47 protein-coding genes, 1 tRNA gene and 1 pseudogene are annotated in these 49,366 nt (G+C 68.9%); 16 read left to right on the forward strand and 33 right to left on the reverse strand.

Annotated elements, in window-relative coordinates:
• From A5701_RS21725 to A5701_RS21785, 12 genes are all read right to left on the reverse strand, one after another.
• Positions 1-703 (reverse strand): type III pantothenate kinase (locus A5701_RS21725; RefSeq protein ID WP_067758694.1); only part of this gene is annotated, 703 nt, incomplete at its 3' end.
• Positions 704-705: 2 nt separating this feature from the next.
• Positions 706-1,125 (reverse strand): aspartate 1-decarboxylase, encoded by a 420-nt coding sequence (panD, locus tag A5701_RS21730; RefSeq protein ID WP_067758696.1) that lies wholly within the window; start codon positions 1,123-1,125, stop codon positions 706-708.
• Positions 1,125-2,063: a pantoate--beta-alanine ligase gene (gene panC, locus A5701_RS21735; RefSeq protein ID WP_067758699.1), complete on the reverse strand. Its 939-nt coding sequence runs from the start codon at positions 2,061-2,063 to the stop codon at positions 1,125-1,127. Before panC ends, panD begins: the two co-directional genes overlap by 1 nt.
• On the reverse strand, positions 2,060-2,971 hold the full coding sequence (locus A5701_RS21740) for a Rossmann-like and DUF2520 domain-containing protein (protein ID WP_067758702.1): 912 nt from the start codon (positions 2,969-2,971) through the stop codon (positions 2,060-2,062). Before A5701_RS21740 ends, panC begins: the two co-directional genes overlap by 4 nt.
• Before the next feature lie 127 nt (positions 2,972-3,098).
• Positions 3,099-4,478, reverse strand: a complete 1,380-nt coding sequence (locus tag A5701_RS21745; protein WP_067758705.1) for a DUF6779 domain-containing protein — start codon at positions 4,476-4,478, stop codon at positions 3,099-3,101.
• Positions 4,479-4,564: 86 nt separating this feature from the next.
• Entirely contained in the window at positions 4,565-5,041 is a 477-nt protein-coding gene (locus A5701_RS21750; protein WP_067758708.1) for a DUF3180 domain-containing protein, read from the reverse strand.
• Positions 5,041-5,589, reverse strand: a complete 549-nt coding sequence (folK, locus tag A5701_RS21755; protein WP_067758711.1) for a 2-amino-4-hydroxy-6-hydroxymethyldihydropteridine diphosphokinase — start codon at positions 5,587-5,589, stop codon at positions 5,041-5,043. The genes A5701_RS21750 and folK overlap by 1 nt, the downstream gene beginning before the upstream one ends.
• Positions 5,586-5,987: a dihydroneopterin aldolase gene (gene folB / locus A5701_RS21760; RefSeq protein ID WP_067758713.1), complete on the reverse strand. Its 402-nt coding sequence runs from the start codon at positions 5,985-5,987 to the stop codon at positions 5,586-5,588. Before folB ends, folK begins: the two co-directional genes overlap by 4 nt.
• The gene (gene folP, locus A5701_RS21765; RefSeq protein ID WP_067758818.1) at positions 5,980-6,813 is read right to left on the reverse strand and encodes a dihydropteroate synthase; all 834 of its coding nucleotides are present in this window, start codon (positions 6,811-6,813) and stop codon (positions 5,980-5,982) included. The genes folB and folP overlap by 8 nt, the downstream gene beginning before the upstream one ends.
• A 19-nt stretch (positions 6,814-6,832) precedes the next feature.
• Positions 6,833-7,447 (reverse strand): GTP cyclohydrolase I FolE, encoded by a 615-nt coding sequence (gene folE, locus A5701_RS21770; RefSeq protein ID WP_067758715.1) that lies wholly within the window; start codon positions 7,445-7,447, stop codon positions 6,833-6,835.
• A gap of 15 nt (positions 7,448-7,462) precedes the next feature.
• Complete coding sequence (gene ftsH / locus A5701_RS21775; RefSeq protein WP_067758718.1) at positions 7,463-9,862, reverse strand: ATP-dependent zinc metalloprotease FtsH; 2,400 nt, start codon at positions 9,860-9,862, stop codon at positions 7,463-7,465.
• 359 nt (positions 9,863-10,221) lie between these two features.
• Positions 10,222-10,638: a VOC family protein gene (locus A5701_RS21785; protein WP_067758729.1), complete on the reverse strand. Its 417-nt coding sequence runs from the start codon at positions 10,636-10,638 to the stop codon at positions 10,222-10,224.
• A gap of 132 nt (positions 10,639-10,770) precedes the next feature.
• On the opposite strand from A5701_RS21785, the gene A5701_RS21790 reads away from it, so the two are divergent.
• Genes A5701_RS21790 through A5701_RS21800 form a run of 3 tightly spaced genes read left to right on the forward strand, consistent with a single transcriptional unit; the run spans position 10,771 to position 13,939 of the window.
• A complete protein-coding gene (locus tag A5701_RS21790) occupies positions 10,771-11,742 on the forward strand; it encodes an alpha/beta fold hydrolase (protein ID WP_067758732.1) in 972 nt (323 codons plus the stop codon).
• Positions 11,739-12,926, forward strand: a complete 1,188-nt coding sequence (locus A5701_RS21795; protein WP_067758737.1) for an LLM class flavin-dependent oxidoreductase — start codon at positions 11,739-11,741, stop codon at positions 12,924-12,926. The genes A5701_RS21790 and A5701_RS21795 overlap by 4 nt, the downstream gene beginning before the upstream one ends.
• Positions 12,926-13,939 (forward strand): zinc-binding dehydrogenase, encoded by a 1,014-nt coding sequence (locus A5701_RS21800; protein WP_067758740.1) that lies wholly within the window; start codon positions 12,926-12,928, stop codon positions 13,937-13,939. Before A5701_RS21795 ends, A5701_RS21800 begins: the two co-directional genes overlap by 1 nt.
• A gap of 26 nt (positions 13,940-13,965) precedes the next feature.
• On the opposite strand, the gene A5701_RS21805 is transcribed toward A5701_RS21800, so the two are convergent.
• From A5701_RS21805 to A5701_RS28350, 4 genes and pseudogenes are all read right to left on the reverse strand, one after another.
• The gene (locus tag A5701_RS21805; RefSeq protein ID WP_067758743.1) at positions 13,966-14,250 is read right to left on the reverse strand and encodes a WXG100 family type VII secretion target; all 285 of its coding nucleotides are present in this window, start codon (positions 14,248-14,250) and stop codon (positions 13,966-13,968) included.
• A 28-nt stretch (positions 14,251-14,278) separates the two neighbouring features.
• Positions 14,279-14,575, reverse strand: coding sequence for a WXG100 family type VII secretion target (locus A5701_RS21810; RefSeq protein WP_067758745.1), 297 nt, complete (start codon positions 14,573-14,575; stop codon positions 14,279-14,281).
• A gap of 77 nt (positions 14,576-14,652) precedes the next feature.
• Complete coding sequence (locus tag A5701_RS21815; RefSeq protein ID WP_067758747.1) at positions 14,653-15,768, reverse strand: PPE family protein; 1,116 nt, start codon at positions 15,766-15,768, stop codon at positions 14,653-14,655.
• A 696-nt stretch (positions 15,769-16,464) separates the two neighbouring features.
• Positions 16,465-16,758, reverse strand: a pseudogene (locus A5701_RS28350) (PE family protein); the annotation flags it as partial.
• A gap of 173 nt (positions 16,759-16,931) precedes the next feature.
• Between A5701_RS28350 and A5701_RS21825 the strand changes: the two are divergent.
• Positions 16,932-17,282, forward strand: a complete 351-nt coding sequence (locus A5701_RS21825) for a hypothetical protein (RefSeq protein WP_067758754.1) — start codon at positions 16,932-16,934, stop codon at positions 17,280-17,282.
• A gap of 184 nt (positions 17,283-17,466) precedes the next feature.
• The gene (locus tag A5701_RS21830) at positions 17,467-18,990 is read left to right on the forward strand and encodes an adenylate/guanylate cyclase domain-containing protein (protein WP_067758755.1); all 1,524 of its coding nucleotides are present in this window, start codon (positions 17,467-17,469) and stop codon (positions 18,988-18,990) included.
• Between the two features lie 147 nt (positions 18,991-19,137).
• Here the strand turns inward: A5701_RS21830 and A5701_RS21835 are convergent, their stop codons facing one another.
• Positions 19,138-20,373 (reverse strand): PPE family protein, encoded by a 1,236-nt coding sequence (locus A5701_RS21835; RefSeq protein WP_067758758.1) that lies wholly within the window; start codon positions 20,371-20,373, stop codon positions 19,138-19,140.
• Positions 20,374-20,384: 11 nt separating this feature from the next.
• The gene (locus A5701_RS21840) at positions 20,385-20,684 is read right to left on the reverse strand and encodes a PE family protein (RefSeq protein ID WP_067758760.1); all 300 of its coding nucleotides are present in this window, start codon (positions 20,682-20,684) and stop codon (positions 20,385-20,387) included.
• Positions 20,685-21,146: 462 nt separating this feature from the next.
• Between A5701_RS21840 and A5701_RS21845 the strand changes: the two genes are divergently transcribed.
• Entirely contained in the window at positions 21,147-21,893 is a 747-nt protein-coding gene (locus A5701_RS21845; protein ID WP_067758763.1) for an SIMPL domain-containing protein, read from the forward strand.
• 122 nt (positions 21,894-22,015) lie between these two features.
• On the opposite strand, the gene hpt is transcribed toward A5701_RS21845, so the two are convergent.
• The 4 genes from hpt to dacB are packed head-to-tail and all read right to left on the reverse strand — an operon-like array spanning position 22,016 to position 26,044.
• A complete protein-coding gene (gene hpt / locus A5701_RS21850; RefSeq protein ID WP_067758765.1) occupies positions 22,016-22,627 on the reverse strand; it encodes a hypoxanthine phosphoribosyltransferase in 612 nt (203 codons plus the stop codon).
• 50 nt (positions 22,628-22,677) lie between these two features.
• Positions 22,678-23,640 carry a tRNA lysidine(34) synthetase TilS gene (gene tilS / locus A5701_RS21855; RefSeq protein ID WP_067758770.1) on the reverse strand — a complete coding sequence of 321 codons (963 nt, stop codon included), beginning with the start codon at positions 23,638-23,640 and terminating at the stop codon, positions 22,678-22,680.
• Positions 23,619-24,662, reverse strand: a complete 1,044-nt coding sequence (locus tag A5701_RS21860) for a zinc-dependent metalloprotease (RefSeq protein ID WP_067758822.1) — start codon at positions 24,660-24,662, stop codon at positions 23,619-23,621. The genes tilS and A5701_RS21860 overlap by 22 nt, the downstream gene beginning before the upstream one ends.
• On the reverse strand, positions 24,659-26,044 hold the full coding sequence (dacB, locus tag A5701_RS21865; protein ID WP_156670204.1) for a D-alanyl-D-alanine carboxypeptidase/D-alanyl-D-alanine-endopeptidase: 1,386 nt from the start codon (positions 26,042-26,044) through the stop codon (positions 24,659-24,661). Before dacB ends, A5701_RS21860 begins: the two co-directional genes overlap by 4 nt.
• A gap of 114 nt (positions 26,045-26,158) precedes the next feature.
• Here dacB and A5701_RS21870 point away from each other — a divergent pair, with 114 nt between their 5' ends.
• Both A5701_RS21870 and A5701_RS21875 read left to right on the forward strand, forming a co-directional pair.
• The gene (locus A5701_RS21870; RefSeq protein WP_067758773.1) at positions 26,159-26,647 is read left to right on the forward strand and encodes an inorganic diphosphatase; all 489 of its coding nucleotides are present in this window, start codon (positions 26,159-26,161) and stop codon (positions 26,645-26,647) included.
• A 67-nt stretch (positions 26,648-26,714) separates the two neighbouring features.
• The gene (locus A5701_RS21875; protein ID WP_067758779.1) at positions 26,715-27,407 is read left to right on the forward strand and encodes a hypothetical protein; all 693 of its coding nucleotides are present in this window, start codon (positions 26,715-26,717) and stop codon (positions 27,405-27,407) included.
• On the opposite strand, the gene A5701_RS21880 is transcribed toward A5701_RS21875, so the two are convergent.
• The gene (locus tag A5701_RS21880; protein ID WP_067758783.1) at positions 27,404-28,489 is read right to left on the reverse strand and encodes a DUF475 domain-containing protein; all 1,086 of its coding nucleotides are present in this window, start codon (positions 28,487-28,489) and stop codon (positions 27,404-27,406) included. The two genes, A5701_RS21875 and A5701_RS21880, sit on opposite strands and share 4 nt — an antisense overlap.
• An 89-nt stretch (positions 28,490-28,578) precedes the next feature.
• On the opposite strand from A5701_RS21880, the gene A5701_RS21885 reads away from it, so the two are divergent.
• From A5701_RS21885 to A5701_RS21895, 3 genes are read left to right on the forward strand one after another with little or no spacing between them, the layout of a single operon-like run.
• Positions 28,579-29,856 (forward strand): hypothetical protein, encoded by a 1,278-nt coding sequence (locus A5701_RS21885; RefSeq protein ID WP_067758785.1) that lies wholly within the window; start codon positions 28,579-28,581, stop codon positions 29,854-29,856.
• A gap of 23 nt (positions 29,857-29,879) precedes the next feature.
• Complete coding sequence (locus A5701_RS21890) at positions 29,880-30,581, forward strand: glycosyltransferase family 2 protein (RefSeq protein ID WP_067758786.1); 702 nt, start codon at positions 29,880-29,882, stop codon at positions 30,579-30,581.
• Positions 30,578-30,937, forward strand: coding sequence for a DUF2304 domain-containing protein (locus A5701_RS21895; RefSeq protein WP_067758790.1), 360 nt, complete (start codon positions 30,578-30,580; stop codon positions 30,935-30,937). The genes A5701_RS21890 and A5701_RS21895 overlap by 4 nt, the downstream gene beginning before the upstream one ends.
• A gap of 66 nt (positions 30,938-31,003) precedes the next feature.
• Here the strand turns inward: A5701_RS21895 and A5701_RS21900 are convergent, their stop codons facing one another.
• Positions 31,004-31,948, reverse strand: a complete 945-nt coding sequence (locus A5701_RS21900) for an NAD-dependent epimerase/dehydratase family protein (RefSeq protein ID WP_156670205.1) — start codon at positions 31,946-31,948, stop codon at positions 31,004-31,006.
• Here A5701_RS21900 and A5701_RS21905 point away from each other — a divergent pair.
• Positions 31,914-33,722 (forward strand): hypothetical protein, encoded by a 1,809-nt coding sequence (locus tag A5701_RS21905; protein WP_197505032.1) that lies wholly within the window; start codon positions 31,914-31,916, stop codon positions 33,720-33,722. The two genes, A5701_RS21900 and A5701_RS21905, sit on opposite strands and share 35 nt — an antisense overlap.
• Here the strand turns inward: A5701_RS21905 and A5701_RS21910 are convergent.
• The gene (locus A5701_RS21910) at positions 33,719-34,519 is read right to left on the reverse strand and encodes a hypothetical protein (protein WP_067758796.1); all 801 of its coding nucleotides are present in this window, start codon (positions 34,517-34,519) and stop codon (positions 33,719-33,721) included. The genes A5701_RS21905 and A5701_RS21910 overlap by 4 nt on opposite strands.
• A 1-nt stretch (position 34,520) precedes the next feature.
• Positions 34,521-35,768 carry an aromatic ring-hydroxylating dioxygenase subunit alpha gene (locus tag A5701_RS21915; protein ID WP_156670206.1) on the reverse strand — a complete coding sequence of 416 codons (1,248 nt, stop codon included), beginning with the start codon at positions 35,766-35,768 and terminating at the stop codon, positions 34,521-34,523.
• 41 nt (positions 35,769-35,809) lie between these two features.
• On the opposite strand from A5701_RS21915, the gene A5701_RS21920 reads away from it, so the two are divergent.
• A complete protein-coding gene (locus A5701_RS21920; protein ID WP_197505034.1) occupies positions 35,810-36,412 on the forward strand; it encodes a TetR/AcrR family transcriptional regulator in 603 nt (200 codons plus the stop codon).
• Here A5701_RS21920 and A5701_RS21925 read toward each other — a convergent pair.
• Positions 36,400-36,475: transfer RNA gene (locus A5701_RS21925), tRNA-Thr, on the reverse strand. The genes A5701_RS21920 and A5701_RS21925 overlap by 13 nt on opposite strands.
• A 51-nt stretch (positions 36,476-36,526) precedes the next feature.
• A complete protein-coding gene (locus A5701_RS21930; RefSeq protein WP_067758806.1) occupies positions 36,527-37,735 on the reverse strand; it encodes a DNA polymerase III subunit delta' in 1,209 nt (402 codons plus the stop codon).
• Between the two features lie 70 nt (positions 37,736-37,805).
• Here A5701_RS21930 and A5701_RS21935 point away from each other — a divergent pair, with 70 nt between their 5' ends.
• A complete protein-coding gene (locus A5701_RS21935) occupies positions 37,806-39,515 on the forward strand; it encodes an adenylate/guanylate cyclase domain-containing protein (protein WP_369807439.1) in 1,710 nt (569 codons plus the stop codon).
• Between the two features lie 3 nt (positions 39,516-39,518).
• On the opposite strand, the gene topA is transcribed toward A5701_RS21935, so the two are convergent.
• The 3 genes from topA to cspA form a co-directional block, all read right to left on the reverse strand.
• Positions 39,519-42,311 (reverse strand): type I DNA topoisomerase, encoded by a 2,793-nt coding sequence (gene topA, locus A5701_RS21940; RefSeq protein ID WP_067758811.1) that lies wholly within the window; start codon positions 42,309-42,311, stop codon positions 39,519-39,521.
• A 193-nt stretch (positions 42,312-42,504) separates the two neighbouring features.
• Complete coding sequence (locus A5701_RS21945; protein WP_067270664.1) at positions 42,505-43,095, reverse strand: hypothetical protein; 591 nt, start codon at positions 43,093-43,095, stop codon at positions 42,505-42,507.
• A gap of 141 nt (positions 43,096-43,236) precedes the next feature.
• Positions 43,237-43,440: a cold shock protein CspA gene (cspA, locus tag A5701_RS21950; protein ID WP_007166602.1), complete on the reverse strand. Its 204-nt coding sequence runs from the start codon at positions 43,438-43,440 to the stop codon at positions 43,237-43,239.
• Between the two features lie 260 nt (positions 43,441-43,700).
• On the opposite strand from cspA, the gene A5701_RS21955 reads away from it, so the two are divergent.
• Both A5701_RS21955 and A5701_RS21960 read left to right on the forward strand, forming a co-directional pair.
• A complete protein-coding gene (locus tag A5701_RS21955) occupies positions 43,701-46,031 on the forward strand; it encodes a DEAD/DEAH box helicase (RefSeq protein WP_067758834.1) in 2,331 nt (776 codons plus the stop codon).
• Positions 46,032-46,351: 320 nt separating this feature from the next.
• Positions 46,352-47,389: a PAS domain-containing protein gene (locus A5701_RS21960; protein ID WP_067758813.1), complete on the forward strand. Its 1,038-nt coding sequence runs from the start codon at positions 46,352-46,354 to the stop codon at positions 47,387-47,389.
• On the opposite strand, the gene A5701_RS21965 is transcribed toward A5701_RS21960, so the two are convergent.
• Both A5701_RS21965 and A5701_RS21970 read right to left on the reverse strand, forming a co-directional pair.
• Entirely contained in the window at positions 47,386-48,927 is a 1,542-nt protein-coding gene (locus A5701_RS21965; protein WP_067758837.1) for a radical SAM protein, read from the reverse strand. The genes A5701_RS21960 and A5701_RS21965 overlap by 4 nt on opposite strands.
• Positions 48,928-48,932: 5 nt before the next feature.
• Positions 48,933-49,205 carry a hypothetical protein gene (locus A5701_RS21970; protein WP_067758816.1) on the reverse strand — a complete coding sequence of 91 codons (273 nt, stop codon included), beginning with the start codon at positions 49,203-49,205 and terminating at the stop codon, positions 48,933-48,935.
• Positions 49,206-49,366: the final 161 nt, after the last annotated feature.

Genomic DNA, 49,366 nt, shown 5'->3' on the forward strand with positions numbered 1-49,366 from the left:
GCAGCAGCAGCGGAGCCGTGTGCCCCGTCGCCACCACCGCGACGTCGTCACCGGCGAAGCCCTCGACGTCCTCGCGAATCCGTCCGACCAGGCCGTCGACCAGCCCGGCGAAGCCGAATACCGCTCCGGCCTGCATGCATTCGACGGTGTTCTTGCCCACCACCGAACGGGGACGGGACAGCTCCACCCGGCGCAGCGCGGCGGAGCGGGCCGCGGCCGCATCCGAGGAGACCTGCACGCCGGGCGCGATCGCGCCGCCGAGGAATTCGCCCTTGGCCGACACGACGTCCACACAGATCGAGGAGCCGAAGTCGATGACGATCGCGGCGCTTTGAAACCGGTGAAAGGCCGCCAGGCAGTTGACGATTCGGTCGGCACCCACTTCTTTCGGGTTGTCGACCAAGAGCGGGATGCCGGTGCGCACGCCGGGCTCGATCAGCACGTGCGGCACCGACGGCCAGTACTGGTCCAGCATGATCCGAACCTCGTGCAGCACCGACGGCACGGTGGACAGGGCGGCGGCGCCGGTGAGTCGCTCGGAGTCGTCGCCGATCAGGCCGTCGATGGTCAGGGCCAGCTCGTCCGCGGTGACCTCGGACTCGGTGCGGATCCGCCACTGCTGCACGACCTTTGCGTGCTCTTTGGATCCGGAGATCAGCCCCACGACGGTGTGGGTGTTACGGACGTCGATCGCCAGCAGCACGGCTACCGCACAGTGATTCGGGGGTCGAGAAGCTCGGCCGCATCCGCGGGAACGAAGGCCGGATCGTGTCCCAGGTCGATGGGCCTGTTGTCCGCGTCGACGAACACGATTCGCGGCTGGTAGGAGCGCGCCTCCGCGTCTTCCATCGTCCCGTACGCGATCAGGATCACCAGATCACCCGGGTGCACGAGATGGGCGGCGGCGCCGTTGATCCCGATCACTCCACTGCCGCGCTCGCCGGTGATCGCATAGGTGACCAGGCGGGCGCCGTTGTCGATGTCCACGATGGTCACCTGCTCGCCCTCCAGCAGATCAGCGGCGTCCATCAGATCGGCGTCGATGGTCACCGAGCCGACGTAGTGCAAATCGGCCTGCGTCACGGTGGCGCGGTGAATCTTCGACTTGAGCATGGTCCGTAACATCAATTCCTCCAAGATGATTCACGGGGGTCCCGATATCCGTCCGGCCCAACGGGTGCCGGCGAAGTTTCGATCTCGATCGCGATGTTGTCCAGCAGCCGGGTGCTGCCCAGCCGGACGGCCACGAGCAGCCGCCCGGATCGGTTGGCCCGCAACGGGCCCAGCTCCGGATCACGCAACTCGAGGTAGTCGACCGTGAGCTCGGGCACCGCCTCGAGCACCGCGCGTGCCGCGTCCAGCGCGGCCTGCGGTCCGGCGTCCGCGGCATGGGCCCCCGCGGTCAATGCCGCCGACACCGCCACGGCCGCCTCGCGTTGCACCGGATCGAGGTAGCGGTTACGTGACGACATGGCCAGCCCGTCGGCCTCGCGGATGGTCGGCACGCCCACCACGGCGACGTCGATGTTCAGGTCGGTGACCATCTGCCGGATGAGCACCAGCTGCTGATAGTCCTTCTCGCCGAAGAACACTCGATCGGGGCGCACGATCTGCAGCAGCTTGCACACGACTGTCAGTACGCCGGCGAAGTGGGTCGGTCGCTGGCCACCTTCGAGGTCGGCGGCCAGCGGACCGGGCTGCACGGTGGTGCGCAGGCCGTCGGGGTACATCTCAGCGGCCGTTGGCGCGAACACGATTTCGACGCCTTCGCCCCGCAGGAGCGCCACGTCGTCGTCGAGGGTCCGGGGGTAGGCGTCCAGGTCTTCCCCGGCGCCGAACTGGAGCGGGTTGACGAAGATCGACACCGCGACCACCGAGCCGGGCACCCGCTTGGCGGCGCGCACCAAAGCGAGGTGGCCGTCGTGCAGGGCGCCCATGGTGGGCACCAGCATCACCCGGCGGCCGGTGTGCCGCAGCGCGCGGGAGACGTCGGTGACGTCGCGCGGGCGCGAGTAAACGTTGAGTTCGCCGGCCTTGAAGGCGGGCGGTTTGCCCGCTCTCATCCCGCCAGCACCTCGAGGACGTCGGCGGGAGCGTGGGCGCGCCGGGCGGTCCGCAGGGCGTTCACCCGGTACGCCTGCGCGAGTTCCGGGTCGGCCTGGTTCAACGCGGCCAGGTGCCCGGCGACCGCGGCCGCGTCACCGCGTGCGACCGGGCCGGTGAGGGCGGCCTGCCCGCGTTGCAGGGTGTTCTCCAGCGCCGCCCGCGCCAGCGGCCCGACGATGCGTTCGGCGATGCCGCCCGGCTGGTCGTCGACGGACTGTTGCCCGAGCAGTTCGCTGCCACGCAGCGCGGCCCGCAGCGCCTCGAGCGCGTCGGCGAGGACCGTCACCAGGTGGTTGCTCGCGTGCGCCAGCGCGGCGTGGTAGAGCACCCGCGCTTCCTCAGGCACGGAGAACGGCTCGCCGCCCATCTCGAGGACGAGCGACTGCCCGATCGCGTACCCCACCTCGTCGGCGGCGGTGATGCCGAAGCAGGTGTCCGCCAGCCGGTTGATGTCCTCATCGGAGCCGGTGAACGTCATCGCCGGGTGAATCGCCAGCGGGATGCAACCGTCCTGGGCCAGCGGCGCGAGAATGCCGACCCCGTTGGCGCCGGAGGTGTGGGCGACGATCGTGCCCGGCCGCACCGACGACGTCGCGGCCAAGCCGGACACCAGGCCGGCCAGCTCGCTGTCGGGAACGGCCAGCAACAGCAGCTCGGCGCCGGCCGCCACGTCCGGCGGCGACGCCACCGGGGTGTCGGGCAGTCGACGCTGCGCCCGCTGGCGCGACGCGTGGGAGATGGCGCTGCAGGCGACCACGACATGGTCGGCGCGCTCCAGCGCGACACCGAGCGCGGTGCCCACCCGGCCGGCCGAGATGACTCCCACCTTGAGCCTGGCCGGGCGCAAACCGTCGAACTGCACCATCGCAGACGACCTCACAGATTTCTTTCGTTCGTTCCGGTCCCACCTCGTGGGTACCGTTCGGTCACTAAAACTCTAGTCGATCAGCGGGCCCCGACCAATGAAAGCCCCGTGTGAGGAAGCTCCCAGCTCAGCCGTCGCGGCGCCGCCGCCGGCCGCCCTCGGACGGCTGGACCTGCAGCCGCGCCAGCAACTCCGCAACCGACTGACCGCCGGTCGGGGGGCCTTCGCCCGGCCCGTCCGGGGCCTGCGCCAGCGGGTCCGCGCCGCCATGGCGGGGGGCGTGCTCCGGCGGTGGCGGCGGGGCGAGCCGCGGCGGTGGTGGTGGCTCCCCGTCGGTGTGGGGTGACGGTGAATGCGGCGGCGCTGGAGGCGGGGGCGTGGCCGCCGCGGGAATGGGGCCGGACGCGAACGCGGGCTCGCTCGGGGGCGCGAAGCCGGGGGCGCCGTAGTCGCGGTACTCGGCCGAGTGGCGCGACCGCGCCCGGCGACCCGGCTCACCGAACGGCGGCGGCGGCTCGTCGCGGGGGGCCGCCCATGCCTGGTCCGGCTCGGAGTGGCGGGCGCGTCGCCGCCGGCCCGACGTCTCCTCGCCCGGCGGGGCGGACTCATCGGCACCGGCCCAGTTGCTTCCCGGCGCGCCGGGCGGCAACCACAGCCCCGACGCACCCACCGGCTGCCAGCCTTGCACCTGCGGCTCCGGCTGCGGCGCCGGCGGCTGCTGACGCGGTTCGAAGCGCGGCTCGGGCTCGGGCGGTGCGGCGCTGTACGACGGCTGCGGTGGGGCCGGCGGTGGCGGCTCCTGCGGCGGTTCGTACTGGTAGGGGACCCGGTCGCGGCGGGGCTGCGGCGGGCTCTGGGGCTGCCGGGGCGGCAACAGCGGTTCCTCGGGCACGTCGATGATCGCCGTCTCGTCGGCGCGGCCCGCCGGGTTGTCCTGGGGGACCGAGCTGACCCGATCGCTGGCGACCCAGTCGTAGGGCGCGTCACGCGGGGTCTCGCCGTTGCGGTCCCACTCGCTGTACGCGCGTTCGGGGGCCGCCTCCGCTTCGGGCGTCTCGAGGGCCGGCCGCTGGGCGAGGTCGGTGTCGAACAGGATCTCCAGGCTGGTGCGCAGCGCGCTCAATTCCGCGCGCAGCTCGGCCAGGTCGTCGGCGGCTTGTGCGCGCAGCTCGGATGCCAGCTCGCGACGCAGCTGGGACTCGACGGTCAGCTCGTACTCGCGCCGGGCGGAGATCTCCCGATCCAGCTGCAAGTCGTACACCAGCTTCAGGTCGCGGACGCGGGATTGATCCGCATCGCTCTGACGGCGGTACAGCACCGAGACGAACGCGCCGGCGACTGCGGCCCACAGGGCCAGGATTACAGCGAGCTTGAGGAGTTCCACCCGATTGGTGAAAACCAAAGCGGAACTGGCCCCCATCGCAAGGACCAGCAACGCGGTCAAGAGCACCCACCCCGGCCTGCGGCCGCCGCGCCGAACCCGGGCGCCGCGGGACAGAACGGTCATGGCCTGACTGTACCTGCGCGAGGTCAATCCGCGTGTCGCCCTACTCCGGCGATTCTCACGCTGTTGTTACCCGGGTCACAGGGGGGCTAGTTTTCGGCACCCTCGCCGTGCTCGGTCTGGTCCGGTGGCGACTTGCAGCAATGCTGCAGCCACAGCGCGGCGAGGAGCAGCGCCAGCGCGCTGACGGCGGCGACCACGGCGCCGGTGGTGTCCTCGGCGGCCGCCCGCAACCAGGATCGCCGCGGCAGGAAATACACCAGGATCCCGGCCCACCAGCCCAACATCAGCGCGCCTACCCAGGCCGACGCCTTGGCGACCATCAGGCTGCGGGCCACCGCCAGCGGGTGCAGCCAGCCGGGGCCGACCCCGATTTCGCCGTCGTTGATTTTGGTCCGCACGTAGCGCGCCCACAGGGCTTCGCCGACGGCGACGGCCAGCAACGACAGACCGGTCCACACCGTGATCGGCGGAAACCATCGGTAGAGGCCGTTGACCAGCAAATAACCAACCACCGCCGCGGCTACCACCGCGGCCGTCAGGTCACGTTTCCTGGTCGGCCCCATCAGCCTTCCGGACTCCGGTCTGCCGGGTCCGTGCCCGGCCGGTGCAGCTTGAGGTCGGTCAACCGGACGCTTTCCCGGTCTGCGGGGTCCAGCTGGGCCAGCAGGCCCGAGACGGGCTGAGCGTCCCCGGCGACGGTCAGCTGGGCATCGGGGTCGATGGCGAGCCAGGGAATCATCACGAAGGCACGCAGGTGGGCCAATGGGTGCGGCAACGTCAGATTGTTCTCGCGGGAGATCACCTCCGCCTCGCCGTAGCAAGCGATCAGGTCGACGTCGAGGGTGCGCGGGCCCCAGCGCTCGCCCCGCACCCGGCCGGCAGCCCGCTCGAACTCCTGCGCCCGGCGCAACCAGCACTGGCCGTCGCAGGCCGGGTCGTTGGCGATCAGCACCGCATTGAGAAACGGCGCCTGGTCGACGCGGCCCCACGGGTCGGTCTCGTACACCGGGGAGACCGCGAGCACCGTCTCGCCCAGCCCGTCGACGACGGACTGCAACCGGGCCAGGCGGTCGCCCAGGTTGGAGCCGATGGAGAGGACCACCCAAGTCATAGGCGCCGCTCCGCCGGGATCACCGAACCGCGGCCGCCGCGCCGAGACCGGCGCACCACCACCGCGACGTCGGCGAACTGCTGCGTGATCGGAGCCTGCGGCTTGTGCACCACCACCTCGACGGCATGCACGCGGTCGTCCTGCATCACCCGATCGGCGATCTCACCCCCGACCGCTTCGATCAGGTTGCGCGGCGGCCCGGCCACGATGTCGGCCGCCAGCTGGGCCAGCCGGCCGTAGTCGTAGGTGTCGGCCAGCTCGTCGCTGGCGGCGGCGTCCGCGAGGTCGATCCACACGGTCATATCGATGACGAAATCCTGCCCGTCGGCGCGCTCGTGCTCGAAAACCCCGTGTCGCCCACGAATCGTCAACCCCCGCAATTCGATTCGATCAGCCATCGTCTCCAGCCAGCTCGGTCTGCTGCGATTCGGTCTGCGCCCAGGCCCCGACCACCTTGAGGGCATCGGCCGTGGCCCGCACGTCGTGCACACGAACACCCCACGCCCCGTACAGCGCTGCCAACGCGGAGATCACCGCTGTCGCTGTCTCGCGGCCGGCGGGCGGTCGCGGCGAGCCATCCGGCCCGGCTAACAACGTACCGAGGAACCTTTTACGGGATGCACCCAGCAGCACGGGGATTCCGGTGGCCACCAACTGCGGCAACGCGCGCAGCAGCGCCCAATTGTGTTGAGCCGTCTTGGCGAACCCGAGTCCCGGGTCGATCACCAGCTTGGCGGGGTCTACACCGGCCGCCACCGCGTCGTCGACGCTGGCGAGCAGCTCGGCGCGCACTTCGGCAACCACGTCGTCGTAGTGCGGAGCCGCATGCGGGCGCTCGGCGGACACCGAACGCCAGTGCATCAGCACCCAGGGCACGCCGGCCTCGGCCAACAGCGGAGCCATCGCGGGATCGGCACGCCCGCCCGACACGTCGTTGACGATCCGCGCGCCGTTCTGCAGCGCCGCGCGCGCGACATCAGCGTGCATGGTGTCTATGCTTACCGTTATTCCCTCTGCCACAAGCTCTTTGACGACGGGAATCACGCGAGAGGTCTCGATCTGGGAGTCGATCCGCGTGGCGCCGGGCCGAGTTGACTCGCCTCCGACGTCGACGATGTCGGCGCCCTCGGCGGCCAACGCCACCCCATGCGCCACGGCGTTGCCGGTGTCGAGATAGCGGCCGCCATCGGAGAACGAGTCGTCAGTGACGTTCAGGACTCCCATCACCCGCACAGGCGCCGGCTCACTTACGCAAAATGAGGTCGAGCGCTTCGGCTCGAGAAGCGGCGTTGGATTTGAACTGCCCGCGCACCGCCGAGGTGGTGGTAACGGCGCCGGGCTTGCGAACGCCGCGCATGGCCATGCACAGGTGCTCGGCCTCGATCACGACGATCACCCCGCGCGGATTGAGCTTCGTCATCAGGGCGTCGGCGATCTGGCTGGTCAGCCGTTCCTGCACCTGCGGGCGCTTCGCGTAAAGGTCGACCAGCCGCGCGATTTTGGACAGCCCGGTGACGCGCCCGTCGGCCCCTGGGATGTACCCGACATGGGCGACACCGTGGAACGACACAAGATGGTGTTCGCAGGTGGAGTACAGCGGGATCTCCTTGACCAGCACCAGTTCGTCGTGCTCCTCGTCGAACATGGTGTTCAGCACGCTGTCGGGGTCGGTGTAGAGCCCGGCGAACATCTCTTGGTAGGCACGGGCGACGCGGGCCGGCGTCTCACGCAGGCCGTGCCGGTCCGGGTCCTCGCCGATGGCGTACAACAACTCTCGGACTGCGGCCTCGGCGCGCTCCTGGTCGAACACCCGAGTTGAGGGGGTGGCGGTGTCCGGGCCCAAACCGGTTACTGCCATCGAATCCTCCGTTCGTCAGCCGTGAGCCGGCGGATTGGACCGGCTCACGTCGTCGTCCTGCTGGTCGGGAGACCTTGCGCCGTCCGGGTCGGGCAGACTCGGCGGCGGGTAGGGCGGATACGGCGGGTAGGGGGGCTGCGCCTGCCCTTGCTGACCGGGGTGGGTCTGCTGGCCCGGGTGCCCGTGCTGGCCGGGATAACCCGGGTAGTGCCCCGCCGGCTGCGGCCAGTACGGCTGTTGCGGGGCCTGCGGCGGCGGATACCAGTAATTCGGCTGCTGGTCCTGCGGCGGCCATCCCGGTGCGTGCCAGCCCGCCGGCGCACCGTAGTCGGGCTGGGTGGGTGCATGCGGCACGCCCGGACGGTGGCCGGATGCCTGAGAACCATTGCCGCCGTTGTTGTTTCGGTCCGCATCCGCCCCCGCGGCCGCGGCGGCCTGGCTGGCGCGCGCGATGGCCGCCTTGAACGCCGGCTCGGGGACCGGCGGCGGCCACGGCTCGCCGCGCTCCATCGCCAACTCGCCGGGCGTCTTGATCGGCGGTTTGTCCGACGGGATGCGGCCGCCGAAATCGTCGAACATGGTGAGCCGGGGCCGCTTTTCGACGTCGGCGAAGATGCCCTCCAGCTCGGCCCGGTGCAGCGTCTCCTTTTCCAGGAGCTCGCCGGCCAGTGTGTCGAGCACGTCGCGGTATTCGGTGAGGATCTCCCACGCCTCGGTGTGAGCCGCCTCGATCAGCTTGCGGATCTCGTCGTCGATGTCGCGGGCGACCTCGTGAGAGTAGTCGGCCTGCGTTCCCATGGTGCGGCCCAGGAAGGGGTCACCGTGTTCGGTGCCGTACTTGACCGCGCCCAGCTTGGAACTCATCCCGAATTCGGTGACCATCGCGCGGGCCACCTTGGTGGCCTGCTCGATGTCGGACACCGCGCCCGTCGTCGGCTCCCGGAACACCAGTTCCTCGGCGGCGCGTCCGCCCATCGCGAACACCAGTTGCGCGATCATCTCCGAGCGGGTCCGCAGACCCTTGTCTTCCTCGGGCACCGCGACCGCGTGGCCGCCGGTCCGACCGCGCGCCAGGATGGTCACCTTGTAGATCGGCTCGATGTCCGGCATCGCCCAGGCGGCCAGGGTGTGCCCGCCCTCGTGGTAGGCGGTGATCTTCTTTTCCTGCTCGCTGATGATGCGGCCCTTGCGGCGCGGGCCGCCGATCACCCGGTCCACCGCCTCTTCGAGCGCGGCGCTGGTGATGACGGTGCCGTTCTCCCGGGCGGTCAGCAGCGCCGCCTCGTTGATGACGTTGGCCAGGTCGGCGCCGGTCATGCCGACGGTGCGTTTGGCCAGCCCGGCGAGGTCGGCGTCGGGGCCGATCGGCTTGCCCTTGGAGTGCACCTCGAGCACCGCTTTGCGGCCCGCCAGATCCGGGTTGGACACCGGGATCTGCCGGTCGAAGCGGCCGGGCCGCAGCAGCGCGGGGTCCAGGATGTCGGGCCGGTTGGTGGCCGCGATGAGGATGACGCCGGCGCGTGGGTCGAAGCCGTCCATCTCGACCAGCAGCTGGTTCAGCGTCTGCTCGCGTTCGTCGTGGCCGCCGCCCAGGCCGGCACCGCGCTGTCGGCCCACCGCGTCGATCTCGTCGACGAAGATGATGCACGGGTTGTTCTGCTTGGCCTGTTCGAACAGGTCGCGCACCCGCGATGCGCCGACGCCGACGAACATCTCGACGAAGTCGGAGCCGGAGATGGTGAAGAACGGGACTCCGGCCTCGCCGGCCACCGCGCGTGCCAGCAGCGTCTTACCGGTTCCCGGCGGACCGTAGAGCAACACGCCCTTGGGGATCTTGGCGCCCAGCGCCTGATAGCGGCCGGGGTTCTGCAGGAAGTCCTTGATTTCGTACAGCTCTTCGACCGCCTCGTCGACGCCAGCGACGTCGGCGAACGTGGTCTTGGGCATGTCCTTGTTGAGCAGCTTCGCCCGTGATTTGCCGAACCCGAAGCCCATTCGGGCACCGCCCTGCATGCGGGAGAACATCACGAACAGGCCCACCAGCAACAGCAGCGGCAACACGTAGACGAGCAGCTCGCCCAGGATGCTGCCCTGGTTGACGACCGTGCTGACCTTCGCGTTCTTCGCGCTCAGCGCGTTGAACAGGTCGACGGCGTACCCGCTCGGGTATTTGGTGATGACCTTGTCGGAATTGTCGGTGTCGTTGTTGCCCTTTTTCAGGGTCAGCCGCAGTTGCTGCTCGCGGTCGTCGATCTGCGCGCTCTTGACGTTGTCGCCGTTGATCTGCGCCACCGCCACCGACGTGTCGACGGGCTTATAGCCGCGGGTGTCGTCGCTGAAATAGAAGAACGACCAACCGAGGAGCACCACGACGGCAATCGCCGTGATGGTGCGGATAACGTTTTTCCGGTTCATCAATCATCGGCCTTGCTGGCCAGGTCCTTCCCCGATATACACGCAGCTGGAAAAGTCCAGGTTACCGCTAGTGGCGATCGCGAGTCCCGGCAGAGCCGGGGCGCTGCGGGTCGCCACCATCTGCACAGTGGCGATCGCGAGTCCCGGCAGAGCCGGGGGGCTGCGGGTCGCCACCATCTGCACAGTGGCGATCGCGAGTCCCGGCAGAGCCGGGGCGCTGCGGGTCGCCACCATTCTCTGGATACAACGACGACGGGTTCCCGACCAGCCGGGCACGCCGAGCGTCACGCCAGCGTGACGGTGGCCTGCGCTGGTCACGCCAGCGTGACGTTCGGTGGGTGAGCCTGTCGGGTCTCCCATCATTCGTAATAGCGAGCCTCGATCACGTTGCCGTCCGGATCGGCGAAGTAGTAAGCCTGCGGTGCCCAGCCCTGGGCGCCGAAGTTGGGGCCCAACCGCGCGCTGGTGTCCACGCCCTCCGCTCGCAGACGCTGGTCCAACGCGTCGTATTCGGACTTCGATAGCGCAAGGCACACGTGATTCACCGGGTGGCCGGCGCTGCCGTCCGTCCGCGTCAGCGCCTCGGTGCCAGCGATATTGGCGATCGGCGACAGGTCGATGATGGCGTCCTCACACACCCGAACACTCGGGAACGGAGCGTCACCGGCCTCGAACTCGGCAAACCGGACCGGCGCCAACCCGACCACCCTCGTATAGAAATCCATCGACGCGCGCGGATCGCTCGTCCAGAGGACGACGTGGTCGAGCCGCTTCATGCGGGGTCCACCTGCTTCCACTGAAATGCGAGTGCCTCATGGCGATATCTACCAGGCGACCAAAGTGATTGGAACGGTATTCGCAATCAGCGCGAATACTTCTCAGCCCCGGAGGGGGTGTGCTTTGGTGACATGGTGCTCAAATCAACCGAACGGTTAGTAGAGACCAACGGTGTACGGCTGCGGGTGGTCGAGGCGGGAGAGCGCGGCGCGCCCGTGGTGATCTTGGCTCATGGCTTTCCCGAATTGGCCTATTCGTGGCGCCACCAGATACCGGTTCTGGCCGAGGCCGGCTATCACGTTCTGGCGCCCGATCAGCGTGGCTACGGCGGCTCCTCTTGCCCCGAGGCGATCGAGGCCTACGACATCCACCACCTGACGGCCGACCTGGTCGGCCTGCTCGACGACGTCGGCGCCGAGCGTGCCGTCTGGGTCGGACACGACTGGGGCGCCGCCGTCGTGTGGAATGCGCCGCTGCTGCACCCGGATCGGGTTGCGGCCGTCGCCGGGCTCAGCGTCCCGGCCGTTCCCCGCTCGCATGTGGCGCCGACGAGGGCGTGGCGCAAGATGCTCGGCGACAAGTTCTTTTACATCCTGTACTTCCAGGAGCCGGGCGTCGCCGACGCGGAACTCAACGGTGACCCCGCGCGCACGCTACGCAGGATGCTGGGCGGCCTGCGGACATCGGGTGACCCGCTCGCCGCGGCGCGCATGGTGGCGCCCGGTGACGAGGGGTTCATCGATCGCCTTCCCGAACCCGACCGGCTGCCGGACTGGCTCAGCCAGGACGAGCTCGACCACTACATCAGCGAGTTCTCCCGCACCGGATTCACCGGTGGCCTGAACTGGTATCGCAACTTCGACCGCAACTGGGAGACCACCCCGGAGCTAGCCGACGCCAAAATTACTGTGCCTGCACTCTTTATCGGCGGCACCGCCGACCCGGTGCTGACGTTCACCCGCGCCGACCGCGCATCGCAATTGATCACCGGCTCCTACCAACAGGTGATGCTCGAAGACGCGGGGCACTGGCTGCAGCAGGAACGGCCGGAAGAGGTCAACGCGGCCCTATTGGATTTCCTCAACGGATTGGAGCTGCGATGAGTGCCCCCCTGCGGTTCGGTGTCTTCATCACACCGTTTCACCCGATCGGCCAATCGCCAACGGTGGCTTTGGAATACGACATGGAGCGAGTCGTCGCGCTGGATCGGCTCGGCTTTGACGAGGCATGGTTCGGCGAACACCACTCCGGCGGCTACGAACTGATCGCCTGCCCGGAGGTGTTCATCGCGGCCGCTGCGGAGCGGACGAAGCACATCCGGCTGGGCACCGGAGTGGTCTCGCTGCCCTACCACCACCCGCTCATGGTGGCCGATCGATGGGTGCTGCTCGACCACCTCACCCGCGGCCGGGTGATGTTCGGCACCGGCCCCGGCGCGCTGCCGTCGGACGCCTACATGATGGGCATCGACCCGGTCGATCAACGGCACATGATGCAGGAGTCGCTCGAGGCGATCCTCGCGTTGTTCCGGGCCGGCCCCTCGGAGCGGATCGACCGCCACACCGACTGGTTCACATTGCGCGAGGCGCAACTGCACATCCGGCCCTACACCTGGCCCTACCCCGAGATATCGACCGCGGCAATGATTTCGCCGTCCGGACCGCGGCTGGCGGGTGCGTTGGGCACGTCGTTGCTGTCGCTGTCGATGTCGGTGCCGGGCGGCTTCGCCGCCCTGGAAACCACCTGGGACGTGGTGCGCGAACAGGCCGCCAAAGTCGGCCGGGACGAGCCGGACCGGGCCGACTGGCGTGTTCTGAGCATCATGCACATCGCGGACAGCCGGGAAAAGGCGATCGACGACTGCACCTACGGCCTGCAGGATTTCGCCAACTACTTCGGCGCGGCCGGGTTCGTACCGTTGGCCAACTCCGTCGAAGGCGCCCAGTCACCGCACGAGTTCGTCGAGGACTACGCCGCCAAGGGCAATTGCTGTATCGGCACGCCCGACGATGCCATCGCCCACATCGAGGACCTGCTCGAGCGCTCCGGTGGCTTCGGCACGTTGCTGATGCTGGGGCACGACTGGGCCTCCCCCGAGGCGACGTATCACTGCTATGACCTGATGGCGCGCAAGGTGATTCCTCATTTCAAAGGGCAGCTCGAAGCGGCGCGGTCATCGCACGACTGGGCCAAGGGCAATCGCGATCAGCTGATCGGCCGAGCCGGTGAGGCAGTGGTGAAGGCCATCTCCGAGCACGTCGACGAACAGAAGGGCGTGAAAAGCTGATGCGCGCTGCGGTATTGCGAAACGGCCGAATGGTCTACCGGGACGATGTGCCGGATCCCGTGCCGGAGGCAGGGCAGGTGCTCGTCGGCGTGCGGGCATGCGGGATCTGCGGCTCCGACCTGCATTTCGCCGCGCACGGCGCGCAGGTGCTCGAGATGACCGATCGGGTGGCCGGCGGCCGGAGCGGCATGCACGTCGACCTCGACCACGACATCTTCATGGGACACGAGTTCAGCGCCGAGGTGCTCGAGGCAGGCCCCGATACCGAAACCCTCCCGCCCGGAACGCTGGTAACCTCGCTCCCGGTGTTGCTGTCGGCCAAGGGTGCCGAGCCAATCGTCTACAGCAACAGCACAATCGGCGGCTATGCCGAACGCATGCTGCTGTCCGCGCCGCTGCTGCTGGCCGTCCCCAACGGCTTGGACTTCAGGCAGGCGGCCCTGACCGAACCCTTGGCGGTGGGCTTGCACGCCGTCAACAAGTCCAACATCTCCTCCGGAGAGACGGCCCTGGTCATCGGCTGCGGTCCGATCGGCATAGCGATCATCGCGGCTCTGCGTGCCCGCGGGGTGGAAAACATTGTGGCATCAGATTTTTCGCCGAAGAGGCAGGAGCTGGCCACCGCCATGGGCGCCCATCAAACGCTGGACGCTTCGCAGGGTTCGCCGTTCGACGTCGCCAAACCAGCCGTGGTGTTCGAAGCGGTCGGCGTGCCCGGGATCATCGACGACGTGCTGCTCCGGGCCCGGCCCGGCACCCGCCTGGTGGTCGCGGGCGTTTGCATGCAGCCCGACACCTTGCATCCGTTCTTCGCGATCGCCAAAGAGATCAACGTCCAGTTCGTGCTCGCTTACACCCCGGAGGAATTCACCGACTCGCTGCGTGCACTGGCCGAGGGCGACATCGACGCCAGCCCGCTGATCACCGGGGAGGTCGGGCTGGACGGGGTCGGCGCGGCCTTCGACGACCTCGCCGACCCCGAGCGCCACTGCAAGGTTCTCGTCACCCCTTAGGCCCCTGGTGTCGACCCGCCGCGCCCCTAGGCCCAACTGGACCCGACAGCGCTGTCGGTGCCCGCCATGTTGCTGCCGGCGGTTTGCACGTTCTGCCCGTGCGCGTTGGCCTGCTCGTAGATCACCTGGAAGTTGCGGCCCAGCTGAATGATGAACTCCTGGCACGCCGCGGACCCCGCGCCGCCCCAAAAGTCGCCGGAAGCAAGAACATCGCGAACGATGGCCTGGTGCTCGGCCTCCAGTGACGCGGCCTGCGCGCGGATGGTGGCGCCGTGGGCGTCGACATCGCCGAATTGATAGTTGATTGTCATCGTTACTCGTCTCCTGTTTGTCGGTGGGCTAGGTGCCCAGGCTTTGCTGCGAGGCCTGCTCTTGCTGCTCGTAGTTGTTGGCGTCGCGGATGAGCCCGTCGCGCACGCCGTGAAGCATGTTGACGATGTTGCGGAAGGCCTGGTTGACCTGACCCATGGTGTCGTACGAGGTCGCCTGCGCCTGACCGCTCCAGCCCGAGCCGGCGATGTTCATCGAGGACGCCCACATCTTGCGGGCCTCGTCCTCGACCGTCTGGGCGTGCACCTCGAAACGGCCCGCCATCGCCCGCATCTCGTGCGGATCCGTCATGAATCGTGCTGTCATTACATTTCTCCTTCGAAAGTGATTGTCAATACTGAGGTTTGGTCGTTAAATCCTCGAAGTTCCCTCTCTCCCTTCCGTCATCCGACCAGCTGGGGCAATACAGTGGCGCGAGTCGGTGCCGCAGCGCCGAATCCGCGCATCTCCATGCCGCCAACCTGACCCGCCGGGATACCGCGCGGAGCCAGCATCGGTGCGCCGGCACTGCCCAACGGGGTGGCGGTCGGGCCGGCGACCTCGGGAGTCGCGGCTTGCCAACTCGGCGGCACCGACAAACCTCCAACAGGAGCCGCCTGGCCCATGGCCGCGGATGGCATCAACCGCGCGGGCGCCAGCATCTGCGGCGCGCGCATGGACGGCGCGGCCGGCACCAGGTGCTGCATTCCGGGCATCCCGACCCGCGAGACAGCGCCGGGTCCGAGCATTGCCGTCGCAAGGCCGGCGTTCGACGCCGTCGTCGCGCCCAATCCTGATGTGGCCGTACCGGCGCCCTGTCCTCCGAATGGCGTGCCGAGCAAGCCGGTGAAACTGCTGACGGCCGAAGGGAAGCTGCTCACGAATGACGACGCGGACGAATTGAGCGTGGACGGCAGGCCCATCGCCAGTCCCTGGGTGGCGCCCTGCATGTTGGCCGCACCCGCGGCCACGGCGCTGGACGCCGCCCCTCCGGGGTTGGTGGTCGGCGGCGCGACCGCCATCGGTGCCAACGTCGCCGCCGCGGCCGACGAGCCGGCGTAGGCGTACATGGCCGCGGCGTCTTGGGCCCACATCTCGGCGTACTGCGCCTCGGTGGCCGCGATCGCCGCGGTGTTTATCCCCAGAAAGTTGGTCGCGACCAACATCATCAGCAGTGACCGGTTGGCGGCGATCAACTGTGGCGGCACGGTAGCGGCGAACGCCGTCTCGTGCGCGACCGCGGCGGCCGTCGCCTGCATGCCGGCCTGCTCGGCCTGCGCGGCGGTCGCGTGCATCCAAGCCACGTAGGGCGCCGCCGCGGCCGCCATGGCCGCCGACGATGGGCCCTGCCAGCCGGCGTCGGTCAGGTTCAGGATCACCGACCCGTAGCTCGTCGCGGCCATCCGCAGCTCCGCGGCCAGCCCCTCCCATGCCATCGCCGCCGCCAGCATCGAATCTGGTCCCGGGCCCGCGTACATCAGGCCCGAGTTGATCTCCGGGGGCATCGCACCGAAATCCATTACTGCTTTCCTCTCTTACGGTCGTTTTCGCTATGCCAGCGCCGGCAAGGGCTTTGGGCCGGCGGCGGCTTTGATTGCGGCGTGCGCGTGCACGACGTGTTCGCCGGGCGTGCCGCCGGGCAGCTGCATGGGCAGCACCTTCTCGGCGGGTATGGCGGCAGCAAGGGGCACCCGGTGGACCGGTGCCGTCGGCGCCAGCTCGGCGGGTGAGACGTGCTGGGGCGCCATATCCGCGCGGGTGACATGCTGGGGCGCCAGCTCGGCGGGTGAGACGTGCTGGGGCGCCACGTCGGCGCGGGCGACATGCTGGGAGGGCGCTGCGTGCGCGGGCGCGACGTGCTCGACATGCTGGGCGGGCGCCATGTGTGCGGGAGGCGCAAGGTGCTGGGCGGGAGCGGGCGGGCGGGCGCCATAGTGACCGCGGCTGTACGGAGCCTGGTGGCGGCCGTAATTGGCCGCTCCATAGCCGTTATAGCCGCCGTGCTGCGATGGCATGTGCCCGCCATACCCGCCGCCGCTCCAGCCCGAGGCCGTGGACGCCGGGGGCGCGCCTGCGGTCGCCGGCCGGGCGGGCACCGTGGGGGTCACGCGGTTGGGCACGGCGGGCGCCACGCGACTGGGCATGGCAGGCGACGTGTGAGCGGGTCCGCCCGGAACCAGATGGACGGGCATGGCGGGTGCGACGCGGCCGCCCGCGGCTTGTGTCGCATTGGCGGCTTCGGTTCCGGCATACGAATCGGCGCTGATTCCCAGGGCGCTGACGAACTGCTCGTGGATCATGCTGGCCTCGGCGTTGATCGCCTGATACTGCTGGCCGTAAGCGGCGAAGGTGGCCGCGGTCATCGCCGAGACTTCGTCGGCGGCCGCCGGGACCACGCCCGTGATCGCAAACGCGGCCATCGAGTTGGCCGCGGTTAGCTCGGAGCCGATTGCCTGCAGCTGGCCCGCCGCGGCTAACAGCAGCTGGGGCTGCGTGGTCAGGAACGACATCTGGTCTTCTCCTCTGCAATGCCGGAATCCGGCTCGTGTTGTCGTGCTTGCGGACACTATGTCATAAATTCGGAATTGTTGTCTAGCACTCTGCCATGTTTTCATTTTTTCAGTCACGGACTCGCAGGTGGAGACACTTTGCCCGGGTTTCGGCACCGGGTTACTCTGGGTGGATGCCACGAACGAATGCCGCAGGTTGGGGGCTGAAGCGCCTGCTTGAAGCGACGCTGAACCGCGACATCACCATCGAGCAGTTGCGCGACGCCTGTGGCGTCACGAAAGGGCGCTGGTACGGGGCCGGCGGGCGCGCCAACGCGGACGACTTTCCCGATGCCGAAGAGGCCAGGCGCGCCGCGCACGCGTTCGGGCTCAGCGCCACCTGGCTACAGATAGAACTGGGCCTGATCACGCCCGAGGATGTGCACGCGGTCCTGGGCGACGGTCAGTCGCCGGATCCGTTCCGTGTGACGACCCGACAGCGCGTGCTGATGCCGAACCCGACGGCGGAGGGCTCGCGCGACTGAGCTCGCCGCAGTCATCTGTTTTTCGGCCCCTCTGGCCGCCACGACACCGCTCACGACCCCCGTCATGGAAAATGCGGCGGCCAATCTCGTCGTTGCGCACCCCCGTCTTGGTCTGCGACTCGGCCCGTAACGTCGCGAACCCGAAACCGGATGCCGTGCTCGCTTGCCGGCTTACTCTGCCGGCATGGATCGCATCTGGCAGTGGGCGTGGGACCGGTTCGGGGCGAGGTATTGGTGGGCGCTTTTGATAGCGGTTTTCACCTCGACACTGCCGGTCTTCCTGCTTTGGTCGTGGATCGTCGTCGCATTCGAGAAGTCCAGTCACTACGTGGAAGCATCTGTCGTCGCAACCGTCGTAACGCTGGTGATGAGCTTCGTAAGTCTTGTTCCCGGCATTGGACGGTTGCGACTGGCGCAACAGTGGGCGGCCGGCCGTGAGGTTGATCGGGCGAAGGCCCTGGCCGGTACCTATGCCTGGGTTCGAACGGCCGATATCCGAGCGTTTTGGTTGATAGCGACGTCGGTCGTGGTGCTCTTGACGGTTGTCGGTTTGATTGCCGGAGCTAGCGGGACGCGGCTGATTCAGTACGGGATCGTCGGTGCCGCCGCAGGATTGGCTACCGCGCTGATCGGTGTGCACAATTTCGGGGAGGGAGCGGCGCGACCCGTCAGGGCAGCCCTTGCCGAAAATACCGGCATCGGCGACGACTTCCCGCGCGCTCGTCCGACCTTCGCCACCTGGCTGGGCCTCTCGATAGCGGGCTCCATTTTCACCTTCTCCGCAATGGCCGCGATGGTGGCGGTAGCGCTGGATCGGGGCAGAGGAGTCCCGGTGCTCTCCCTTGTGACCGCCAGCGCCTTGACACTTGTCGTCGGGGTACCGATCACCGTCGTTGCGATGCTCTCGCCGTCATTTCGGCCCATTCGCGACCTCACCGATGCAACGGTGCGGGTGGGGGCCGGCGACTACGGACAACGCCTGCCGGTGGTCCAGGATGATGACCTCGGCGCGCTGGTGGCGTCGTTCAACCGCATGCAAGCGGGTTTGGCTGAGCGACAACGACTTCAGGCAGCATTCGGCACCTACGTCGACCCCGCCCTGGCGGCCAGACTGCTCGAACAGGGTGACGATGTTTTCACCGGCGAGCGCCGTGAGGTGACGGTGATGTTCGTCGACGTGCGCGACTTCACGCCGTACGCCGAGGCAAACACCGCCGAGGACACCGTTGCCCGCCTGAACGCGCTTTTCGAAATCGTGGTGCCTGCGGTCGTCGACGCCGGTGGGCATGTCAACAAATTCCTCGGCGACGGCGCTATGGCGGTGTTCGGAGCCCCCAACGACCTCACGGATCACGCGGACGCCGCGGTGAGCACCGCGGTGCGAATTCAACGCCGCGTCACAGAACTATTCGAAACGGACCTTCGGATCGGCATCGGCATCAACACCGGTACGGTGATCGCCGGAACCATCGGCGCCGCGGGAAAGCTGGAGTTCACCCTCATCGGCGACACGGTCAACGTCGCAGCGCGCGTCGAGCAGCTCACCAAGACCACCGGCGACGCAATCCTTCTCACCGGCCAGACCGTTGCCTCCCTGGCCACTCGACCGGCAACGCTCGCCGACCGCGGATTTCACGCGCTGAAAGGAAAATCCGCTGCACTGCACATCTATTGCCTCGACCCGCGGCGGGAGGCGATCTCAGGCTGACGCTCGGGAGGGGTGACCCATTTGGCGGAATCTTATCTTTCACATTCGCGGCCGCCATTCGATCGAAACCACTCAACGAACCACCGCAGGGCGAAATGTTCGCTAGCTCTGCATATTTCAGCTGACACGCTTCTAACGCTTCAACTCTCAGCCGCCCGCGGGGGGTTGAGCGATGACCGTCGGCCTGAAGCCGTATCGGGGCGCGACAAACTGGCCCGCGGCATTGCGGCCCGTCCCACCGAACGGCGTCATCGGCACCCCACCGACCGCATTCGTGGCGGGTTCGACCGCCCCAGCCGAATGGAATCCGTTGACCGCCAGGGTGACCGGCGAAGCGGCCGGGGCCGCGCTCGCCCAACCGGCCGGCACGGACAAACCACCGATTGACGCAGCCTTACCCACGGCACCGCCTATCGACCCGATCGAGCCCAGGCCTGCGCCGCCCGAAACCGCTGCGGGCAGAGTCGCTTCCGCGGCCTTGGCGGCGCCCTCGGTGGCGGACTTCGCGGCGGGCATCATGCCCTGAGCGATGCCCTGTATGTCCTTGAACGAGGTCGTGAATAGCCGTGTCGGTGAGATCAATCGGATGAACGCGTCGAAGGGCGTGCTGGCATCCAAGGTCTGCGACCCGGTCAGCCCCTCCAACAAATCGCCCAGCGGGCCGCCGATGACGAGCCCATCGCCTTCGGGGTTCAGACTGATTCCGCCCAGGGAAAACGTGGGGTTGGCAGCCGCGGGGTTGTTCGGCAACCCGGCCAGTGACGACAGCGTTTGCGGCACCGCGTCCAGTCCCTGCGTACCGCTGTTCGCGGCCGCTTGGGTCACCGCCGCGGCCTGACCCGCGACCCCGGCCGAATTGGTGGTGGGTGCCGCCGGCTCCAATGGCGGCAAGGTCGCCGCCGCAGCCGACGTGCCGGCGTAGCCGTACATTGCGGCTGCATCCTGAGCCCACATCTCGCCGTATTGGAACTCGGTGGCCGCGATCGCGGCGGTGTTCTGACCGAGGACGTTCGTCGCCAGCAGCTCCATCAAGAGGGCCCGATTCGCCGCGATCACCGGCGGCGGCACCGTTTCGGCGAACGCCGCCTCGTAGGCGCCCGCTGCCGCCATCGCTTGAGCGGCAGCCTCTTCCGCATGCCCGGCCGTGCCGCGGAGCCACGCCACTTGGGACGCGGCGGTCGCCAGCATGGCGGACGCGGCCGGGCCCTGCCACGGCCCGTCGCCTAGACCCGCGATCACCGAGCCATAGGCGGACGCCGCGGCATGCAACTCGGCTGCCAGCCCGTCCCACGCCGCCGCGGCACTCAGCAGCGGCCCCGAGCCGGGTCCCGAATACATCAGCGCGGAGTTGACCTCCGGCGGTAGCTGCGCGAAATCCAACATTGCGCTTCCGCCTAACCGACCGCGGCAGTGTTGACGATCTCCGTGGCGGCATAGGAACCGGCGCTGATACCGAGCGTCGTCGCCAGCTGCTCGCGAACCGCCGCGGCCTCGCCACTGACCGCCTGGAAGAGGCTCGCGTGCCACGAGAACTGCGCCGCGGTCAATATGGAAACCACATCCGCGGCGGCCGGAACCACCCCGGTCGTCGGCGCGGCCATGGCCGAATTGCCCTCCCGCACCGCCGCATTGATGCCATGCAGCTCTCCGGCCGCCGCCTCGATCGTTTCCGGCTGCGCCATCACGAACGGCATATCCCCTCCTCAAATCACCTTGTAATCAATAACTTTCAGCACCAGCTGTCGGGTACCGAATCAGACGCCTGGACACGTTAGGGGAGGCATGCCCAGGAAGGACAGCCTTGGGACTGCCAATTCATGACCGGGTCGGTAACTGTTCACTTAGCTGACCGGAAGTGCTGGAATATTTGGATTCTGCATGAAAGTTATTGCAAACCAATATGTTTAGCGTCATATATGTGCTTATATGTGGTTGCTGGATTAGCAGTCAACGTTTGCCTGCGGGATGCAGAGGACGGCCGAACGCCGCCGTGCGACGGGCGCATGCGGCCTGGGCGTGCCACAATGCCGGCGACATTACCGATTTGGCACCAATACCAATGGTGCACAGCGACATTCGCGCATAAGAACCGCCCGAATCGCCTGGTACCGGGCAACCCGTAGCCTCTGCTTGCGTCAACGGCTAAGGTGCCAGGCATGCCGGTCGCAAGGAATGCCCCGAGATTTGCCCGCAAGTGGATCACCCTGGTCGTCGCCGGGTTAGCTACCGCCACGGTGTCGGCCTGCGATTCCCCACCGTCGGCGCCCGCGCCCGGCGTGAATCCTCGTCAGGTCACCGTCTTGGGGTCGGGGCAGGTCCAGGGCGTTCCGGACACCCTGACCGCAGACGTCGGTATCGAATTCACCGCGCCCGACGTGACCTCGGCGATGAACCAGACCAACGACCGCCAGCAAGCGGTCATCAATGCGCTGGCCGGCGCGGGCGTCGACCGCAAGGACATCAGCACCACCGAGGTCACGCTGCAGCCACAGTTCAGCAATCCGGGGCCCAACGGGACCGCCACCATCACCGGGTACCGCGCCACCAATGCCATCACGGTCAGGATCCACCCGCCCGACTCCGCGTCGCGGATGCTGGCCCTCATCGTCGGCACGGGTGGCGACGCCACCCGAATCAAGTCGGTGAGCTACTCCATCACCGACGATTCGCAGTTGGTCAAGGATGCCCGCGCGCGAGCGTTCAACGACGCCAAGAACCGCGCCGAGCAGTACGCACAGCTGTCCGGACTCCGGCTGGGCCGAGTGCTGTCCATCTCGGAGGCGACCGAACCCACGACGGGTGGACCGCCCGCGCCACCGAGGGCCATGCCCAGCGCGGTCCCGCTGGAACCCGGCCAGCAGACCGTGAGCTTCTCGGTGACCGCGGTGTGGGAGCTGGACTGATCCGATGGCGGCGACCCGCTTCACCCGGCTCCGCCGCGCTCACGATCGCCGCTAGCCCGATGGCGGCGACCCGCTTCACCCGGCTCCGCCGCGCTCACGATCGCCGCTAGCCCGATGGCGGGCTACTGCTGGTAGACCCTCGGATCCAGGGTGCCGATGTACGACAGGTCGCGATAGCGCTCGTCGTAGTCCAGGCCGTAGCCCACGACGAAGTCGTTGGGGATGTCGAAGCCCACATAGGCGATCTCGACGTTGGCGCCCTTCGCGTCGGGCTTGCGCAACAGCGTGCACACGCGCAGCGACCGCGGATGGCGGCTGGTGAGGTTGCGCAGCAGCCAGGACAGGGTCAGGCCCGAGTCGACGACGTCCTCCACGATCAGCACGTCGCGGCCCTGGATGTCGCGGTCCAGGTCCTTGAGGATCCGCACCACACCGGACGACGACGTGGAGGACCCGTAGGAGCTGACGGCCATGAACTCGAACTGGGTGGGCACCGGAATCGCCCGCGCCAAGTCGGTGACGAAGATCACAGCGCCCTTGAGAACGGTGATCAGCAGCAGATCCTGGCCGGTCTCGGCCATGACGTCGCGGTAGTGCCCGCCGATCTCTTCGCCGAGTTCGCCGATTCGCGCCTGGATTTGCTCGGCGGTGAGCAGGACCGACTTGATGTCCCCCGGGTACAGCTCCACGGGCTGCGCGGGGGTGATCGCCGAGGAGATCTGGGCCACGCCCACAGAGTGCCACGCCAACGGCCGAATAACCAACGGCGACCCCGGTATTGCGGTTACCGGACCGGTTCGCGCCACAGGGTCAGGACCCCGTCGCGCCGCCCCGCGATCAACCGCTCGTCACGCAACGCGGACCCGACAGCCACCCCGCCCTGCCCGCGCCAGGCGGTGACGAGGGCGTCGACACCGCGGATCTGCTTGTCCGTCAAGCCGGTTGCGCCTCCCGCCAGAAGCCAGCCGCGGATCACCCGGCGCCGCACCGCGGCGGGAAGCGCGGCCAGGGCCTGCGCCTGCAGCCCAGCCTCGGCCTTCACCTCGGGCAGCGCCCGGGCAGCGAGGGAGTCGATCAGCTCGGTGTCCTCGCGCAGCGCCGTCGCCGTGCGGGCCAGCGCCTCGGCCACCCCGCCGCCCAGTACGTCCTCCAGCAGCGGCAGCACCTCGAGGCGCAGCCGGGTCCGCGTGAAGCGGCGGTCGGAGTTGTGCGGATCCTGCCACGACGTCACACCCAGCTCGAGGCACGCTGCGTGGGTCACGGCGCGCCGAACACCCAACAACGGCCGGCCCCACGGCGGGTCGTACGGCCGCATCCCGGCGATCGACCGCACACCCGACCCGCGACCCAACCCCAGCAGCACGGTCTCCGCCTGGTCATCGAGCGTGTGGCCCAGCAGCACCGGCCCGTCGTGGTACGCGCTCAGCGCGGCATAGCGGGCCGCGCGGGCCGCGGCTTCGGGGCCACCTTCGTTCCCCACACGCACGCGAACCACTTGCGCCGCAACGCATCCCAAACCGACGGCTTGCGCCCGGGCGGTTTCGGCGACGCCGGCCGAGTCCGGCTGCAGGCCGTGATCGACGATCACCGCGGTGGTGGGCCGCAACTGGGCCGCCACCGCGGTCAGCGCGAGCGAATCGGGGCCGCCGGACAGCGCCACACACCACTGCTCGACGGTGGCGACGTGAGCCTTGACGAACGCCTCGACAGCCGCACGCAGCTGCCCTACAGCACCCTGTCGATCCATCGCTGGGGGTCCTCGATCTCGGCGGGCAGGGGCAGCGTCTCGGGTCCGGTCCAAATGGCGTTGAACCGCTCCATACCGACCTTGCCCACCACGTGGTCGACGAACGCCTTGCCGCGGGTGTACTGGCTGAGCTTGGCGTCGAGACCCAGCAAAGCGCGGAGCAGGCGCTGCAGCGGCGGTTGCTTGCGGTTGCGGCGTTCGTCGAACCGGCGGCGGATGGTGGTGACCGACGGCACCACCATTGGCCCGACGGCGTCCATCACATGGTCGGCGTGGCCCTCCAACAGCGTGCCGAGAACCAGCAGCCGGTCGAGGGCCTGCCGCTGCGGCTCGGACTGCACGGCGCGCACGAGGCCGACGATTCCCGACGGGCTGTCCGGCGCCCCGTTGCCGCGGTTGCGCACGTAATCCGCGAGCCGGCTCGCCACCTGCCCGACGTCTTCACCAACGTCCCGGGTCAACAGCGCCAGCGCCTGCGACATGTGCTCGGAGAGCCACGGGTTGGCGGTGAACTGCACCCGGTGCGTCACCTCGTGCAGGCAGACCCACAGCCGGAAGTCGGAGGGCTCGACCCGCAGTTGCCGCTCGACGGCGATCACGTTCGGATACACCAGCAGCAGGCAGCCCTGCTTCGCGGCCGCGAACGGGTCGTACTGGCCGAGGATCCCGGACGACACGAACGCCAGCACGGCGCCGGTCTGCGCGCCGGTGACGCGGCCGGTGAGGAAGCCCCGCGGCTTCTCGGCGCCGTTCATCATCACCCGCATCGACTCCGCGGCCGCGCCGATCCATTGCGGGCGGTCGACGATGCGGGCGGCAGGCACGGCGCCCTGGGTGACCAACCCGGTGACCTCACGCACCGGCGGTTCGGCCTTTGCGGCCGAGTTGGTCAGCTCGTCGATCACCTGCCGCCGGGTGTAGTCGCTGGACGGCGGCCCCGGCCGGGCCAGCCGCTGGCCGACGGTGGCCGCGAAGCCCCAGTCCACCGCGGTGCCGAGCGTCAGCTCCGAGGGCGGGCTCATGAGCACCCGCACGACCACAGCTTGGTGGCCAGGGCGTCCATCGCGTTGCGGCCGTTGGGTCCGGCGGCGTTGGAGATGAAGGCGAACGTGAGCACCCGTCCGCTGCGGTCGGTGAGCACGCCGGCCAGGGCGTTGACGGCGGTCAGCGATCCGGTCTTGGCGCGCAACCAGCCGGCCGGCCCCTGATTGGAGCCCGCATCGGTGAAACGGTCGCCCAGCGTTCCGCTGCCTGCGGCGATCGGAAGGAGGTCCAGCAGCGCCCGCAGCGCCGGCTGGTCGGGTCCTGCGGCCGCCTGCAGCACGCCGTCGAGTGTCTTGGCGGTCAACCGGTCGTCGACGGAAAGCCCGCTGGAATCCATCAGCGTGATGCCGCCGGTGTCGACGTGCGCGGTGCTCAACCGGTTGGACACGGCATCGGCGGCGCCGGCGAAGCTGCGCGGCCGGTTGATCGCTGCCGCCACCTCGCGGGCGATGCATTCGGCCATCACGTTGTCGGAGTGGTCCATCATCTCCGACAGCCGCTGGACCAACGGCGCCGACTGCACGACGGCCAGCTGCCGCGCGCCGGACGGGGCCGTCGCGACCGTCACCGCCGCGGGGTCCAGGCCAAGGGCCTTGGCCAGCTCCCGCCCGGCGTCCAGCGCCGGGGTGCGGGAGCGCCGGGAGTTGACGGTGGTCGGTTGGATGCGCCCGGCGTCGATCATCACCGACTCGATCGGCGCGATGTCGCCGTTGTCGACGTCGGCCGCGTCCCATCCCTGCGCCATCGTCGGCCCGCTGAACGCCGAGGTGTCCACCTGCACCGCGGTTGGCGTCACGCCACTGCGGCGGATCTGCTCGACGAGGTCGCTGATCCGGGCCGATCCGCGGTACCAGGTGTCGACGCCGGGCGGCGCGGCCGACAGCGCCGGGTCACCTGCACCGACCAGCACGACGGGCCCCTGGGCGTTCTGGCTGCCGGCCACCACCCGCGTGCTGATCCGGGCCTGATGGTCCAGCGTGAGCAGGGCCGCGGCCGCCGTCAGCACCTTGTTCGTCGACGCCGGCACCAGCGGCATGTCGTTGGCGACCTGCCAGAGCTCTTTTCCGGTCAGGGCGTCGGTGACCCGGGCGCCCAACCTGCCGAGGTTGGGATCGGCGGCCACGGCCCCCAGCACGGCCGCCACCCCGGCGGGGCTCGGTGTCTCGGCGGTGTCGCTGACCGGGACCATTCCCGGCTTGACGGTCGGCGCGTGTGGGGGCGGCATCGGGGCGTGCGAATTGTTGCCGCCGTGCCCCGCCGAGGTGAAAAACGTTGCCGCCGCGACCACCGCGGCGACAAACGCCAGCACGGCCAACCCGACGAACACATGGGTGGATTTTTGCCAGCGAGTGGGACCCATCGCTCTCCTGACTGTCTCCCGCCCATTCTGCCGAATCCGCCGCACAGGCCTCGACTAGGGTGATCCCCGACGCAAACGGACCACCGCGAAACGCCCAGATCTAAGGAGCGCCCAGTGCAATTCGACGTGACCATCGAGATTCCGAAGGGCCAGCGCAACAAGTACGAGATCGACCACGAGACCGGACGTGTGCGTTTGGACCGCTATCTCCACACCCCGATGGCCTATCCCGCTGATTACGGGTTCATCGAGGACACCCTCGGCGAGGACGGGGATCCGCTGGACGCGCTGGTGCTGCTGCCCCAGCCGGTGTTCCCGGGTGTGCTGATCGAGGTGCGGCCGGTGGCGATGTTCCGCATGGTCGACGAGAAAGGCGGCGACGACAAGGTGCTGTGCGTGCCGGCCGGCGACCACCGGTGGGATCACGTACAGGACATCGGCGACGTCCCGCAGTACGAGTTGGACGACATCAAGCACTTCTTCGAGCACTACAAGGACAACGAGCCGGGCAAGTTCGTCAAGGCCGCCGACTGGGTCGGCCGCGCGGACGCCGAGGCCGAGGTGCAGCGCTCGGTGGAGCGGTTCAAGTCGAACGGGCACTGACGCCTTACGGCGTGCGGTGACGCTCACGGCGTAACCGCACACCGGTTTCCGGTGGCATCCTGTCGATGTGACCCCGGTGTTGCATTTCGCGGCCAACTTCTGGTGGCTGGTCTTCCCGCTGGGCGGCGCAATCGGTGGAGGCCTTCGGGCCGTCGCCGCCGCGAACGAGCGGCGGGCCGAGCGACGGCTCGAACGGTATCGGCTCAAGCAGCAAGCCAAGATCGCGGTGGCCGAGGCCTCCGGGCGGGCGCGGACGAACCGGGACAGCGACCGACGAGAGATCGCCAAACTCGTTGAGGCGCATGATCGGACCGACGCGCGGTGGCTCGACTACGAGGTCGATATCGCGCGATTGCTGGACTTCCCGATGATGACCGATATGCGGGCTCCCCTGACCGTCGCGTTTCACAAGGCGAAGCGGCATGCGGACCTACTGCGGCCGGAACCGCCCGAGGGTCTGCTTGGCGACCGCGACGCGTTGGCCGAATACCGCGACGCCGTCCACGAGTACATCAGTGCGTTCGAGATCGCCGAGGCGGAGGCGATGCGCCGGCGCCGCAGCGACTTCTCGGCGGACGAGCAACAACGGATGGCGCGGGCCCAGAGCCTGCTGCACCTCGCGCAGGACGACGCCGCCACCCGCGAGGAGCGACAGCATGCCTACGTGCGGGCGAGCAAGGAACTGGACGGCCTGATCGCGCTGCCCGCCCCCGCGAGGGTCAGCATCGAACGGCGCATCGCGGGCCAGATCGAGGCCTAGGCCGCCGGCGACGCGGCCGCCCTGGCCTGGCGCCGATTGCGCAACACGCTCCAGCCCAGCGCCGCCCCGATGAACACCACGCCCACGGAAGCGGTGAGGGCGTCGGGAACCTCGAAGTGCGGGTTGATCGACAGCAGCATGATCACCGCCAGCACGCCGATCGCCCAGTGCGCGCCGTGTTCCAGGTAGACGTAGCGGTCCAGCGCTTCCTGCTTGACCAGGAAAATGGTGATGGACCGGACGAACATCGACCCGATCAGCCCGAGGCCCAGCGCGATGACGACGGGGTCCGAGGTGATCGCGAACGCGCCGGTGACCCCGTCGAACGAGAACGCGGCGTCGAGCACCTCGAGATAGAGAAACATGGTCAGCCCGGCCTTGCCGGCCGCCTTTCCCGCCGAGGCCGCCTCGATGTCCGGCGGCCGAAACGCCCGGCTCAGACCGTTGACGACCAGGTACGTCACCAGCCCGAGCAACCCGGCCGTCAGCACCGTCGCCCGCTCCGCACCGGAATGCGCCAATCCCGTTCCCACCAGGACCAGCGCTACAGCGGCCACCGCCACCGGCACCTGGCCCAGCCGCCCGATGCGGGCGAACGGGATCTCGATCCACTTGAGCCACTTGATGTCTCGGTCGTGGAAGACGAAATCCAGGAACAGCATCAGCAGGAAGGTCCCGCCGAACGCCGCGATCTGCGGATGCGCGGCGGCGATCAGCTTTTCGTAGCTCGGTGAGCCGTCGGGGAATTCCAGCGCGCCGTGCGGCGGCGGATGCAGCGCCAACTCCATCGCACGAACCGGATCGAGGCCCGCGGTCGCCCACACGATCAACAGCGGGAAGAGCAGCCGCATCCCGAACACCGCGATCAGAATCCCGACGGTCAGGAACATCTGCCGCCAGAACGGGCTCATCTGCTTGAGGATCGCGGCGTTGATGATGGCGTTGTCGAACGACAGCGAGATCTCGAGGGTGGCGAGCACCAGCAGTAGGAAGAGGTCCTTCAGGCCGCCGTGGGCATATCCGACCGCGAGGGCCGCCACGGTGACCAACAGCGAGATCCCGAAGATGCGCAAGGCGGCCAAGGTCCTTTCCGACAGCCGCCCACGATAGCGAACAGCGGTCGCCGCCGCAGACCCGTGTCCACGGGACTTACTATTTTCAGATTGTGGCGATGCCCGAAGTCGGCGGTACCCCAGCGTCCACCGGCGCCGGTCCGATCACGCGCGGCAGCGTGGCCCGGGTCGCCACCGCGACGGCGCTGACCGCCCTGTGCGGGTACGCGGTCATCTACCTCGCCGCCCGCGACCTGGCGCCGGGCGGCTTCTCGGTGTTCGGGGTGTTTTGGGGGGCCTTCGGTCTGGTCACCGGCGCCGCGAACGGTCTGCTCCAAGAGACCACCCGGGAGGTCCGCTCGACCCGGCACCTCCCGGATGTCCTGCGCGTTGCCGACGAACCGCGGACCCACCCGCTGCGGGTCGCCATGCTGGTCGGGGTGGGCGCGGCCGTGGTGATCGCCGGCACCTCGCCGCTGTGGAGCGGGCGGGTCTTCGTCGAGGAACGCTGGATGTCGGTCGGGCTGCTCAGCGTCGGGCTGGCCGGGTTCTGCGTGCACGCCACCCTGCTGGGCATGCTGGCCGGCACCGATCGGTGGACCGGCTACGGAGCGCTGATGGTCACCGATGCCGTCATCCGGGTCGCCGTCGCCGCCGCGACCGTCCTGCTCGGCTGGCGCCTGGTCGGCTTCCTGTGGGCCACGGTCGCGGGCGCGGTCGCGTGGCTGATCATGCTGGTCGCGTCGCCCTCGGCCCGGGCGGCCTCCCGGTTGTTGACACCCGGCGGGGCCCAGACCTTCCTCCGCGGGGCCGCCCATTCGATCACCGCCGCGGGCGCCAGCGCGATCCTGGTGATGGGGTTTCCGGTGTTGTTGAAGCTGACCAGCAACGAGCTCGGCGCCGAGGGCGGGGTGATCATCCTCGCCGTGACGCTGACGCGGGCGCCGCTGCTGGTGCCGCTGACGGCCATGCAGGGCAACCTGATCGCGCATTTCGTCGACGCGCGCAGCGACCGCATCCGCGCCCTGATCGCCCCGGCCGGCATCATCGGGGGCATCGGCGCGGTCGGGGTGCTGGCCGCCGGGGTGGTGGGCCCCTGGCTGCTGCGGGTCGCGTTCGGGCCGCAGTACCACGCCGGCGGGGCGCTCCTGGCCTGGCTGACGGCGGCCGCGGTGGCGATCGCGATGCTGACGCTCACCGGTGCGGGCGCCGTCGCGGCCGCGCTGCACCGGGCATACGCGCTGGGCTGGGTGGGCGCGACGGTCGCGTCGGGCCTGTTGCTGCTCCTGCCGCTGGCGCTGCAGACGCGCACCGTGGTCGGCCTGTTGTGCGGCCCGCTGGTCGGAATCGGCGTTCATCTGGTGGCGCTGGCGCGCGCCGACCGCTTAGCCGGCTGATCCTGGCTAACCTGGTGGGCTAGATGGTTACTGAAGCCAAATACTCGGGCGCCTGGATCGTCATCCCGGCCTTCAACGAAGCTGCCGTCATCGGCGAGGTGGTCGCCGATGTGCGTTCCGTCTTCGACAACGTCGTGTGCGTGGACGACGGCAGCACCGACGACACGGGCGAGATCGCCAGGCGCGCCGGTGCTCACCTGGTGCGCCACCCGATCAACCTGGGGCAGGGCGCGGCCATCCAGACCGGCGTCGAGTACGCGCGCAAACAGCCTGGGGCGCAGGTTTTCGCCACGTTCGACGGTGACGGGCAACACCGGGTCAAGGATCTGGCCGCGATGGTCGACCGGCTCTGCGCGGAGGACGTCGACGTCGTCATCGGGACGCGGTTCGGCGCCCGTGTCGGCGCCCGGCCGCCGTTCCTGAAGCGGCTCGTGCTGCAGACCGCCGCACGGCTGAGCCGGCGCGGTCGCCGACTTGGCCTGACCGACACCAACAATGGGCTGCGCGTCTTCAACAAGAAGGTCGCCGACGGGCTCGACATCACCATGAGCGGGATGAGCCACGCCAACGAGTTCATCATGCTGATCGCCGAAAACCATTGGCGCGTGGTCGAACAACCGGTAGAGGTGCTCTACACCGATTACTCGAAGTCGAAGGGCCAGCCGCTCCTCAACGGGGTGAACATCATCTTCGACGGGTTCCTGCGAGGGAGGACTTCACGATGAACTGGATCCAGGTGCTGCTGATCGGGACGATCATCGCGCTGCTGGTCTACCTGCTGCGGTCCCGCAGGAACGCGCGGTCCCGGGCCTGGGTCAAGGTCGGCTACGTCGTCTTCGTGCTGGCCGGCGTCTATGCCGTGCTGCGGCCCGACGACACCACGGTCGTCGCGAACTGGTTCGGGGTGCGCCGCGGCACGGACCTGATGCTCTACGCGCTCGTCATGGCGTTCTGCTTCACCACGCTCAGCACCTACATGCGGTTCAAGGACCTCGAGCTGCGCTACGCGCGCCTCGCCCGGGCGGTCGCGCTCGAGGGCGCCGAGGAGCCCGACGCTCCTCAATCCGCGTCGAACGTCTAGCCCCAAGGCCCGCGTGCACTCAAGCCGCGAACGCACACCCGAGCTGTACCCACGCTCGGCGCAACGTCAAAGAGCGCGCGTCTTGCGGAAGTACTCGACCGTGCGGCGCACGCCGTCGTCGAGCCCCACCCGCGGCCGCCACCCCAAAACCCGCTCGGCCAAACCGATGTCGAGGCACGACCGCCTCAGGTCGCCCAGCCGCGGCGGGTGAAACTCCGGGTCGTCGGGCGCGCCGACGGCGGCGGCCACCGCCGAGTGCAGTTGCCGGTCCGAGGTTTCCACGCCGGTGCCCACGTTGAAGCGCTGACCGCCGCCCGCCTCGCCGGCGGCCTTGACGAAGGCGTCGACCACGTCGTCGACGAACACATAGTCGCGGGTGTTGCCGCCGTCGCCGAACACCTTGGTGGGCTTGCCCGACAGCAGCCCCTGGGCGAATATCGCCACCACGCCCGCCTCCCCGTGCGGGTCCTGGCGGGGGCCGTAGACGTTGGCCGGCGCGATGTGCGAGCAGTCCAAGCCGTAGAGGTGGCGGAAGGTGTTCAGGTAGATCTCGCCGGCCACCTTGCCCGCGGCGTACGGCGAGGCAGGGTCGGGCTGCACCGATTCGGGGGTCGGATAAACCGGCGGCGTGCCGTAGATGGACCCGCCCGACGAGGTGTGCACGACCTTGCGCACCCCCGTCTGCCGCGCCGCCTCGGCCAGGCGCACCGTCCCGACGACGTTGACCGAAGCGTCGAACTGTGGGTCGGCGACCGAGTGCCGCACGTCGATCTGGGCAGCCAGGTGGAACACCACCTCGGGCCGGTGCTCGTCGAGGATCGCCCGCAGATCGGCGGTGACGATGTCGGCCTCGACGAAGACGTGCGACGGGTTGTCGGCCAGGTGCTCGAGGTTGGTCGCACGGCCGGTGGCGAAGTTGTCCAGCCCCACGACCGCGTGGCCGTCGGCCAGGAGGCGGTCGACTAGCGTCGACCCGATGAATCCGGCTGCTCCGGTGACCAGTGCGCGCACCGGCCCACCATACATAGCGGCCGTGGCCATCGCGCTGATCGCCGCTGCGCTGGGCATACGCGCGGCGCTGGCGTTCGGGGGCTACTTCTACTGGGACGACCTGATCCTCATCGGCAAGGCCGGCACCCACAACCTGCTGTCGCCGGCATACCTGTTCGACGACCACGACGGCCACGTCATGCCCGGCGCCTTCCTGGTCGGCGGCGCGATCATCCGGCTGGCCCCCCTGAACTGGACGGGGCCGGCGATCAGCCTGCTGGTGCTGCAGCTGCTGGCCTCGCTGGCGCTGCTGCGGGCCCTGCACGTCATCCTGGGCTGGCGGCCGGTGCTGCTGCTCCCGCTGACGTTCGCGCTGTTCACCCCGCTGGCGGTGCCGGGGTTCGCCTGGTGGGCGGCGGCGCTGAACTCGCTGCCGATGCTGGCCGCGCTGGCCTGGGTGTGCGGCGACGCCGTGCTGCTGGTCCGCACCGGCAACGGGCGCTACGCGGTGACCGGGACGATGGTGTACTTCGGCGGGCTGCTGTTCTTCGAGAAGGCCGCGGTGATCCCGTTCGTCGCGTTCGCGGTGACCGCGCTGCTGCGCCACGTGCAGGGGGATCGGGCGGCGCTGCTCACGGTGTGGCGGGCCGGGCTGCGGTTGTGGATCCCGACGCTGTCTTTGACCGCGGGCTGGATCGCGCTGTACCTGGCTGTGGTGAACCAGCGGCGCTGGAGTTCGGACCTGGCGATGACCTCCGAGCTGCTGGCGCGATCGATCACCCACGGCATCGTGCCGGGGCTGGCCGGCGGGCCCTGGCATTGGGACCGCTGGGCACCCGCCTCGCCGTGGGCGACGCCCCCGCCGTTGGTGATGGCGCTCGGCTGGCTGGTGCTGGCGGGCACCCTCGCGGTGTCATTGCTGCGCAAGCAGCGCATCGGGCCGGTGTGGGTGACCGCCGCCGGCTACGCGGTCGCCTGCCAGGTGCCGATCTACCTGATGCGCTCGTCGAAGCAGACCGCACTCGAACTCGCCCAAACCCTGCGGTATTTCCCGGATCTCGTGTTTGTGCTCGCGCTGCTGGCCGCAGTCGCGTTGTGCGCGCCGAACCGGCCCGCCGCGCCGCGCTGGCTCGATGCCTCGCCCAGGCGCGCGGCGGTGACGCTGGGCCTGGCGGTGTTGTTCGTGGCCAGCAGCCTGTATTCGACGGCGACGTTTTTGACCAGCTGGCGCGACAACCCGGCCCAGCCCTATCTGCGGAACGCTCGGGCCGACCTGGCCGCGGCACACGCCGCCTCGACCGCCCCGCTGCTCGACCAGGAGGTCGATCCGCTGGTGCTGCAGCGGGTGGCGGCACCGGAGAACCTGGCCAGCCACCTGTTCGCCCTGCTCCGGGATAGGCCCGAATTCGCTTCGGCGACAACGCAATTGCGGATGCTGGACAGCTCGGGCCGACTGGTCAAGGCGCGGGTGACCTGGGTGCGGACGATCGTTCCGGGACCCATGCCGCAGTGCGGGTATTTCGCGCAGCCGGACAAGCCCGCGCGCCTGGTTCTCGACGGACCGCTGTTGCCGGCCGACTGGAGCGTCGAGCTCAACTACCTGGCCAACAGCGAGGGAACCATGACGCTGGCGCTGACGCAGGGACCGGAAGCCAAGGTGCCCGTGCACCCGGGCCTCAACCGCGTCTTCGCCCGCCTGCCGGGCGCCGGGGATGCGATCACCGTGCGCGCCAACACCACCGCGCTGGCGTTGTGCGTCGCGTCGGGCCCGGTGGGTTTCCTCGCGCCGGCCTAACGCGCGTCACGTCTGAGCTCAGCGAACGTCTGAGCGCGTCCGGTCACGGCTTTCACGGAGGCGACGGCGCCGGCGGCGACGCGGGCGATCCCGGCGGCGTGCAACGAGGCCGGCTTTCCGACGAATGGTTCGGAGCCGGCACCCAGGCCACCCCGGTAGGCGCCGTGGATCGTGACATGGAACGGAACGTCGTCGCCCGCGGAGAACAAGTCGTTGACCACGACGCCGCGCGGATCGAGCACCGCTTGGTGGGTGGCGCCGATGCGTTCGTCGTCGATCTCGTGGACGTCGGCGTCGGCGAGATCTCCCCTTTCCAGCCACGCGCGCACGATTGCTTCGGCGTCGGGGTCGGCGGGCACCGCCTCGGTCGACATCCATGGATCGATGTGCGGCGGGATCAGCGGATGCGCTTGGCCGCCGGCGATTTGGGCCCGCATCGCGAAGTAGTCCTGCTCAACGTAGTTTTCCGTCAAACGAGTGCCGTTCCACTTGTACAGTCCGACGCCGCGCCAGCAGGTGAGAGCGCGCTTCTGTCCCGCCGGCATGGCCGCGTGCTCACTGAAGTGCATGCACAGGCGATCGCCGTTGAGCACGAACTCGTGCACGACGATGCCCAGACCCGGTGCGGCGTCGAAGATTTGGCGAACGGCGTCGGCATAGGTGGTCGACCGGACGAGCGCCAGGCCGTTGATGTGCACGACGTAGTCGGGCTCCATGATCTCCGCGCAGACCGATTGGTCGTGCGAGTTCGTATAGTCGATGCAGTAGCGGCGCATCAGCGCGACGAAGGGATGCACCTCACTCGTCCGGGCCGAGAAGCTGTGATACACAAAGAGATTCGGGGACGCGCTCGATGCCGATGGCCCGGTCGATGGCTTCGTGCAGATAATAGATCCGCCGCTCGTGGTAGCCGAGCCGCAGCGACTCGAGGGCTCCTGCGTTCAGCGACCGCTGGGCGCCGGGCAGGACGCCGAGGTCCTCGAAGAGCACCTGGGACAAGACCGCGATGAAGGCGTCGTGGGTCTCCCGGTTGCCCTCCGCAGCGAGCGACGAACACCAGTGGACGCGGTACGTCGACGTGGCCGGGCCGGTCGGCCAATTCGTGATCAAGAAGACGAACCCGGCGCCGTTGAACACGATGCTCAGGTTCGGGAAGACGTGGTAGGAGAACGTGCCCTGGAATGGCAGATCACCGAGGCCGGGAAATACGCACGGGAACGGTGAGAGCGATTCGCCGTCGATGCCGTCGCGATACGAGACGAGCATCCGGGAATGGCCGTTGCGCAGCAGCTGTATGCCGGTCGCCGACTGCTGAAGTGCGCGCGCGGCCGTGGCGCGGTGCACGTAGTTGACATGGTAGGTCTCGAGATTGGCGTCGACGGGCAGCTTCCAGTTGACCGGGACGTCGCGCACCGTGCGATCCACCAGGTGCAGCCGCCCGTCGAGCTCGGCGAAGTCGCTCAGCTCCTCGCCGACCGGCCCGAGAAACGCGGACAACGGCTGCGCATCGCGGTCGAGGTTGACGAACACGAGGGGTCCCCACGACTCGCACCGGACCTCGGCCAGGCCGTGGCACGTAGGGTCCAGGCCGGAGAAGTTGGACGCCTCGGGGTAGCCGACAAGTTTCCCCTCGAGCGAGTACGTCCACGCGTGGAACGGGCACGTGAGCCTGCGGCCGACGTTGCCCCGCGACTCTTCGACGAGCGCGGCCCCCCGGTGCCGGCAGGTGTTGTAGAAGGCGCGAACGACGTTGTCCCGGCCGCGGATCAGCATGACCGGCTTGTCGAGCTGCTCGAGCAGGAGGTAGTCGCCGGGGTTGCGCAGCTGATCGGCGTGGGCGACGAACAACCACGAGCGCGAAAAGACCGCGGCGGCTTCGAGCTTGGCGAAATCGGCGTCGAAATACCGCCCGGCGGGCACGGGCGGGAGCACCGGGAAGTCCGGCGGATACACCCGCCGATCCGCCTCGGCTTGCGCGTGCCGCTTTACCCCGTCCATCACCCGCGAGCCCATCGCCACCATCCGATTATATGAATGGTCGTTCATTTATCAAGACATGCTGCCTTCTGCCCGCAAGAATGGCGAGCATGCCGAACAAGCAGAAGGCGCCCGCGCGTCGCCCGCGGGGCCGCCCGCCGAACTCGGACGGGCAGTTGACCGCGCAGCGACTCCTTGACGCCGCGGCGACGGTATGCGTCGAAAGGGGTTTTGAGGGGAGCACGCTGCCACGGATCGCGGAGCGGGCGGGCGTCTCACCGACCGCCGTGTACAACCACTTTCACAGCCGGGAGGAATTGCTGTACGCGGCGGCGGTGCGTGCCCTCGACCAGATCACCGCGGCCGCGCTGCGGGCGGGACGCGGTGCCGGGACCCTGCAAGCGATCGCGATGGCCTACCTGCGGCCGGAGATGACACAGAACCGCCGGCTGATCGCCGAGCTGCACCTGGCCAGCCGGCGCGACGAGCGGTTGGCGTCCCTGATCGCGCAGTGGCATCGGGATTACGCGGACCGCTTCGTCGGAACCCTGGGGGCTGATCCAAACCCGCAAGCCACGACGAAAGTCGTGTTTCTGCTGCTCCTCGGGCTTTGTCACTTCGATGACCTGTCGGCGATCAGGGCGTCGCGCGCCGCGGTTAGCGAGCGGGTGGAGCGCCTGATCGAGGTGCTGCTACCGGATGGAGCCACCTAGGAGAATCGAACTCCTGACCTGCTCATTACGAGTGAGCCGCTCTACCGACTGAGCTAAGGTGGCGTGCCCTTCAGGGCGGCACGAGTCTACGGCAGCGGGGCGGGCACCCCCAAGTTAGTCGCGCAGTTCCTGGCCGAAGGTGGCCACCATCGCGTCGACGGCGAACTTGGGCTTGACGTTGATCGCCAACGCTTCGCGGCACTCCAGGACCGCTTCGATGCAGCGCAGCAGCCGCTGCGGCGAGGAGTGCGCGGCCAGCGCCGACACCCGGTCGGCCATGTCCGGATGGTTGTGCCGCACCGACCCGGCACCGGCCGAGACCATCAGCGCATCGCGGAAATAAGTGGCCAGGTCGATCAGCGCCCGGTCGAGCGCGTCGCGCGAGGCCCGGGTCTGACGCGACTTCTGCCGCCGCTCGAGGTCCTTCATCGCGCCCGTGGCGCCGCGCATCGCCCCGGCGGTGCCCTTGCCGGTGCCGCCGGCGCCCAGGGCCGTCCGCAGCTCCTCGGTCTCGGCCTCGGCGCGGTCCGCGGTGAGCACCACCGCCTCGGCTTCCGCCGCGGCGACCAGCTCCTCGGCGGCGGCGTAGGCCCGCGACGGGGTCGCGGCGTCGCGCACCAGCGCCAGCGCCCGTTCCCGGCGCTCGCGGGCCTCGGGATCGGTGGCCAGCCGCCGCGCCCGGCCCACGTGGCCGCCGCTGACCGACGCCGCCCAGTCCGCGGTCTCGGGGCTCAGGCCGTCGCTGTCGACCAGCACGCGGGCGATCGCCTCGGTCGGCGGGGTGACCAGCGCGACGTGCCTGCACCGGGAACGCAGCGTGATGGCGATGTCCTCCGGATCCACCGACGGCGCGCACAACAGGAACACCGTCGACGGCGGCGGCTCCTCGACGACCTTGAGCAGCGCGTTGGCGGCGCCCTCGGTGAGCCGGTCGGCGTCCTCGATCACCACGATCTGCCGGTGCCCGGTCGCCGGACGCCGCGACGCGATCTGCACGATGGCCCGCATGTCGTCCACCCCGATCGACAGCCCCTCCGGGACCACCCGGCGGACGTCGGCGTGGGTGCCCGCCATGGTCGTGGTGCAGGCCCGGCACTGACCGCACCCCGGTTCCCCGTCGGAGGTGCACTGCAACGCGGCGGCGAAGCACAGCGCCGCGACCGAGCGCCCCGACCCGGGAGGACCCGTGATCAGCCACGCATGTGTCATAGTCCCGTCGCCCGCGCCGCTGTGAACCAAGTCACCGCGGGCCGCCCTGGCGGCGGCGAGCAGCTCGGCCGTCACCACGTCCTGGCCTACCAGCCGCGTAAACACCCCGGACATCACCGGTAACAGTAGCCACCACCGCCGACATATACCGATCGGCCACCGGATCGCGACGATCCCGTTACATTTGGCCTCTTTTCGGCCTACGCGGGGACGCGTCGAGATCGTTGTAAGTTTCCGACAAGTCCCTGCTGACCGATACGGTGGGATCGTGGCAACACCGGCAGCACTGCCCGGGCGGATCAGCGGATTCGTCCGGTGGGTGGTGCGCACGCCGTGGCCGCTGTTCTCGCTGAGCATGCTGCAGGCCGACATCATCGGCGCCCTCTTCGTACTCGGCTTCCTGCGTTACGCGCTGCCGCCCGAGGACCGCATCCAGCTGCAGGATCTCCCGGTGCTGAACCTGGCGGTCTTCGGCACCGCGCTGGTGGTGCTGTTCCTGGCCGGCTGGATGGTGAACCTGAAGCTGCTGATGCCGGTCTTCCGCTGGCAGCGCCGTGACAACCTGCTGGCCGAGGCCGACCCGGCCGCCACCGAGCTGGCCCGTAGCCGCGCCCTGCGAATGCCCTTCTACCGCACGCTGATCAGCATGGTCGCCTGGTGCATCGGCGGGGTGGTGTTCATCATCGCCAGCTGGTCGGTGGCCCGGTTCGCGGCGCCCGTCGTGGCCGTCGCCACCGGGCTCGGCGCGGCGGCGACGGCCATCATCGGCTACCTGCAGTCCGAGCGGGTGCTGCGGCCGGTCGCCGTGGCGGCCCTGCGCAGCGGCGTCCCCGAGAACGTCCAGGCGCCGGGCGTCATCCTGCGGCAGATCCTGACCTGGATGCTGTCGACCGCCGTCCCGGTGCTGGCCATCGTGCTGGCGGTGATGGCGGACAAGGCGTCCCTGCTGCACGCCACCCCCGAGAAGCTGTTCACGCCGATCCTCCTGCTGGCGCTGGCGGCGCTGGGCATCGGCTTCGTCAGCACCCTGCTGGTCGCCATGTCCATCGCCGACCCGCTGCGCCAGCTGCGGTGGGCGCTGTCGGAGGTGCAGCGCGGAAACTACAACGCGCACATGCAGATCTACGACGCCAGCGAACTCGGCCTGCTGCAGGCCGGCTTCAACGACATGGTGCGCGACCTGTCCGAGCGGCAGCGGCTGCGCGACCTGTTCGGCCGCTATGTCGGCGAAGACGTGGCCCGCCGGGCGCTGGAGCGCGGCACCGAGCTGGGCGGCCAGGAGCGCCACGTGGCGGTCCTGTTCGTCGACCTGGTCGGCTCCACCAAGCTCGCCGCGACCCGACCGCCCGCCGAGGTGGTCCACCTGCTCAACGAGTTCTTCCGGGTGGTGGTCGAAACCGTCGGTCGGCACGGCGGTTTCGTCAACAAGTTCCAGGGCGACGCCGCGCTGGCCATCTTCGGGGCGCCGATCGAGCATCCCGACGCGTCCGGTGGCGCGCTGGCCGCGGCCCGCGAGCTGCACGACGAGCTCCTCCCGGTGATCGGTTCGGCGGAATTCGGGATCGGGGTGTCGGCGGGCAGGGCGATCGCCGGGCACATCGGCGCGCAGGCCCGCTTCGAGTACACGGTGATCGGCGACCCGGTCAACGAGGCCGCCCGGCTGACCGAGCTGGCCAAGCTGGAGTCCGGCCACGTGCTGGCGTCGGCGATCGCGGTCAGCGGCGCGCTCGACGCCGAGGCCTTGTGCTGGGACGTCGGCGAGGTGGTCGAGCTGCGCGGCCGCACCGCCCCCACCCAGCTGGCCCGGCCGGTGAAGCTCGCCGGATCCACGGACTCCCAGCCCGTGCGGTCCGCCGAGGAGCTGCACAGCGAGTCGATCGGCCCCGGCTACTAGGGCCTAGGTGCGCTTGGCGGCCTTCTTGGCCGGCGCTTTCTTGCGGGCGGCCTTCTTCGCGGGCCGCTTCACCGGACCGCGCGCCCGCCGGTCGGCCAGCAGTTCGGCGGCGCGCTCGTCGGTGATCGACAGGACGTCGTCGCCCTTGCGCAGGCTCGCGTTGGTCTCGCCGTCGGTGACGTAGGGCCCGAACCGGCCGTCCTTGATCACCATCGGCTTGCCGGTCGCCGGGTCGGCGCCCAGCTCCCGCAACGGCGGCGCGGCCGCCCCCTGCCTACCGCGGCGTTTGGGCTCGGCGTAGATCTTCAGCGCCTCGTCCAGCGTGATCTCGAAGATCTGCTCCTCGGTCGCCAGAGAACGAGAATCGGTGCCGCGCTTCAGGTATGGGCCGTAGCGACCGTTCTGCGCGGTGATCTCCTCACCGGTCTGCGGGTCGACTCCGACCACCCGGGGCAGCGACAGCAGCTTCAGCGCGTCCTCGAGCGTGACGCTCTGCAGGTCCATGCTGCGCAATAGCGAGCCGGTGCGGGGCTTGGGCCCGGTGGGCTTCTTCCCCTTCTTCGCCGGGGCGCCACCCTCCTCGTCGGGCGGCGGCGGCAGTACCTCGGTCACGTACGGCCCGTACCGGCCGTCCTTGGCGACGATCTCGTGACCCGTTTCCGGGTCGACGCCCAACGTGCGCCCCTCTTGCGGCGTGGCGAACAGCTGCTCGGCCACCTCCAGCGTCAGCTCGTCGGGCGTCAGCGAGTCGTTGAGGTTGGCCCGCTGCGGCGTCGGTTCACCGTCGTCGCCGGTCACCATGCGTTCCAGGTAGGGCCCGTTCTTGCCCACCCGGACGTACACGGGGCGACCCTGCTCATCGTCAAAGAGCTTGATGGAGTTGACTTCTCGGGCGTCGATCCCTTCGAGGTTGACGCCGACGAGTTTCTTGAGACCACCGGAGCGTGCCACCGAATCGGCCACGCCATGGTCACCGCCGAAGTAGAAACGGTTGAGCCAGTCGGTGCGCCGCTCCTGCCCGGAGGCGATCGCGTCGAGTTCGTCCTCCATCGCGGCGGTGAAGCCGTAATCGACGAGCCGGCCGAAATGCTGTTCCAGCAAACCGGTTACGGCGAATGCGACCCAGGAGGGCACCAGGGCGCTGCCCTTCTTGTGCACGTAGCCGCGGTCCTGGATGGTCTTGATGATCGACGAGTACGTCGACGGCCGGCCGATGCCCAGCTCCTCGAGCGCCTTCACCAGCGACGCCTCGGTGTAGCGTGCCGGCGGGTTGGTGGCGTGGCCGTCCGGGGTGAGCTCGATGGCGTCCAGCCGCTGACCCTGCGTCAGCTGCGGCAGCCGGCTCTCCGCGTCGTCGGCCTCGCCGCCGGCCAATTCGTCGACGGTCTCCACGTACGCCTTCAGAAAGCCGGCGAACGTGATGGTGCGCCCGCTGGCCGAGAACACGACCTGGCGGCCGCCGGATTCACCGTTGATCCGCAGGCTCAACGTCGTCCCGCGCGCGTCGGCCATCTGCGAGGCCACGGTGCGCTGCCAGATCAGCTCGTAGAGCCGAAATTCGTCGCCGTCGAGCTCGCGGCGCACCGCGTCCGGGGTGGCGAACGCCTCGCCGGCGGGCCGGATGGCCTCGTGCGCCTCCTGGGCGTTCTTCACCTTGCGGGTGTACTGCCGCGGCGACGGCGAGACGTATTCCTCGCCGTAGAGCTGACGCGCCTGGGTGCGCGCGGCGTTGATCGCCGACTGCGACAGCGTGGTCGAGTCGGTACGCATATAGGTGATGTAGCCGTTCTCGTAGAGCCGCTGGGCGATGCTCATGGTGCGCTCCGACGAGAACCGCAGCTTGCGGCCCGCCTCCTGCTGCAGCGTCGACGTCATGAACGGCGCGTAGGGCCGCCGGGTGTACGGCTTCTCCTCCACCGAGGCGACCGCCAGTTGGGCGCCGCGCAGCCCGGCGGCCAGCTCGGTCGCCTGGGTCTCGTTAAGAACGGTGACCTCGTCGGCCTTGCGCAGCTGGCCCAGCGAGTCGAAATCGCGGCCGGTGGCCACGCGCAGGCCGTCAACGCCTGCCAGCCGGGCGGAGAAGGTGGGCGGTGACGCCTGCGGGTCGGACACGCTGGCGTCCAGCTGGGCCACGATGTCCCAGTAGGAGGCGCTGCGGAACGCCATCCGGTCGCGTTCCCGCTGCACGATGATGCGGGTGGCCACCGACTGGACCCGGCCCGCCGACAGCTTCGGCGCCACCTTCTTCCACAGCACCGGGCTGACCTCGTAGCCGTAGAGCCGGTCCAGGATGCGGCGGGTTTCCTGCGCATCGACCAGGTCGATGTCCAGGTCACGGGGGTTTTCGGCGGCCTCGAGGATGGCCGGCTCGGTGATCTCGTGGAACACCATCCGCTTGACCGGGATGTTCGGCTTCAGGGTTTCCAGCAGGTGCCAGGCGATCGCCTCGCCCTCGCGGTCACCGTCCGTGGCCAGATAGAGCTCGTCGACGCCCTTGAGCAGGCCCTTCAGCTCGCTGACGGTGCTCTTCTTCTCCGGGCTGATGATGTAGAGCGGTTCGAAGTCGTGGTCGACGTTGACTCCGAGCCTCGCCCAGGGCTCCGACTTGTATTTCGCCGGCACGTCGGCCGCGGCGCGGGGCAGGTCGCGGATGTGGCCGCGGGAGGATTCCACTATGTAGTTGGAGCCCAGGTAGCCGGCCAGTTTGCGCGCCTTGGTCGGCGACTCGACAATGACGAGTCGCCTACGGCTCCCAGCCCGGCCGCTCTCGCGGTCCTTGAGATTCGGGTCGGCCAACTACGCTTACGCTCCATCCTTGATCTCGGCCCCCCTGCGAGGCCGCCCCGCAGAAGAATGACAGGCCAGCGCCAGAAATTCCGGGGAAATTCAGATACGCCAGCGTTCCTTCGCCTTCGGGCACCTGACAATTTCCCACCCTTGGGCGCGACTGCGCAAACCGACTGCCCGCAGGACAAATCTTTTTCCGCGGTTATACCCGCGGCCACACCGCTGACGCGTCAACGCCGTCTGGGGCTTCGCCCACGTTCTCTACCAGGCGTGATAGCCGACGACGGCCGCTGATCCGCAGCGCCGGGCGGCCGCCGCGGGTGCCAATCAATGTCGGCGCGATTCCGACCCGCATCAAAGCCGACGCAAGCGGGGAATGGGTATCGGGCGCGTGGGGATCGAGACCCAGAAGGTAATGGTCGCCCTCCGGATGACCGGCCGCCAGCGTCCAGGCCCGCAATTCACGCGGTCCGGGCAGCCAGCGCGGCGGCACCGTCTTGACCGCCCCGCGCGTCCATTCGGCCGCCAGGCTCACCAAGGCCGGGGTCACCGCCGTACGCACCAACGGCGTGTCCTCGTCGGTCCGGCAGATCTCGGGTTCCAGCCCCGCCTCGCGGATCATCTCGGCCAACGCGGCGGCGCGCCAGGCCTGATCCACCACCACGGAAAGGCGCGCACCCTGCCCCTCCGGCCCGCCGACCAAGACGATCTGACCGGAAGCCGCCAGCACCCCGGAGAGATCGGCGACCGCGGGGGGCACCGACTCCGCTGTGAAGAAGGAAAGCTGGCTCACGCCACCGACAGTAGGCCAGGTCCGCCATCCGCGTCTTGAGGCAACCGGCGCGGCGTCGCAAACCGGCCGCAATACGAAAACCCCCCGGCGGGCCCGCTACGCGGGACTGCACGGGGGGTTCGTGGAGATTCGGCTCGTCCTTTAGACGGAGCGGACTCCGGTGGCCTGGGGGCCCTTAGGGCTGTGGCCGATTTCGAACTCGACCTTCTGGTTTTCTTCGAGGGTGCGGAAGCCCGAACCCTGGATCTCCGTGTAGTGGACAAACACGTCGGCGGAGCCGTCTTCGGGGGCGATGAACCCGAAGCCCTTCTCCGCGTTGAACCACTTCACAGTTCCCTGTGGCATCTCTCGATCTTTCCTTTTCTTCTGGGTGCGGGGCATCGCCTTTCGATGCCCCGGGCCTGGTACGACCGCCATACCTCGCTCAGTCGCCGGAACTTCACCCGACCGATTAACCTCGCAGGAACCGCGGCCGCAACGATAGATCCTGCGAAAGTTTGACACGAACACAGAAGCTGCGACCGCAAATAGTCAACCATGTTCATCGCTTCGGCGACAGACTTGCGCCTTGGACGCGAGCTCAGCCGGGTCCAAGGAGGGTGCTGATGGCGAGTTTCGGCAGCGAGTTGCTCGCCGCCGCGCTCGCCGGTACCGCCGCCGACGAGCATCCGTTGCGGCACGTCGCCGAGCTGCCGCCGCGCGGCGGCCGCCCGCACCGCTGGCCGACATGGGCCGAGCCCGACGTGGTGCGCGCCTTCACCGACCGCGGCGTCATTTTGCCCTGGTCACACCAGTCGGCGGTCGCGGAATTGGCTCACTCCGGCCGCCACGTGGTGGTGAGCACCGGCACCGCGTCGGGCAAGTCGCTGGCCTACCAACTTCCCGTCCTCAACGCGCTGGCCACCGATCCGCGCGCCCGGGTGCTGTACCTGTCGCCGACGAAGGCGCTGGGGCATGACCAATTGCGGGCCGCCCACACGCTGGCGGGCGCCGTCCCGCGGTGCCATGACGTCGCGCCCACCGCCTACGACGGCGACAGCCCGCCGGAAGTCCGGCGCTTCGCGCGCGAGCGCTCCCGATGGTTGTTTTCCAATCCGGACATGATCCATGTGTCGATCCTGCGCAACCATGCCCGCTGGGCGGTGCTGCTGCGGGGCCTGCGATTCGTGATCGTTGACGAATGTCATTACTACCGTGGTGTTTTCGGCTCCAACGTGGCGATGGTGCTGCGCCGGTTGCTGCGACTGTGCGCGCGGTACTCCTCGGCGCCCACGGTGATCTTCGCGAGCGCCACGACGGACGCGCCGGGAGCGACGGCCGCCGAACTCATCGGGTATCCGGTCGAGGAGGTCGTCGAGGACGGCTCGCCGCAGGGCGCGCGGACGGTGGCCTTGTGGGAACCGGCGCTGCGGCCCGATCTGCTGGGCGAGAACGGGGCACCGGTGCGCCGCTCCGCCGGCGCGGAGGCGGCGCGGGTGATGGCCGACCTGATCGCCGAGGGGGCGCAGACGCTGACGTTCGTGCGCTCGCGCCGCGCCGCGGAGCTGACCGCGCTGGGCACCCAGGCGCGGCTGGACGACATCGCCCCGGAGCTCTCCGGCAAGGTGGCCTCCTATCGCGCCGGCTACCTCGCCGAAGACCGCACCGCGCTGGAACGTGCCCTGGCCGAGGGTCGGCTGCGCGGGCTGGCCACCACGAACGCCCTGGAGCTTGGTGTCGACATCGCCGGACTGGACGCGGTGGTGCTCGCCGGGTTCCCCGGGACCGTCGCCTCGTTCTGGCAGCAGGCCGGCCGGTCGGGCCGGCGCGGGCAGGGCGCGCTGGTGGTGTTGATCGCCCGCGACGACCCGCTCGACACCTACCTGGTCCACAACCCCACCGCGCTGCTGGGCAAGCCCGTCGAACGGGTGGTGATCGATCCCGCCAACCCCTACATCTTGGGACCCCAACTGCTCTGCGCCGCAACCGAAATGCCGCTCGAGGAGGCGGAAGTGCGTGACTTCGGCGCCATCGAGGTGGCCGAGGGCCTGCTCGACGACGGCCTGCTGCGTCGCCGCAACGGCAAGTACTTTCCCGCGGCCGGCCTAGAACCGCATGGCGCCGTGGACATCCGGGGTTCGGCGGGCGGCCAGATCGTGATCGTGGAGGCCGACACCGGGCGGTTGCTGGGCAGCACGGGCGTCGGTCAGGCCCCGGCGTCGGTCCACCCGGGTGCCGTCTACCTGCATCAGGGGGAGAGCTACGTCGTCGACTCACTGGACTTCGACGACGCGATCGCCTTCGTCCACGCCGAGGACCCCGGTTACGCCACGTTCGCCCGCGAAATCACCGACATCGCCGTCACCGGCACCGGAGAACGCGCGCAGTACGGTCCCGTCACACTGGGTCTGGTGCCGGTCACCGTCACCCACCAGGTGGTGGGCTACCTGCGCCGCCGGCTCTCCGGCGAGGTGATCGACTTCATCGAGCTGGACATGCCGGAGCAGACGCTGGCGACCACGGCGGTGATGTACACCATCACCGAAGAAGCGTTGCTGCGCAAGGGTATTGACGTACCGAGGATCCCCGGATCGTTGCATGCCGCCGAGCACGCCGCGATCGGCCTGCTGCCGCTGGTGGCCAGCTGCGACCGCGGCGACATCGGCGGCTTGTCGACCGCGGTGGGACCGGATCCGGCCGGCCTGCCCAGCGTCTTCGTGTACGACGGCTATCCGGGCGGCGCCGGGTTCGCCGAGCGCGGTTATCGCAAGGTGGGCACGTGGCTGGGTGCGACAGCCGCCGCCATCGAGGCATGCGACTGCCCCCGGGGATGTCCGTCCTGCGTGCAGTCCCCCAAGTGCGGCAACGGCAACGACCCGCTCGACAAGGCGGGCGCGGTGCGGGTGCTGGAACTCGTCTTGGCGCAGTTGCCGCGCGCCGAGCAACCCGGCGGATGACGACCGACCCCTCGACGGTCGACCCCGCGGATCTGCTCTGTGACACCCGTCCCGAGCGCGCATTTCCTGCTGCTTGAAGAAACGGGCGCGTGCTGTCGCACGGTCGGACGAACGCTCACCGGTGAGCGGTTGGCGGCCGGCTGCGCGGGCGCAGCAGCAAACTATCAAAGGCCGCGGCGGCATGGCAACTTCATCGGCATCGGCGTTGCGGCCCGAAGGCGTTGGCGCAGAGAACGATAGCGTTTTCTGCGGCCGATTCGAATCCTGCCGACAGGCCCGAGGTCCCGAGGAGTCGGGCCCCCGCCGTAAAATCTCACCGCATGGGCCACGACTGGTTGCTCGTGGAGACGCTGGGGGGTGAACCCACCGTGGTGGCGCAGGGGCGCCAACTCAAGAACCTCGTGCCCATCACCACGTTCTTGCGCCGCAGTCCCTATCTGTCCGCGGTCCGGACCGCGATCGCCGAGACGGTGCAGACCGGACAGAGCCTGACCAGCATCACGCCCAAGCGCGACCGCGTGATTCGCACCGAACCGGTGGTGATGTCCGACGGCTATATCCACGGGGTGCACGTGTGGACCGGGCCCGCCGACGTCGAACCGCCGGAGCGGCCGATTCCGGGGCCGCTCAAGTGGGATCTGACCCAGGGCGTCGCCACCGACACCAGGGAGTCGCTGGTGAACAGCGGAAAGAATCCGGAGGTCGAGGTCACGTTCGGCCGGGCCTTCGCAGAAGATCTCCCATCCCGGGACCTCAATCCCAACGAGACCAAGGTCCTCGCCATGGCCGTCAAGGCCAAGCCCGACCAAACCATCTGCAGCACTTGGGATCTCACTGACTGGCAGGGCAACCCCATGCGGATCGGCTTCGTCGCGCGGACCGGATTGGAAGACGGACCCGACGGCCGCGACCATCTGGTCGCGCGGGCGATCAACTGGCGCGCAGAACTCAAGGGCCCGGCGGTGTCGACCGACGATCTGGCGCAACGGATCCTGAGCGGACTGGCCCAGGCCGGCGTGCACCGGGCACTGATCGACCTGAAGAATTGGGCGTTGCTGAAGTGGCTGGACGAGCCCTGCACCTTCTACGACTGGCGGGGCAGTGAGACGGGCAAGCCGAAGGTGCATCCGGACGATCAGCACTTGGTGGCGTCGATGACGGAGGAATTCGCCCACGGCGCCACGAGTCGGGTGTTGCGCATGCCCGGCAATCACGACGACTGGGTGCCGGTGCACGTCACGGTCAACCGGGTGGAGCTCGAACCGGATACCTACGCCGGCCTGGTGTCGCTGCGGTTGCCCTCCGATGAGGAACTCGCCGCCGCGGGGCTCTCGGACGGCCCCGAGCCGACCGGCTAACCGACCACGGGCAGCAGGCGTTGAGCGGCCAGCGAGAGGCGCTGGCCGGCGAGTTGCGGCCAGGCCTGCACCGCGCAGAACGGCGCGCACTGGTCCTGCGACGAACGAGTGCCGACGTGCACGCAGCACTGCACCAGCCGCTCTTCGATCATCGTCGACATGTCCATGAACGGTTTGACCGTGATGCGCACGACTCGCTCGCCCAGCATCCGCCGCAGTTGGCGCCGCCGGCCGGGCAGCGCGGCGGACGCCACCGTCAGCAACGTCGCCATGCCGAGATCGCAGTTCTCGCAGATCATGCGCCACACGTCCGACATCTGCGGGTGTGACAGCGAGGACTGCTCCGACAGCAAGCCCATCAGCGATTCCCGCACCGCCAGGCGCAACTCGCGGGGGATGTCGGAGTCGGCGATCCGGTTGGCGACCAACCCGAGCTTGTCTTTGAGGTTGTCGTGGCCGATCAGGGCGACCAGCGAACGCCATTGCCCGCTGTCGTCACGGAGCGCGTACCCGACCGAACAGCAATGCGGGTGCGAGCAGGGCAGCGCGGTCAGGTCCCGCCAGGTGATCAGGTCGCCGGTCTGCGGGCCCAACCGCCTCAGCACACCGGTATGGGTGAGGCGCCTGTCCGGGTCGATGAGATCGGAACGCCCGGACGCGAATTGCGGCTGGATGCAGACGCCTCCGACGTACGGCGTGTCCAGCGCGAGCCTGACGACGCCGCCGATCTCGTCGTCGTTCACGCCGAGCGCCGCCGTCATCACCAGGGTGGTGAAGATTTGACGCTCGGAAAGTCGCCGCAGCGCCGCGTGCTTGACCCGCGACAGGTCACCGCCGCGGTGGTGGCGGTGCGCGGCCGGCGATATCCCGTCGTATTGCAGGTACACCTCGGCGCGTTCGCGGTACTCGGTGAGCAGGTCGAGGAGCTCGTCATCCTGCGCTATCCGCAAACCATTGGTGTTCAACAGGATTCGCGTGATGGGTCGCGAACTCAGCTCGGCGAGCAGCTCGGGCAGCTGCGGATGCAGGCTTGGTTCGCCGCCGCTGAGCATCACCACGTCGAGGCGCCCGTTCTCGCGTGCCAGGCGCTGGTCGACGTTGGCCAGCACGTCGCCGACCGCGACGACGTCGCGAAGGTCTGGCGACGAGTCGGCGAAGCAGGTCGGGCAGCGCAGGTTGCAGGTCGCGGCGACATCCTCGAGCAGGATGCAGGTGTGTTGGGTCTGCATCTGTGGCAAGCCGCGCAGATAGGCCGACGGGATCGGGTCGAAGTTACCCGGGCTGTCGGGGACATGGGCCTTGGTGGGCGCGGTCCACTCCTCGAGGTAGGCAAGGATTTCGGGGTCTTCGTCGTACAGCGTCCGAACGAGTCCATGCCGGGGACAGCCTCGTTCGAGCCAGACCTGGCCGTCGCCGCGCACGGCGAGCCAGCCACTGAGCCGCGCCACGTCACTCAACGGGCGATCGGGTTGTTCGGCGTGACATCGCGGGCAAAAAGCGTTGACGTAGCGGTGGATTCGGTCACCGCGCAGTTCCATGCCGTTCATCGGGTGATGTGGTAGAGCATCGGGTTCAATCCGGTGCAGATGCCGACGGTGAAGATGGAGGTGAGCGCCCAGCCGATCATCAGTCCCATGCCGATCCCCCTCGCCCACGCGCTGCCCTTGACGAACAGCAGCGCGCCCCCGCCGCCGAAGGCGATCAGCCCGAGCATGACGGCCCCCGTCGCGAACGCGGCCTTCGGCGCGATCGCGTTGGCGAGCCCGAACAACACCAGCGGGCCGAGGATCGCGTTGATCCCGGCATAGAGGGCCATCCCGGCGATGGCCGCGCCGAAGACCTCGCCGCCGCTCGGCTTGCGCTGCGGCGGTTGCGGTTGCCAGGCCGGGTAGGGCTGGTATGGATAGCCGGGCGGGGGCCGTCATGCTCGGGCTGATCGCCTTCGGCGGCGGGGGCGCGCTGCTGTTCGTCAAGGGC

It is taken from the genome of Mycobacterium sp. E3305 (assembly GCF_001666785.1).
In the GTDB taxonomy this organism is placed as follows: domain Bacteria; phylum Actinomycetota; class Actinomycetes; order Mycobacteriales; family Mycobacteriaceae; genus Mycobacterium.

Bases quoted from the DNA above. Each gene is read 5' to 3' on its own strand.
- A5701_RS21915 (WP_156670206.1), bottom strand. From the start codon at position 35,768: ATGAACGACCATTCATATAATCGGATGGTGGCGATGGGCTCGCGGGTG.
- folB (WP_067758713.1), bottom strand. From the start codon at position 5,987: ATGGCTGATCGAATCGAATTGCGGGGGTTGACGATTCGTGGGCGACAC.
- tilS (WP_067758770.1), bottom strand. From the start codon at position 23,640: ATGGATCGACAGGGTGCTGTAGGGCAGCTGCGTGCGGCTGTCGAGGCG.
- A5701_RS21860 (WP_067758822.1), bottom strand. From the start codon at position 24,662: ATGAGCCCGCCCTCGGAGCTGACGCTCGGCACCGCGGTGGACTGGGGC.
- A5701_RS21970 (WP_067758816.1), bottom strand. From the start codon at position 49,205: ATGGCCCTCTATGCCGGGATCAACGCGATCCTCGGCCCGCTGGTGTTG.
- A5701_RS21930 (WP_067758806.1), bottom strand. From the start codon at position 37,735: ATGTCCGGGGTGTTTACGCGGCTGGTAGGCCAGGACGTGGTGACGGCC.
- A5701_RS21895 (WP_067758790.1), top strand. From the start codon at position 30,578: ATGAACTGGATCCAGGTGCTGCTGATCGGGACGATCATCGCGCTGCTG.
- A5701_RS21795 (WP_067758737.1), top strand. From the start codon at position 11,739: ATGAGTGCCCCCCTGCGGTTCGGTGTCTTCATCACACCGTTTCACCCG.
- A5701_RS21905 (WP_197505032.1), top strand. From the start codon at position 31,914: ATGAATCCGGCTGCTCCGGTGACCAGTGCGCGCACCGGCCCACCATAC.
- A5701_RS21785 (WP_067758729.1), bottom strand. From the start codon at position 10,638: ATGAAGCGGCTCGACCACGTCGTCCTCTGGACGAGCGATCCGCGCGCG.
- A5701_RS21745 (WP_067758705.1), bottom strand. From the start codon at position 4,478: ATGACCGTTCTGTCCCGCGGCGCCCGGGTTCGGCGCGGCGGCCGCAGG.
- A5701_RS21920 (WP_197505034.1), top strand. From the start codon at position 35,810: ATGCCGAACAAGCAGAAGGCGCCCGCGCGTCGCCCGCGGGGCCGCCCG.
- A5701_RS21825 (WP_067758754.1), top strand. From the start codon at position 16,932: ATGCCACGAACGAATGCCGCAGGTTGGGGGCTGAAGCGCCTGCTTGAA.
- A5701_RS21960 (WP_067758813.1), top strand. From the start codon at position 46,352: ATGGGCCACGACTGGTTGCTCGTGGAGACGCTGGGGGGTGAACCCACC.
- A5701_RS21830 (WP_067758755.1), top strand. From the start codon at position 17,467: ATGGATCGCATCTGGCAGTGGGCGTGGGACCGGTTCGGGGCGAGGTAT.
- A5701_RS21810 (WP_067758745.1), bottom strand. From the start codon at position 14,575: ATGACAGCACGATTCATGACGGATCCGCACGAGATGCGGGCGATGGCG.
- A5701_RS21885 (WP_067758785.1), top strand. From the start codon at position 28,579: ATGCCCGAAGTCGGCGGTACCCCAGCGTCCACCGGCGCCGGTCCGATC.
- A5701_RS21815 (WP_067758747.1), bottom strand. From the start codon at position 15,768: ATGGATTTCGGTGCGATGCCCCCGGAGATCAACTCGGGCCTGATGTAC.
- A5701_RS21955 (WP_067758834.1), top strand. From the start codon at position 43,701: ATGGCGAGTTTCGGCAGCGAGTTGCTCGCCGCCGCGCTCGCCGGTACC.
- folE (WP_067758715.1), bottom strand. From the start codon at position 7,447: ATGGCAGTAACCGGTTTGGGCCCGGACACCGCCACCCCCTCAACTCGG.
- A5701_RS21965 (WP_067758837.1), bottom strand. From the start codon at position 48,927: ATGGAACTGCGCGGTGACCGAATCCACCGCTACGTCAACGCTTTTTGC.
- A5701_RS21890 (WP_067758786.1), top strand. From the start codon at position 29,880: ATGGTTACTGAAGCCAAATACTCGGGCGCCTGGATCGTCATCCCGGCC.
- A5701_RS21805 (WP_067758743.1), bottom strand. From the start codon at position 14,250: ATGACAATCAACTATCAATTCGGCGATGTCGACGCCCACGGCGCCACC.
- A5701_RS21790 (WP_067758732.1), top strand. From the start codon at position 10,771: ATGGTGCTCAAATCAACCGAACGGTTAGTAGAGACCAACGGTGTACGG.
- A5701_RS21740 (WP_067758702.1), bottom strand. From the start codon at position 2,971: ATGGTGCAGTTCGACGGTTTGCGCCCGGCCAGGCTCAAGGTGGGAGTC.
- ftsH (WP_067758718.1), bottom strand. From the start codon at position 9,862: ATGAACCGGAAAAACGTTATCCGCACCATCACGGCGATTGCCGTCGTG.
- panD (WP_067758696.1), bottom strand. From the start codon at position 1,125: ATGTTACGGACCATGCTCAAGTCGAAGATTCACCGCGCCACCGTGACG.
- folK (WP_067758711.1), bottom strand. From the start codon at position 5,589: ATGACTTGGGTGGTCCTCTCCATCGGCTCCAACCTGGGCGACCGCCTG.
- A5701_RS21845 (WP_067758763.1), top strand. From the start codon at position 21,147: ATGCCGGTCGCAAGGAATGCCCCGAGATTTGCCCGCAAGTGGATCACC.
- panC (WP_067758699.1), bottom strand. From the start codon at position 2,063: ATGAGAGCGGGCAAACCGCCCGCCTTCAAGGCCGGCGAACTCAACGTT.
- A5701_RS21835 (WP_067758758.1), bottom strand. From the start codon at position 20,373: ATGTTGGATTTCGCGCAGCTACCGCCGGAGGTCAACTCCGCGCTGATG.
- folP (WP_067758818.1), bottom strand. From the start codon at position 6,813: ATGGGAGTCCTGAACGTCACTGACGACTCGTTCTCCGATGGCGGCCGC.
- dacB (WP_156670204.1), bottom strand. From the start codon at position 26,044: ATGGGTCCCACTCGCTGGCAAAAATCCACCCATGTGTTCGTCGGGTTG.
- A5701_RS21840 (WP_067758760.1), bottom strand. From the start codon at position 20,684: ATGCCGTTCGTGATGGCGCAGCCGGAAACGATCGAGGCGGCGGCCGGA.
- A5701_RS21750 (WP_067758708.1), bottom strand. From the start codon at position 5,041: ATGGGGCCGACCAGGAAACGTGACCTGACGGCCGCGGTGGTAGCCGCG.
- A5701_RS21800 (WP_067758740.1), top strand. From the start codon at position 12,926: ATGCGCGCTGCGGTATTGCGAAACGGCCGAATGGTCTACCGGGACGAT.
- cspA (WP_007166602.1), bottom strand. From the start codon at position 43,440: ATGCCACAGGGAACTGTGAAGTGGTTCAACGCGGAGAAGGGCTTCGGG.